Source organism: Herbaspirillum sp. NPDC087042 (assembly GCF_044745245.1).
Lineage (GTDB): Bacteria > Pseudomonadota > Gammaproteobacteria > Burkholderiales > Burkholderiaceae_D > Herbaspirillum.
The window spans coordinates 904529-945947 of the sequence record NZ_JBIUZW010000001.1; the positions used below are offsets into that span (position 1 = coordinate 904529).

The 41419-nt window shown below is 63.7% G+C and carries 33 protein-coding genes and 1 tRNA gene; 3 read left to right on the forward strand and 31 right to left on the reverse strand.

Annotation, left to right across the window (positions count from 1 at the left end; translation table 11 throughout):
* Positions 1–82: 82 nt before the first annotated feature.
* Positions 83–167, forward strand: a tRNA-Leu gene (locus ACIPHN_RS03995).
* A gap of 98 nt (positions 168–265) precedes the next feature.
* Here ACIPHN_RS03995 and pbpC read toward each other — a convergent pair.
* From pbpC to ACIPHN_RS04010, 3 genes are all read right to left on the reverse strand, one after another.
* Positions 266–2482 (reverse strand): penicillin-binding protein 1C, encoded by a 2217-nt coding sequence (gene pbpC, locus ACIPHN_RS04000; RefSeq protein ID WP_400433181.1) that lies wholly within the window; start codon positions 2480–2482, stop codon positions 266–268.
* Positions 2483–2562: 80 nt separating this feature from the next.
* Positions 2563–8361, reverse strand: coding sequence for an alpha-2-macroglobulin family protein (locus ACIPHN_RS04005; protein ID WP_400433183.1), 5799 nt, complete (start codon positions 8359–8361; stop codon positions 2563–2565).
* Positions 8362–8597: 236 nt separating this feature from the next.
* Entirely contained in the window at positions 8598–9479 is an 882-nt protein-coding gene (locus ACIPHN_RS04010) for a LysR substrate-binding domain-containing protein (RefSeq protein ID WP_400433028.1), read from the reverse strand.
* Positions 9480–9609: 130 nt separating this feature from the next.
* Between ACIPHN_RS04010 and ACIPHN_RS04015 the strand changes: the two genes are divergently transcribed.
* Entirely contained in the window at positions 9610–10791 is a 1182-nt protein-coding gene (locus tag ACIPHN_RS04015) for an MFS transporter (protein WP_400433031.1), read from the forward strand.
* A gap of 109 nt (positions 10792–10900) precedes the next feature.
* On the opposite strand, the gene ACIPHN_RS04020 is transcribed toward ACIPHN_RS04015, so the two are convergent.
* From ACIPHN_RS04020 to ndk, 16 genes are all read right to left on the reverse strand, one after another.
* Positions 10901–11434 (reverse strand): phosphoribosyltransferase, encoded by a 534-nt coding sequence (locus tag ACIPHN_RS04020; RefSeq protein WP_400433034.1) that lies wholly within the window; start codon positions 11432–11434, stop codon positions 10901–10903.
* Between the two features lie 129 nt (positions 11435–11563).
* Positions 11564–12877, reverse strand: a complete 1314-nt coding sequence (locus ACIPHN_RS04025; protein ID WP_400433037.1) for an adenylosuccinate synthase — start codon at positions 12875–12877, stop codon at positions 11564–11566.
* A gap of 3 nt (positions 12878–12880) precedes the next feature.
* Positions 12881–14041, reverse strand: a complete 1161-nt coding sequence (locus tag ACIPHN_RS04030; protein WP_400433040.1) for an ATP phosphoribosyltransferase regulatory subunit — start codon at positions 14039–14041, stop codon at positions 12881–12883.
* A 261-nt stretch (positions 14042–14302) separates the two neighbouring features.
* Positions 14303–15196, reverse strand: coding sequence for a protease modulator HflC (gene hflC / locus ACIPHN_RS04035; RefSeq protein ID WP_198981811.1), 894 nt, complete (start codon positions 15194–15196; stop codon positions 14303–14305).
* Positions 15196–16554, reverse strand: coding sequence for an FtsH protease activity modulator HflK (gene hflK, locus ACIPHN_RS04040; protein ID WP_400433044.1), 1359 nt, complete (start codon positions 16552–16554; stop codon positions 15196–15198). Before hflK ends, hflC begins: the two co-directional genes overlap by 1 nt.
* A gap of 89 nt (positions 16555–16643) precedes the next feature.
* Positions 16644–17768, reverse strand: a complete 1125-nt coding sequence (gene hflX, locus ACIPHN_RS04045) for a GTPase HflX (protein ID WP_400433047.1) — start codon at positions 17766–17768, stop codon at positions 16644–16646.
* Between the two features lie 39 nt (positions 17769–17807).
* Positions 17808–18047: an RNA chaperone Hfq gene (gene hfq / locus ACIPHN_RS04050; RefSeq protein ID WP_006463311.1), complete on the reverse strand. Its 240-nt coding sequence runs from the start codon at positions 18045–18047 to the stop codon at positions 17808–17810.
* A gap of 139 nt (positions 18048–18186) precedes the next feature.
* The gene (gene der, locus ACIPHN_RS04055; protein ID WP_400433052.1) at positions 18187–19530 is read right to left on the reverse strand and encodes a ribosome biogenesis GTPase Der; all 1344 of its coding nucleotides are present in this window, start codon (positions 19528–19530) and stop codon (positions 18187–18189) included.
* Between the two features lie 26 nt (positions 19531–19556).
* Positions 19557–20756: an outer membrane protein assembly factor BamB gene (gene bamB, locus ACIPHN_RS04060; RefSeq protein WP_400433055.1), complete on the reverse strand. Its 1200-nt coding sequence runs from the start codon at positions 20754–20756 to the stop codon at positions 19557–19559.
* Between the two features lie 135 nt (positions 20757–20891).
* Positions 20892–21536 carry a YfgM family protein gene (locus tag ACIPHN_RS04065; RefSeq protein ID WP_400433058.1) on the reverse strand — a complete coding sequence of 215 codons (645 nt, stop codon included), beginning with the start codon at positions 21534–21536 and terminating at the stop codon, positions 20892–20894.
* Between the two features lie 35 nt (positions 21537–21571).
* Positions 21572–22927: a histidine--tRNA ligase gene (hisS, locus tag ACIPHN_RS04070; RefSeq protein ID WP_400433061.1), complete on the reverse strand. Its 1356-nt coding sequence runs from the start codon at positions 22925–22927 to the stop codon at positions 21572–21574.
* A gap of 91 nt (positions 22928–23018) precedes the next feature.
* The gene (gene ispG / locus ACIPHN_RS04075; RefSeq protein WP_400433064.1) at positions 23019–24281 is read right to left on the reverse strand and encodes a flavodoxin-dependent (E)-4-hydroxy-3-methylbut-2-enyl-diphosphate synthase; all 1263 of its coding nucleotides are present in this window, start codon (positions 24279–24281) and stop codon (positions 23019–23021) included.
* Between the two features lie 17 nt (positions 24282–24298).
* The gene (locus ACIPHN_RS04080; protein ID WP_400433066.1) at positions 24299–25375 is read right to left on the reverse strand and encodes a helix-turn-helix domain-containing protein; all 1077 of its coding nucleotides are present in this window, start codon (positions 25373–25375) and stop codon (positions 24299–24301) included.
* Positions 25368–25688 carry a hypothetical protein gene (locus ACIPHN_RS04085; RefSeq protein ID WP_400433069.1) on the reverse strand — a complete coding sequence of 107 codons (321 nt, stop codon included), beginning with the start codon at positions 25686–25688 and terminating at the stop codon, positions 25368–25370. Before ACIPHN_RS04085 ends, ACIPHN_RS04080 begins: the two co-directional genes overlap by 8 nt.
* A complete protein-coding gene (gene rlmN, locus ACIPHN_RS04090; protein ID WP_198981802.1) occupies positions 25685–26857 on the reverse strand; it encodes a 23S rRNA (adenine(2503)-C(2))-methyltransferase RlmN in 1173 nt (390 codons plus the stop codon). The genes ACIPHN_RS04085 and rlmN overlap by 4 nt, the downstream gene beginning before the upstream one ends.
* Positions 26858–26952: 95 nt before the next feature.
* Complete coding sequence (gene ndk, locus ACIPHN_RS04095) at positions 26953–27378, reverse strand: nucleoside-diphosphate kinase (RefSeq protein WP_400433071.1); 426 nt, start codon at positions 27376–27378, stop codon at positions 26953–26955.
* Positions 27379–27645: 267 nt separating this feature from the next.
* On the opposite strand from ndk, the gene ACIPHN_RS04100 reads away from it, so the two are divergent.
* Complete coding sequence (locus ACIPHN_RS04100) at positions 27646–28338, forward strand: Bax inhibitor-1/YccA family protein (protein WP_400433073.1); 693 nt, start codon at positions 27646–27648, stop codon at positions 28336–28338.
* A gap of 69 nt (positions 28339–28407) precedes the next feature.
* On the opposite strand, the gene rlmD is transcribed toward ACIPHN_RS04100, so the two are convergent.
* The 12 genes from rlmD to ACIPHN_RS04160 all read right to left on the reverse strand — a co-directional run.
* A complete protein-coding gene (gene rlmD / locus ACIPHN_RS04105) occupies positions 28408–29778 on the reverse strand; it encodes a 23S rRNA (uracil(1939)-C(5))-methyltransferase RlmD (RefSeq protein WP_400433076.1) in 1371 nt (456 codons plus the stop codon).
* Between the two features lie 148 nt (positions 29779–29926).
* The gene (gene rpoS / locus ACIPHN_RS04110) at positions 29927–30940 is read right to left on the reverse strand and encodes an RNA polymerase sigma factor RpoS (RefSeq protein WP_400433079.1); all 1014 of its coding nucleotides are present in this window, start codon (positions 30938–30940) and stop codon (positions 29927–29929) included.
* A gap of 3 nt (positions 30941–30943) precedes the next feature.
* Complete coding sequence (locus tag ACIPHN_RS04115; RefSeq protein ID WP_400433082.1) at positions 30944–31918, reverse strand: peptidoglycan DD-metalloendopeptidase family protein; 975 nt, start codon at positions 31916–31918, stop codon at positions 30944–30946.
* 200 nt (positions 31919–32118) lie between these two features.
* Positions 32119–33084 (reverse strand): protein-L-isoaspartate(D-aspartate) O-methyltransferase, encoded by a 966-nt coding sequence (locus ACIPHN_RS04120; protein ID WP_400433085.1) that lies wholly within the window; start codon positions 33082–33084, stop codon positions 32119–32121.
* A complete protein-coding gene (surE, locus tag ACIPHN_RS04125) occupies positions 33081–33818 on the reverse strand; it encodes a 5'/3'-nucleotidase SurE (RefSeq protein WP_400433088.1) in 738 nt (245 codons plus the stop codon). The genes ACIPHN_RS04120 and surE overlap by 4 nt, the downstream gene beginning before the upstream one ends.
* Before the next feature lie 72 nt (positions 33819–33890).
* Entirely contained in the window at positions 33891–34838 is a 948-nt protein-coding gene (locus ACIPHN_RS04130; RefSeq protein WP_400433091.1) for a flagellar brake protein, read from the reverse strand.
* Between the two features lies 1 nt (position 34839).
* Positions 34840–37008: an ATP-dependent DNA helicase gene (locus ACIPHN_RS04135; protein WP_400433094.1), complete on the reverse strand. Its 2169-nt coding sequence runs from the start codon at positions 37006–37008 to the stop codon at positions 34840–34842.
* Between the two features lie 179 nt (positions 37009–37187).
* Entirely contained in the window at positions 37188–37394 is a 207-nt protein-coding gene (locus ACIPHN_RS04140) for a YdcH family protein (RefSeq protein WP_400433096.1), read from the reverse strand.
* 90 nt (positions 37395–37484) lie between these two features.
* On the reverse strand, positions 37485–38405 hold the full coding sequence (locus ACIPHN_RS04145) for a hypothetical protein (protein ID WP_400433186.1): 921 nt from the start codon (positions 38403–38405) through the stop codon (positions 37485–37487).
* An 11-nt stretch (positions 38406–38416) separates the two neighbouring features.
* Entirely contained in the window at positions 38417–39514 is a 1098-nt protein-coding gene (zapE, locus tag ACIPHN_RS04150) for a cell division protein ZapE (protein ID WP_400433099.1), read from the reverse strand.
* A gap of 135 nt (positions 39515–39649) precedes the next feature.
* Positions 39650–41077 (reverse strand): dihydrolipoyl dehydrogenase, encoded by a 1428-nt coding sequence (gene lpdA / locus ACIPHN_RS04155; RefSeq protein WP_400433102.1) that lies wholly within the window; start codon positions 41075–41077, stop codon positions 39650–39652.
* A gap of 112 nt (positions 41078–41189) precedes the next feature.
* On the reverse strand, positions 41190–41419 hold a 230-nt coding region (locus tag ACIPHN_RS04160; RefSeq protein ID WP_400433104.1), incomplete at its 5' end, for a 2-oxo acid dehydrogenase subunit E2.

Here is a 41419-nt window from a genome sequence, read left to right on the forward strand (position 1 = left end):
AAAATAAATGATGACAAGCCAAACATTAGCCCTTAGAATGCAGCCTCTTTCAAGCAATGCAGCTTCACCGCAATTGCAGAAGGCCCACGTGGCGGAATTGGTAGACGCGCATGGTTCAGGTCCATGTGCCGCAAGGTGTGGGGGTTCGAGTCCCTCCGTGGGCACCAAAACAAAAAAGGTCGATTGATGAAAATCAATCGACCTTTTGCGTTTTGGGGACCACAAGCAAAGCAACTGCATGTTTTCAGGTGCGCGTCACGGAACGCTACTTTCTGGATTTGGCCGCGCCATCACCCATAGGCCGCTCCACCGCTCCCCTCACCTCGAAGCGCAGGCTATCGAGCTCCCTCCCCGCCTTGTCCTGCAATACCAGTACATGCCTGCCGGGCCAGGGCATCCAGTCAAAAGCCAGTTCGTCCACATCGGCAGCCGCACCTGGTGCTGCCACGCGCTGCGCCTTCACCCGTCCGGCCTGCATGACGGCCTCCGGTATCGGCTTGCCATCGATGACCCAGCGGCTGCCCGCCGGTGCACCCTGCGCACGCAGGCGGATGCGTTGCCGTGCCGGCGGGATATCCGGATCCAGCGCCACCAGCATGCCCGCTGTCGGATAGCTGATCGCCGGACGAATCTCCCGCGCGCGTGCAATGTGGATCTCGGACTGCGCCGTACCGGGCAGGAAATATTCGGTGCGCGGCACTTCCAGCTCCTGCTCATAGCGTATCGTCTGCGCCTGTACGCCGGCAGGCTTGGCTGGTGGGCCGTTGCGTTGCGCCCCGCCATTGCCCTGTGCGCGTCCGTGCAGGTACTGCATCACCTCCTGCCACACCGGCGCCGCGCCGGTCACGCCCGACACATCCCACATCGGCGCGCCGGAGGCATTGCCTACCCACACCCCTACCGTATAGCGCGAGGAATAGCCAACACACCAGTTGTCGCGCATGTCCTTGGAGGTGCCGGTCTTGACTGCCGTCCAGATCCGCGTGGAGAGCGCATTCTCCAGGCCGAAGGTGCGTGCGCGGGCGCTGCGGTCGGCGAGGATATCGCCGATGATGAAGGCGGCGTCGGCATCCATCACCTGGGTGATGCGCGCTGCGCTGCGTGTCTCGTCCAGTCGCGTGCGCAGCGGCGAGTAGCGGCCCTGGTTGGCCAGCACACGATAGGCGTTGGCGAGATTGGCCAGCGTCACGTCGGCGCTGCCCAGCGCGAGGCTGTAGCCGTAGTAGTCGCCACTTTCGCGCAGGCTGAAACCCAGCGCCTGCAGGCGGCGGAAGAAGCGCTCGGGCGTCACCATCACCAGCGTGCGTACGGCCGGGATGTTCAGCGACGAGCCCAGCGAGGTACGCAGGCTGACCAGGCCCTTGTATTGCTTGTCGTAGTTCTGTGGGATGTAGAGGCCGGCCGAGGTGGCGAGATTGACCGGCGAATCATCCAGCAAGGAGGCGGCCGTCAGCCACTTCTTCTCGATCGCCAGTTCGTAGAGGAAGGGTTTCAGGGTGGAGCCGGCCTGGCGCTGCGCCACCACGCCATCCACATTGGCCGCCGCCGACAGGCTGCCGCTGGAGCCGACCCAGGCCAGCACTTCGCTGCTGGCATTGTCGATGACGATGACCGCGCCATCCTCGATGTTGCGGTCCACCAGGCCAGCCAGTTGCTGTCGCAGGGCTTGTGCGGCGAAGCGTTGCAGCGGTGCGTCCAGCGTGGAGCGCACTTGCTGGCCCGCTGCACTCAGGAGCTTGCGCGCCAGGTGCGGCGCCAGTTGCGGGGCATCGCTGCTGCCCGGCAAATCGCGCTTGGCCGATACCCGCGCCAGCGCCAGTTCGGTACGACCGTCGATGCCACCGCATTGGCCGGCCACGCCCTCTTCCTTCAGGATCGCGCAGGCCCGTTCGGCGACGCGACGCGGTGTCGCATTGGGGGCACGGATCAGGGCCACGGCAATAGCGGCCTCGCCCTGGTCCAGCCCGCTGGGATGCTTGCCGAACATCACCCGGGAGAGCGCATGCACGCCCACCAGTTCACCCCGGAAGGCGACCAGGTTCAGGTAGGCTTCCAGGATCTGGTCCTTGCGCCAGCCGCGTTCCAGCGATTGCGCGATCCACGCTTGCGAGAGCTTCTGCGTGAGCGAGCGCGTGCCGGATTTGCGGCGCAGGTCGTCGTAGATCAAACCCGCCAGTTGCATCGTGATGGTGGAGGCGCCACGCGTCCTGGTGTTCCACAGGTTGCCCCAGGCCGAGGCGGCCACTGCGCTCCAGTCGATGCCGCTGTGCTGGTAGAAGCGCCGGTCCTCGGAGGCGATCAGCGCGTGGCGCAGGGCCGGCGAGACATCTTCCAGCCCGACCCACGACAGCTTGCGCTCGTCCATGTTCACGCGCATGCGCTGCAACAGCTCGCCATGGCGGTCGTAGAGGCTGGCGTCGGAGGACAGGTAGTCGCGCTGCACCTCGGCGAATGAGGGCACGGCGACGGCCGCCACCGGCATCAGCAAGGCCAGCCCCACGACCCATGCCGCGACCAGCCCACGCAGCGGGCCGCGCCGGTCGAGGGGCGTGCGGGACAAGCTCACTGCCCCGCCTTCACGACCAGCCTGGCGTTGGGTACTTCACCGAACATCTCCGGCGCATACATGGCCTCGACCCGTGTGGGCGGCAGATTGAACTCACCGGCGTTGTTCAGGCGAACCGTATAGCTGATGCTGGTGCGGCCCTTGGGCATGGCTTCGTAGTAGGCGCGATAGGCGTCGAAACTGCGCTCTTCATAGGCCAGCCAGCCCATGCCACGATCGCGCGGCGCATCCTGCTTGCCCTGCGCGATCACCGAATCCCGGCCCAGGCCCGAGCCCAGCAGGCTGGCACCGCCCGGCACCGGATCGCTGACCACGACCCAGGTCATTTCGCTTTGCGCATCGATGTCCAGCGTCACGCGCAATACGTCGCCACGGGTGTAGACGCCGGCCTGCTTCTGCTCGACCGCCTCGACCTTGCGCGTGATGCGATAACCGGCAGCAAAGGGCTGCTTCAGCGGCACCGCCGCCAGGCTCTGCAAGGTGACCCAGGGCTTGCCACTGCCCTCCTGCGCCAGGAGCATCCTGCCGCCCTGGGCATTGCCGGCAGGCCAAGGCAGCTGCAACTTGCCACCAGCCGCAGCGCCGCTCCAGGACAGGCTCTGCGCGGCTGCACTGGCGCCGCTCTGCTCCAGCGTGGCGCGGGTGATGCCGGTGACCGGTTCGGACTCGAACTTGCGGGAGAACTTCTCCAGCGCCAGGCTGCCCCAGACGTTGGCGGTCGTGGTACTCCAGTGACCGCGCTGCTGGCGGGCGATGGCGCCGGCCACCAGGCGCGGCATGTCCTCGCGCCAGGCCGGGTTGTTCAGCTCCAGCAGGATCAGGCGGTTGGCGTTGGCGTCGCCGCTGCTCATGAGCCACCACCAGTAGTCCCCCTCTTCGTTGGAGAAGCCCATGCGCGTGCCCTGGAAATTCAGGCGGGCGCGCAGAATCTGCTCGGCCTCGTCGAGCTTCTTCTGGCGCTCGGGGATGGCGCTGACCCGCTGCAGGATCGCGATCCAGTCCAGCAGGCCCGAGGTGGGCCACTGGTTGGGATTGATCTGCAGCGACCCGAGCATGGCGGGCTGCACGCGGCTGTAGCGTGACAGCGCTTCCAGGGCGGCCAGCTTGCGCACATCCAGGTCCTTTTGCGGTGACCAGAAATCACGCATGAGCTTGCCTTCCACGAAGGCCGCCAGGCCATCGAGCATCTTGTCGCGGCTGGCGGGCGGGATGGCATAGCCGGCTTCATGGGTGGCCGCCAGCAGATAGGCGGTGAGCGTATCGCTGCCACGGCGCGTGCCACTGTCGGCGGGCGGGAAGTAATAGGCCAGGCCGTCGCCATCCAGGTAGGTAGGCAGGTCGGCCACGATCTTCTGCCAGGCGGCATCGTCACGCAGGCCGATGGCCTTGGAGGTCTTCTGCTCCAGGCAGGCGAAGGGATAGTCGGCGAAGTAGCGCGTCAAGGCATCGCTGCCACCGGCCAGGCTGGGCTTGAGCGCCACCGACAGGCCGCCGCGTCCCGGCAAGCTGTCGGCCGGTCGCGCAACAGGGATGGCCGCGCTCTTGTCCAGCTGGAACAGCGTGGCCTGCTGCACCGTGACCGGCACGGCCGGGATGACGCGCTGGGCAAACTTCATCGCATCCCTGGCCTTCTGGCCAGCCTGTTCCTGGGCGCTGATCTCCCAGGCCAGCTGGCTGATGCCTTCGGGCGTCTGCACCGGCCACATCACTTCGGCCGCCTGGCCGGCGGCGATGCTGATCTCGCGCTCCGGCAGGGTCAGTACCGACGCGGGCGTCTCGCCTTGTGCGCGGGCGACGACCTTGACCTTCATGTCATGGTCGGTGGTGTTGCGCACCGTGACCGTGCCATTGAAGCTGTCGCCCTCACGCACCAGCGGCGGCAGGCCGGAGATGACCTGCACGTCCTGCGAGGAGCGGATGCTGACGCTGCCGGTACCGAATTCGCTGGTACCGTTTTCGGCAATGGCGACGATGCGAAAGGAGGTCAGCGCATCGTTCAGGGGGACTTCGATCTGCGCGCGACCCTCGGCGTCCAGGGTCACATTGGGCTTCCACAGCAGCAGCGTGTCGAACAGCTCGCGCGTGGGCGCCCGGCCACCACCGCCACCGGCAGGCGTGGCCTTCTTGCCGTAGTGACGCTTGCCGATCACCTGCATCTGCGCGGTGGCGGTCTCCACGCCGTAGCTGCGCCGTTGCAGCATGGCGCGCAGCACGTCCCAGCTGCCATTGGGTTGCAACTCCAGCAGCGCCTCGTCCACCGCGGCCAGGGCGAACTCGCCACCGGCGGCGGGCTTGCCGTCGGGCCGTTTGACCTGCACCTGCACCTTGGCCACGGCACGGATCGGGTAGGTACTCTTGTCGGCGCTCACGCTCACTTGCAGGCGATGACCGGCATCGCCGACGTTGACTTCGGCGATGCCGAATTTCCATGCCGGCTTGGAGAGGTCGACGATGGGACCCGGTCCCTGGTATTCCCGGAACTCATGCCACCAGTTGACCGGTTCCTTCCAGCCCCATACGAAGAAGGAGTACCAGGGCACTTCACGCATGCGTCCGCGCACGGCCAGCACCGACACGTAGACATTAGGCCCGTACTCGGCTTTCATCGGCACGCTGATGGTGGGATCCTGCCCCGACAACTGCACTACGCGGGTATCGATGACGCCCTCGCGCTCTACCGCCACCAGGGCGGTCGCATGACGGAACGGCATGCGAACCTGGAAGCGCGCGCTCTCGCCGGGCTGGTAGTTCTTCTTCTCGGGCAGGATGTCGATGCGATCCTGGTTCTCGCCATCGAACCAGACTTCGCCGCGCCCGGTCACCCAGACCGAGGAGCGCGCCGAGGCGGCATTGCCATTGCCATCCTTGGCGCTGGCAATCAGTTCCACATTGCCGGCTTCGGCCAACTCTGTCTCGCAGCTGAACATGCCATGCTGGTCGCTCTTGCCCGAACAAAGCTTGCCGAGGTCTTGCGTGCTCTCGTCGTTTTCATAGGCATAGAAACCACCGACCATGCGCTTGCGGTGCGAGTTGGTCTTGCGCGCCTGGCCACGGATCTCCACCGACACGCTGGCCTGCGGCTGGCCGGCCGTATTGAGGGTGACGGCGGTGAGCGTCAACTTCTTCTTTACCGAGACCCAGTTGCCGGTGCGCAGGCCGACTACCACGGCCGAGGGCCACAGGGGCGTGACCGTGGAAATGGTCTGCACCTCGCCATTGGGGTCGCTGTAGCTCATCTCGGTAAGCAACTCCTGCGGGCGCGGCAGTGACGGCAGCTTGCCGATGACGGTGCGGCCGCTGCCGTTCTTGTCGAGGGTGACGGCGAGTTTGTCGGCGACGATCTTCTGGTCGTCGGCATTGCTGTCGTCATCGCTGCGCGGGGCGTCGAAGGAGAAGCCATCATAGCCACTCATGCTGAGGGCACGCGAACGCAAGAGACTGGAGACGCGCACCGCCTGGTTGGCCGCGCCACCGCCGTTGATGTAGTTCAGCTGCAGGTCCAGCGGCAATTCCTTGATGGCGACCTGGGCGCCCTTGGGGGGCGTGATGCGTCCCTGCATCAGCGGCAGGCGGAATTCCTCGACACGGAAGCTGCCGGTGACGTAGGTGCCGCGTCCGTATCCGCCCTCCGCGTCACCGTCGTCGGCCTGCGCATCGCCATTGGCATTGCTGTTGGCGTTGGCGTCGACCTTGCCCTGGTCCAGCACCACCTGATAGCTGCCCAGCTTGGCTTGCCTGGGCAAGGTGAAACTGGTCTCGGCGCTACGATTGCCGCGCCAGGTCAGCGGGAACTGGTATTGCTGGCCGCTACCCAGATGACTGATGCGCACGCGCGTGGGCAAGTCTTCCTTGCGCACCAGGCCGAAGCCCTGCAGGGTCTCGGTGCGGATCACATGCTTCATCGACACCGTCTCGCCAGCACGGAACAGCGTGCGGTCGAAGATGGTGGTGGCGCGCGTGGTGGCGGCGCGGTCCATGTCGGTGGGCAGGTTGAAACGCCAGGATTCGATGCCGTCGTTCCACGAACTGAGCGCGAAGGCCATGTCCTGGCGGCCCTTCTCGTCGGTCTTGCGGGCACTGACGAAGAGGCCGCCGATGCTGTCGGCATTGGCGGGGTCATAGGGGCGATGGGCGCAGGCGTCTTCCAGCGCGGGCATCATCGCCACGCCTTGGCTGTCGGTCTTGCCCTGCCAGAGTTGCGTGCCTTCGCAATTGGATACCCGCACCTCGGCATCGGCTACCGGCCTGGCATCATCCAGACGCGTCACCCACACCGCGCCATTGGCGCGTCCCAGCTTGACGTGGACCGCCAGGTTGGTCACCAGCGCGCTGGTGCGCACATACATGGGCTGCAGCTTGCCCAGCAGCGAGGCGCCCAGCTTCTGCGATTCCAGCTCAACCACATAGAAGCCCGGCTCCTTCAAGGGGATGCCGATCACTTCGAAGGGCCATTCGCCGTCCTTGGCGTCCTTCAGCGCGGGCAGTGCCAGCGTCTTCACGCCCGGCTCCCGGGCCAGCAAGCCGACGCTGCGTGAATCGACCTTCTTGGGATCGCCCCATTTCTCGTGGTACTTGTTCAGGCGCGTGAGCCAGGCGATCACGCCACGGTCGCCATCGACCTTGAGGTCAGCCACCTTGCCCGGCAACGCCCGGCCATCGGCCCCGCGCACCTGCAGGCCGGCCTCGACCCGGCGCAACGTGACCGGCAGTGTCGGGTCGGCGTTGAGTTCGATGATGCCAAAGGGCGCCGCCGGGAACTTGGCCAATGGCGGAAAATCGGCCAGCGCCGACTTCAGCGGGAAGGACGCGGCATTGGCCAGCGTGCGTTCGTCTTCATCCTTGAAGCCGGATGGCAGCGTGATGCTGAACTCGGACTTTTCCGGGAACGGTGGCTTGAAGCGCAGCTCGCGCACGGCTTCGTCCTTGTCGCCATCCAGGGTGGGCTTGATCTTGCCGGTCGTGGTATTCATCACCACCTGCTCGGCCAGCTTGCGCGGCACCGGGGAAGAGAAGGACAGGCTCACCGGCAGGATGGGCGAACAGGCGGCATTGGCGTTCTCACGCTGGCACGAGAGGCCGGCCGCGAATTCGCTGCGCACCTGGAAATTGAAGACCTGCGGCTGCGTGGTCACGATGGCCGGCGCCTGGGTGGCGGCGATGCCGCGATCCCAGACCAGCTTGACGTGCGCATCGTTGGGCAGGCGCTGCTGGCATTGCACGATGGTCACCGCCGCCGGATCGGCGTTGCTGGCGAACTGTTGCAGCAAGGCCTTGCGATCGGCGTCACCGACGGCCTTGGTGGGAATGCGCTCGTTGATGCCTTCAGCCTCGCAGTACAGGTGCTCACGCACAGATGCTGCGGTGGCGGGACCGTTCTGGGTCAGGATGAAAGCCTGGTCTTCGGCGATGCGCGCACCCTGGTAGGGTTGCACCTGTCGCACGGCCGGACCGCCGGTGCTGAACTGGAAGCGGGTCTTGCCGGCCACTGCGTTGCCGGCCACCGACCGCGCATCGATACGCAGGTTGAAACTGCAGCGGGTACCGGGTGGCAGGTCGCGCTCGAAGTCATAGACCCAGTTCTTCTCGTCGGCCCAGCGGGCGGTGCCGGCCACGGCGCAATCGGCGTCGAAGGGAGAGGCGGCCTTGGGATCGCCGAACTTGATCATCGCTTCGGAAAACCGCGCCCGCACCTGGCGGATGCGTTGCACCTCGCCCTGCGGCGAGAATGACAATATGCTGGCCGTGGCGGCGTGCGCCTGGGTACCCGGTAGCAGCGTCGCCGCACCCGTACCCATCCAGATGGCGGCCAGCCATGCAAGCTGTGCCAACGGCCGCTTCAGGGACGAGGACCATGGGTGGCGGCTTGAGGGTGGCGCCGGGAACTGTGCTGCGGCCTGGCCGGTTTCCGTTTGCTTCATCTTCTTCTCCGGGTCGATCTGGATGTCGTGGTGGCCACAGGTCGCATTCCCCCTGGTGGCGATGCTGGCGCTCAGACTGGATTTACGGCAAAACCTTGCAGCTCTGAAGACTATCAGAGCCTGTCCTGCAGGAAATCGAGGAAGCAGCTGATGCGCCGGGACAGCTGGGTGTTGTGGTAGTAGACCGCCGAAATCTTCTGGCGATAGCCGCTATCGTAATGCTCCAGCACGCGCACCAGACGGCCTGCCGCAATATCGGCATCCGTCATGAAACTGGACAGGCAGGCAATGCCCTGCCCGTGCAGCGCCAGCTGGCGTATCGTCTCGCCACTGGAGGCGCGGATGGCCGGCCGGGTCTGGTAGCGGTCGCCGGCGCTATGACGCAGGGGCCAGTGGTTCAGCGTCTCGGGTTGGGAAAAGCCGATCAGCTGATGCTGCTCCAGCGCCTCCACCGAATCGGGCGCGCCATGGCGCTCCAGGTAGGCCGGGCTGGCCACGATGTTCAGGCGCGCCGAGCTGAGCGCACGGGCATGCAGGGTCGAATCCTGCAGCGCACCGATGCGAATGGCGATGTCGGCCCGCTGCTCCACCAGGTCGATGAAACGGTCGTTGGTGGTCAGTTCGAGTTCGATATCGGGATAGCGGTCGCGAAACTCGCCCACATGCGGCACCACGCAGTGGAGCATGAAGGGAGCCGCCGCATCCACGCGCAGCTTGCCGACCGGCTTGCGGGTGCGAGTGCGGATGGTCTCCTCGGCCTGCTCCAGCGCCGCCAGGATGCTGCGGGCCTGTTCCAGGAAGGCACGTCCCTCCTCGGTCAGCTCCATGCGCCGGGTGGTGCGGGTCAGGAGGCTGGCGCCCAGCTTCTCTTCCAGCCGCGACAGCGCCCGGCTCACCCCCGAAGTGGTCTGCTCCAGCACTTCGGCGGCGGCCGACAGGCTGCCTGCCTCGACCACGGCCACGAAGGTGCGCAATTCTTCGGACTGAATACTCATTATTGACTCCGGATCAAATATTCTTTGATTCTAACGGTATTTTTCTCAACAAAGAGCACAGGCACAATCCGTCTCACTGCTGGCAGACCGCCCTGGCCTGCCACCCTACCCAACACAGAGAGGATTTGCCATGCCAATTGCACTTTGGGCGCTGACCATCAGCGCATTCGCCATCGGGACCACCGAGTTCGTCATCATGGGACTATTGCCGGAAGTCGCGGCCAACCTGGGCGTGAGCCTGTCCTCGGCGGGCCTGCTGGTGACCGGCTATGCGCTGGGCGTGTTCGTCGGCGCCCCGCTGGTGACCGCCACCACCGGCCGCCTGCCACGCAAGACGCTGCTCATTGCCCTGATGGTAGTCTTCGTGATCGGCAACCTGGCCTGTGCGATTGCCCCCGGCTATGCCACGCTGATGATAGGTCGCGTGGTGGCCTCCTTCGCCCATGGCGCCTTCTTCGGCGTGGGTTCGGTGGTGGCAACCAGCCTGGTCCCCAAGGAAAAGCAGGCCTCCGCCATCGCCCTGATGTTCACCGGCCTGACCGTGGCCAACGTGCTGGGTGTGCCCTTCGGCACCTGGCTGGGCCAGAACTACGGCTGGCGCGCCACCTTCTGGGCGGTGACCGTGATCGGCATGATCGCCCTGGCCGCCACGGCGATGCTGGTACCGCGTTCGCAAGGCGGTGAAGAAGCCGATTTCGGCAAGGAAGTGCGTGTACTGATGCGCCCGCAGGTGATGCTGGGGCTGTTGATGACGGTGCTGGGTTTTGGTGGTGTATTCGCGGCCTTTACCTATATCGCCCCTATCCTGACCGATATCAGCGGCTTCCCGCCCTCGGCCGTCTCGCCCATCCTGCTGCTGTTCGGCCTGGGCCTGGTGATCGGCAATCTGGCCGGTGGCAAGCTGGCCGACAAGAAGCTCATGGCCACCCTGCTGGCGAGCCTGGTGATGCTGGCCATCGTGCTGGTGCTGTTCGGCCTGACCAATGAACACAAGATCGCGGCCATCATCGGCGTGGGCCTGATGGGCATGGCCGCCTTCGCCACCGTGCCGCCGCTGCAGATGCGCGTGCTGGAAAAAGCCACCGGCGCCCCCAACCTGGCATCCTCGGCCAACATCGCCGCCTTCAACCTGGGCAATGCCGCCGGCGCCTGGCTGGGTGGCGTCACCATCGACCATGGCCCGGGCCTGCATGCAGTGCCGTATGTAGCCGCCCTGCTGCCGCTGGCCGGGATCGTGGTGGCCCTGCTGAGCTGGAAGCTGGATGGCCAGCCCGCCAAGGTGGTGAACCGCGCCGGTGCAGAGATCTGCTGATTCCGCCCTGCCTCGCCTGCCCGCATCCTGTGCGGGCGAAAAAAAAGAGCTTGCCGCGGCAAGCTCTTTTTACGTGCGGAGATGATGCTCCAGGAATGCTCCCGGGGTATCAGGCCCCACCCTTCTTGATCCAGGCCGCCAGCTGGTGCGGACCCAGGCCGTCGTACTCTTCGAAGGGCTGGTGGATCCACGGATTGGTGGGCAGGTAGTCGATGTGGAAATCAGGCTCCACGATCGAGCAGGCCTTCCACCACACTACGGCGCTCTTGATCTCGGTGACCGAGGGATAGTGTTCCTTGAGGTGGACCATCACCTTCTGCAGGGTGACGCCGGAATCGACCAGGTCGTCCACCAGCAGGATGCGGCCGCCCAGCGTGCCCTTGGTGATCGTGATGTACTTGGCGATGTCCAGCGAGCTGCGGATGGTGCCGGCCGCTTCGCGGTAGGAGCTGGTCGACAGGATCGCCAGCGGCACATCGAAAATGCGCGACATCACGTCGCCCGGACGCAAGCCGCCGCGCGCCAGGCACAGCACCTGGTCGAACTGATAGCCGGATTCATAGACCTTCAGCGCCAGACGTTCGATCAGGCGGTTGTAGTCGTCCCAGGAGACCCACAGGTCTTTGTCGTCGGAGATCTTCATAGTTTTTCTTGCTTCGTGTTGCTGTTGTTACGTCGTTATTGCGTTATTGCGTTATTGCATCATTACGTTGTTACGTTGCGCTGGCCACTTACGATCAAGTGACCAGCACCGCGTGACTTGACTGCCAGATTACTTGAACGGGTGACGCAGGACGATGGTCTCTTCGCGGTCAGGACCGGTGGAGATCATGTCGATGGGCACGCCCACCAGTTCCTCGATACGCTGGATGTAGGCGCGGGCGTTGGCCGGCAGTGCGTCCAGCGACTTGGCGCCGACGGTGGTCTCGGACCAGCCCGGCATTTCTTCGTAGATCGGTTCGCAGGCAGCGGCTTCTTCGGCGCCGACCGGGAAGATGTCCACGGTCTTGCCGTTGAGCTTGTAGCCGGTGCACAGCTTGAGCGACTCCAGGCCATCGAGCACGTCCAGCTTGGTCAGGCACATGCCGGAGACACCGTTGATCTGCACCGAGCGCTTCAGCAGCGCGGCATCGAACCAGCCGCAACGACGCGCACGGCCGGTGACGGTACCGAATTCATGACCCACGGAAGCCAGGTGCTTGCCGGTACCCACATCGGTGGGCAGTTCGGCCGGGAACGGGCCCGAGCCGACACGGGTGGTGTAGGCCTTGGTGATGCCCATGATGTAGTGGAGCATGCCCGGGCCCACGCCAGCGCCGGCGGCGGCATTGCCGGCCACGCAGTTGCTGGAGGTGACGAACGGGTAGGTGCCGTGGTCGACGTCCAGCAGGCTGCCTTGCGCGCCTTCGAACAGGATCTTGCCGCCGGCATTGTGGATGGCGTACAGATCGCTGGAGACGTCGGTGACCATGGGCTTGATGCGCGGCACATTGGCCAGGGCGTCGTCCAGGGTCTTCTGGTAATCCACCGGCTGGGTCTTCAGGTAGTGGGTCAGCACGAAGTTGTGGTAGTCCAGGTTGGCCAGCAGCTTCTCGGCGAAGCGCTTTTCGTTCAGCAGGTCCGCCACGCGGATGGCGCGACGCGCCACCTTGTCTTCGTAGGCCGGGCCGATGCCCTTGCCGGTGGTGCCGATCTTGGCATCGCCACGGGCGGCTTCACGCGCCACGTCCAGGGCCACGTGATAGGGCAGGATCAGCGGACAGGCGTCCGAGACCTTCAGACGCGAGCACACTTCCACGCCGGCGGCTTCGAGCTTGTCGATCTCGCGCAGCAGGTCGGGCACCGACAGCACCACGCCATTGCCGATGTAGCAGGCCACGCCTTCGCGCATGATGCCCGAGGGAATCAGTTGCAGCGCAGTCTTCTTGCCGCCGATGACCAGCGTGTGGCCCGCATTGTGGCCACCCTGGAAGCGCACCACGCCTTGCGCGTGATCGGTCAGCCAATCGACGATCTTGCCCTTACCTTCGTCGCCCCATTGCGTACCGATGACGACGACATTCTTTGCATTGCTGTTCTGTAACATGACTCAACCCAAGTTTTTGATAATCCAGTTTCCATTGCTGAATTCGAGTGCGCGGTCGCAATCGAATTCGTCCTGATCGTGTTCGTGGCCGGGAAGGCTTTGGATCACGATCTCTCCCGTTTGACGCAATTGCGCTATTTTCTCACGCAGACCGGCTTCCCTGCCCCAAGGGGCGAGGATGGCGCGTTTTCTTTCTGCACCTGGCATCAGGCGTGCCAGTTCGCGCAGGTCCAGGGAGAAGCCGGTGGCCGGACGTGCGCGGCCGAAAGCTTCCCCGACATGGTCGTAGCGGCCGCCGCGCACCACTGCATTGGGCAGGCCCGGCACGTAGGCGGAGAACATCACGCCGCTATGGTAATGGTATCCGCGCAGGTCGGCCAGATCGATGGTGACGGCCGCGCCTTCGTGGCCAGCGGCCAGCTCTACCAGCGCCTGCAGTTCGTCCAGCGCCTGGGCGATGCCCGGCAGCGCCGGCAAAGTGATGCGGGCGCGGGCGATGACGGAGAGGTCGCCATACAGGTTGGGCAGCGCCAGCAACGCGGCGCGGGTCGATTCCTGGTAGTCGGCGGTGATTTCCTTGAGCCCCGGAATATCCTTGGCCTCCAGCAGGCCGAACAACTGGGCTTCCTGGCGCTTGGCGGCGGGATCATTGGCGATGATGGCGCGCAACACACCGACGTGGCACAGGTCCAGGCGGATGGTGCGCATGCCGGCCAGGGCCAGCGAATTCAAGGCCAGTTCCTGGATCTCGGCGTCGGCTTCGATACCGGCATGACCGTAGATCTCGGCACCGATCTGGATCGGCTCGCGGGTCGCGTGCAGGCCCGTGGGACGGGTATGCAGGACGCTGCCGGCGTAGCACAGGCGGGTCACCGAGGCACGATTGAGCAGGTGGGCGTCGATGCGCGCGACCTGGGTGGTCATGTCGGCACGCACGCCCAGCGTGCGGCCGGAAAGTTGATCGACCAGCTTGAAGGTGCGCAGGTCGGTGTCCTGGCCGGCACCGGTGAGCAGGGACTCGAGATACTCCAGCAGCGGCGGCATGACCATTTCGTAGCCGTAGAGGCGGAAATTGTCGAGCAGGCGCCGGCGCAGTTCCTCGATCTTGCGCGCTTCTGAGGGCAAGACGTCGGCAATGTTTTCAGGAAGAAGCCAGTTAGGCATAGACGAAAATAAAAGCAGAAAAAAAACGGACTATTGCATCGGGGTATCGCAAACAGCCACATGGACGCAGGGTCTGGACGAAAAACCGGGGCGGTCGGGAAATCCTGCCGCCCCTGCTCCCACATGCCGGGAAGATTGCATCCAGGCACATTATCTCGGACCAAAAAAGGAAAGATGCCCTCTACCAGCGGCATCCATCCTGATTGCCCTGCCCGTCCCCGTGATGGCGGCGGCACGGCACTGTTCGCATGTTACTTGAACTTACTTCTTGGAGGTACTCGCGCTGCCGCCTCCGATGCCTTTGAAATATTTAAAGAATTCCGAGCTAGGATCCACCACCATCAGATCGTGGCGGTTCTTGAAGCTGGCGCGGTAGGCTTCCAGGCTGCGGTAGAACTTGAAGAACTCGGGGTTCTGGCCGAAGGCCTGGGCATAGATCTGCGACGCCTTGGCATCACCGGCACCACGGATCTTCTCGGACTCGCGATAGGCTTCAGCCAGGATCACCACGCGCTGGCGATCAGCATCGGCACGGATCTTCTCGGATTCGGCCGCGCCGGTCGAACGCAGCTCGTTGGCCACGCGCACACGCTCGGACTTCATGCGCTCGAACACCGAGTTGTTGATCTGGTCCACGTAGTCCACGCGGCGCAGGCGCACGTCGATGACTTCCACGCCGATCTGCTTGGCTTCGTTGGCCACGCGGGCCTGGATCGCATCCATGACGTTGTTGCGCTGGCTGGAGATCACTTCACGCACGGTGCGCTTGGTGATCTCGTCGTTCAGGGCGGCCTTGACGATCTGCGACAGGCGGTCCTGGGTACGACGCTCGTCGGCGCCGAAGCTCACGAAGTACAGGCGCGGGTCGATGATACGCCACTTGACGTAGGCATCGACCAGCACGTTCATCTTCTCGGCGGTGATGAAGCGGTCGGCGTCCGGCGTATCCAGAGTCTGGATGCGCTTGTCCAGGTACATCACGTTCTGGAACGGCGGCGGCAGCTTGAAGTGCAGGCCGGGTTCGTTGATGACCTGCTTGACTTCGCCGAGGGCGAAGACGATGGCCGAGGAACGCTGGTCAACCACGAAGATCGTGGACGAGGCCAGCCAGATCGCGACGACCGCGACGATGACGGAAGTGACGAGGCGGCCCATCAGCGCACCTCCCTTTCGCGGGCTTCGCGGGGATCGCGGTTTCTCATGTCACGCATCAGCTCGGAAGAATACACAGTGTCATTTCCCGCATTCGGATTGATGGGAGCCGTGCCCACGCCGGCTGCCGACTGGCCGGCCGACGACGCGGCGGGCTTGGCATTGGGCGCGGCATCATTGCCGGTCTGCTGGATCAGCTTGTCCAGCGGCAGATACAGGAGGTTGCTGCCACTCTTGGCATCGACCATGACCTTGGTGGTGTTGGCGAAGATCTGCTGCATGGTCTCGATGTACATGCGGTCACGGGTGACGGCCGGTGCCTTGGCATAGGCTTCCTGCACCTGGTTGAAGCGCGAGGCATCACCTTCGGCATTGGCCACCACGCGGGAGCGGTAGGCTTCGGCTTCTTCCATCAGGCGCGAGGCGGCACCGGAAGCGCGCGGGATCACGTCGTTGGCATAGGCCTGGCCTTCGTTCTTGAGGCGCTCACGGTCCTGGCCAGCCTTGACGGCGTCGTCGAAGGCCGCCTGCACCTGTTCCGGCGGCTGCACGCCCTGCATGGTCACGTTGGTGATCTGCACGCCGGACTTGTAGCGGTCCAGGATCTGCTGCATGCGCTGGCTCACGTCCAGCGCGACCTTTTCACGGCCCTCGTAGAGCACGAAGTCCATCTTGCTGCGGCCGACGATCTCGCGGATGGAGGTCTCGGCAACCTGGCGCACGGCATCATCCGGATCGCGGTTGTTGAAGAGCCATTCGGCGGCATTCTTGAGCTTGTACTGGACGGCGAACTGGATGTCGATGATGTTTTCATCATCGGTGAGCATCAGCGATTCCTTCAGCTGCTTGTTGCGCACATTGCCACGATAGCCGATCTCGGCCGTGCGGACCTGCGACATGTTGACGATGTCGTGGCCCTGGATGGGATACGGCCAGCGCCAGTTGAAGCCGGGCAAGGTGGTATGGCTGTAGCGACCGAAGGTGGTGACCACGGCGGTCTGGCCTTCCTGCACGATGAAGAAGCCGCTGGCCAGCCAGAGGAAGGCCACGATGATGGCGATCACGCCCACGCCGATGCCGGCGCCCTTGACGTCACCGCGATTGAAACCGCCGCCACCGCCATCGGAAGAACCACCGCCCTTGCGACCGAACATGCCGGCCAGGCGCTGGTTGAAATCGCGCCAGAGCTGGTCGAGATCCGGGGGGCCGTCGTTGTTGTTGCCGGACGGTTTTTCTGGCCGTTTGTCGCCGTTACTTCCGTTATTCTGATTCTCGCGGTTGTCGTTTTGCGAACCACGTCCCCATTGGGGGTCGTTCAACGAAAACTTGACACCGATTTTCCTGAATAAAGACACAAGCATGCGTTTGCGATCCGGCTGTAGTGATTGATTAAGAGAATCAAGGAGGAATGCGCGCCAGGAACGTGCGAAAAGCCGTTCCCTCGAACGGCTCAAGCGTGCATGTCTACGGAATCGACTGGCTCAGAACGGCTGCGACCCCTGGCCTCCAAGGCGGCCTTGAGCGAAGCGGCGATCGCTTCGCGCAGCAGATCCAGGCCAGCACCAGACTTGGCACTGACGAAAACCCGCTGGATTTTACCATACTCGTCATGCTCGACCGCCGGTTCCAGGCCGGCTGCGTCGATCTTGTTCCAGACCAGGATCTGCGGCACGTGGTCGGCGCCGATTTCCTTCAGGACCAGGTTGACCTCCTCGATCTGCTCCATGCGCACCGGGCTGGCTGCATCCACGACATGCAGCAGCAGGTCGGCGTGGATGGTTTCTTCCAGCGTGGCGCGGAAGGCTTCCACCAGTTGGTGGGGCAGTTCGCGGATGAAGCCGACCGTGTCGGAAATCACCACATGGCCGACCTCGCCCAGGTAGACGCGACGGGAGGTCGTGTCCAGCGTGGCGAAGAGCTGGTTGGCGGCGTACACGCCGGCCTTGGCCATGGCGTTGAAGATGGTCGATTTGCCGGCGTTGGTATAGCCCACCAGCGAGACCGAGAAGGTTTCGCTGCGTCCGCGCGCGCGTCGCTGGGTGGCGTGTTGCCGGCGCAGCTTGGCCAGCACCGCGCGCAGTGCCTTGACCCGTTCGCCCAGGAGGCGACGGTCGGTTTCCAGCTGGGTTTCACCGGGGCCGCGCAGGCCGATACCGCCCTTTTGCCGTTCCAGGTGAGTCCAGCCGCGGATCAGGCGGGTCGAGAGGTGCTGCAACTGCGCCAGCTCGACCTGGACCTTGCCCTCGTGGCTCTTGGCGCGCTGGGCGAAGATGTCGAGGATCAGGCTGGTACGGTCGAGCACGCGCACCTTGAGCAGGCGCTCCAGGTTACGTTGCTGTGCCGGGGAAAGTGCGTGATTGAAGATGACCAGCTCAAGCTGGAGATCGGCGACGGCGTCGGCGATCTCCTGGGCCTTGCCGGACCCGACGAACAGGGCAGCATCCGGACTGGCGCGACGGCCGGTGATGGTGATCACCGGTTCGGCGCCAGCGGATTTTGCCAACAGGAACAACTCATCCAGACTTGCGGCGAAATCGTTCTTGCCGAAGTCCAGGCCGACTAACGCGGCACGCATGTCAGAATGCCCACGGCGTCAAGCCGGCTCGGTAGACCATTATTCGTCGGACGAGGATTCGAGACTCAGGTTGACCGCGCGTGCAGGCACGACGGTGGAAATGGCGTGTTTGTAAACCATTTGCGTAACGGTGTTACGCAGCAGGACCACGTATTGATCGAAAGACTCCACATGGCCTTGCAGCTTGATGCCGTTGACCAGGTAGATAGAGACGGGAACGTGCTCTTTTCTCAATGCGTTCAGAAATGGGTCTTGTAACAATTGCCCTTTGTTGCTCATGGCAGCTCCACGGTGTTGTTGTGATTAGGACTTGGAGGCACTTCTATGAATATCAAGTGCTTTACCAACTTTATGCTATTCAATTTAAACGATTTTTTCTACAACGCAAAAAACATTGATTGAATAGCAGGTTCTTCGATTACTTTTCCTGGCGCAGGAACGGATTCTTGCTGGAACGGAACTCGATACGCAGTGGAGTTCCAACCAGGGAGAAAGTTTCCCGGAAGTGCTTCTCGAGGTAACGTTTGTAGTTGTCGTCGATGGCATCCAGGGCATTGCCGTGGATCACCACCACTGGCGGATTCTGGCCACCCTGGTGGGCATAACGCAGCTTGGGACGGATAGAGCCCTTGCGACGCGGCTGCTGGTGCTCCAGCGCCTCTTCCAGCGCACGCGTCAGACGCGGCGTGCTCAGCTTGGCCATGGCCGCGGCATAGGCCGAATCGATGGACTTCATCAGCGGACCGATGCCGGTCGACTTCAGTGCCGAGATGAAGTGGAACTTGGCAAAGGACAGGAAGTTGAGCTTGCGCTCCAGATCCATCTTGATCTGGTCGCGCTGGTCGCTCTGCATGCCATCCCACTTGTTGACCCCGACCACCAGCGCCCTGCCCGACTCCAGCACGAAGCCGGCGATGTGGGCGTCCTGCTCGGAAATATCCTGCTGGGCATCCAGCAGCAGCAGCACGACGTTGGCGTCCGAAATCGACTTCAGGGTCTTGACCACGGAGAATTTCTCGATGGCCTCGAACACCTTGCCGCGACGGCGGATGCCGGCGGTGTCGATCAGGGTGTAGTGACGCCCTTCGCGCTCGAAGGGGATCTCGATGGAGTCACGGGTGGTGCCGGGCATGTCGAAGGCGATCACGCGCTCTTCGCCCAGAAGCGTATTGACCAGGGTCGACTTGCCAACGTTGGGACGGCCGACGATGGCGATCTTGGTGCCGCGCATGGCCGGCTCTTCGGCTTCCGGCTCCTGGGCGCGCTGGGCTTCGATCTGGTCCAGTGCTTCCTCCACCAGATCGGCCACACCGTCGCCATGGGCAGCGGAGATCACGTAAGGATCTCCCATGCCCAGTTCGTAGAAATCGGCGGTGACCGAGGTGTACTTCATGCCTTCGGACTTGTTGACCACCAGCATCACCGAGCGCCCGCATTTGCGCAGGAAGTCGGTGATGGTCTTGTCATGCGGCGTCAAACCCTGGCGGCCATCGACGATGAACACCACGACGTCAGCCTCGACCACTGCCTGCTTGGTCTGCTTGGCCATCTCGTACATGATGCCGTCCTTGGCGACGGGTTCGAAGCCACCGGTATCGATCACCAGGAACGGACGTTCGCCGACCCGGCCTTCGCCGTAGTGACGATCGCGCGTCAGGCCGGGCAGGTCAGCCACCAGCGCATCGCGGCTGCGGGTGAGCCTGTTGAACAACGTCGATTTGCCGACGTTGGGACGGCCTACAAGTGCAATTACCGGTTTCATTTCTTTTCTTTAAGGGCCTGTGTCACTTACTCAGTGACAACGGAGACCACGGTTCCTGATTTGGTTTGGAAAACGACAGACGACTCGGTTGCCACCGGAGGCGCCTGGATTGCACTGCCATCGGTCGCGAGGCGGGCCACGAATGTGCCATCTTCACGCGACAGGAAGTGAATATAACCCTGGTAGTCGCCCACCGCTACTGCTTTACCCGTACCGATGGGCGAAGACAGCAGACGATTCTTGAGGCGATCGTTGCGCCATGCCACGGCGCCGGTGTCACGCGAGAACTCGGTGACGGCACCGCCGACATCGGCGGCATAGACATAGGCGTCGTCCAGGGTCACGCCGACATCACTGGAGAACTCCTTGATCCAGCGAACATTGCCATTGAGCAAATCGAAGCAGCCGATACGACCCTGGTAGGACACCGCGCAGATATCACGCGAACCCAGCGCCGGCACACCGGACACGTCGGAGATGCGCTCCAGCTCGGTGGTGCCGCGCGGATCGCCAACCGGCACTTCCCAGCGCGGACCGCCATTGTTCAGGGCCAGCGCCGACAGGCGACCGCCCGGCAGTGCCACGAAGGCCGTCTGCGAACCGATCACGATGCCCGGCGCATTGCGCAGGGTCAGCGAGGGCACGTTGCGCTGGATCATCCAGCGCTGGCTGCCGTTGTCGGCATCATAGGCCGTGACGCGATTGTCGATGCTGCGAATGACCACCAGGCCCTCACCCACGGCCGGGGCCGACAGCACTTCGCTGGCGGCCTGGGCGCTCCAGGTCGGCTTGCCGGAAGCGGCGTCGAAGGCCTGGATACGGCCCTTCTCGCCCACCACCACGACGGTGCTGCCATCGCTGCCGACACCGGCCGTCAGAGGCATGTCGGTACGGACGCGCCACAGGGTCTGGCCGCTGGTGGCATTGATACGCACCACGGTACCGTCATTGGCCGCAGCAAAGATGCTGCCGGCGGCATAGACCGGGCTGAAGGTGAAGTTACCTGCCTTGCCCACGGAGACCGACCAGGCCGTCTGGACGCGCAGCTTCTGGGCGAACTCGACCAGCGGTGCCGGCGGATTCGGATCTTTCTTGCTGGAAAACCACGAACAGCCCGACAACGCTACAACCGCCGCGACGGCGGCCAGTTTCAGCGCCATCTTGCCGGCGCGAGGGGATCGTGCAAAGGAGATTGCCTGGGCAGCGGTGGCTGTCACACTACGCATATTCTTGTTCCTCTAAGCGATGGATAGGTTCGCGGTGGGATTGCAGTTCAATTCGTCAGTCGCAGGCCGCACCAGCGGACTGCGACCATTGCAGCAGGCTGCCTGCGTGGACAGGCGCCTGCCGCGGCATCGATATCAGGCCTTGGGCGCGTCGCCGCCGATGGCATCCAGCTTGATCTGGATGAGCTGGCGACCCGGATCCTTGGCGTCGGTCTTTTCCAGCGCCAGCTTGAAGGCGGCGCGGGCATCGTCACGCTTGCCCTGGGCCAGCAGCACGTCGCCGCGGCGATCGGCGATGGCACCGGCAAACTGCGCCGGGTAGTCACCGGCCAGCACCTTCAGGGCCTCGTCATAGGCCTTGGCATCCAGCAGCACGCCGGCCAGGCGCACAGCGGCGATGGCCTTGTATTCCTTGCCCCGGCCATGGTCGATCACCCACTGCAGCTGCTTCTTGGCGGCCTCGCCGTCATTGGCATCGAAGGCCGACTTGGCGGCCACCAGTGCGCTCATCTGCGCATAGGAAGTACCGCTGAACTTGTCCTGGATATCGGTGGCAGCGCGCTGCACCTTGGCATTGTCCTTGGCGGCCAGTGACTTCTGCTGCTCTTCATAGAGCACCGAGGCTTGCGCCGACTGGCGGCCCAGGTAGGTGTTCCAGCCGGTCCAGCCCGCATAGGCCGCCAGCGCGATGATCACCAGCCAGGTCACCAGGTTGCCGTACTTCGCCCACCAGGCCTTGATGGAGTCGAGCTGTTCTTGTTCTTCGAGATCGTATGCCATTTAACTCTGCAATAAGGTAACTGTTGAACGGATGCTTAGGGGTGGAAATGCACGTGCTCGTGGTCGTGATCATGGTCGCCCACGATCTGTTCCACGATGTAGTCCACCACGGTGTCGAAGGCCATGCTGCTCTGGTTGGCGCGTCCTTCCTCGGACTGGCCTTCGCGCATGTGCTTGACGGTGGCGGTGCCGCCCTTGAGCTCATCCTCACCGATGATCACGGCGAAGGCGGCGCCACTGGCGTCGGCACGCTTCATCTGCGCCTTGAACGAACCGCCGCCGTTCGACGATGCGCAATGTAGCACAACATCGAGGCCGGCAGTCCGCAAACGTTCGGCCAGGACGAAAGATTGCAATTGGGCATCCTCGCCCTGATGGACCAGGTAGACATCGCACTGGTTGGGCGCATACTGCTCGCCGTTGGCCTTCATCAGCTCCAGCAGGCGCTCCACACCCATGGCGAAACCGCAGGCCGGAGTCGGCTTGCCACCGAACATCTCGATCAGGGGATCGTAGCGACCGCCGCCGCAGACCGTGCCCTGGGAGCCGAGCTGGTCGGTCACCCATTCGAAGACGGTGCGATTGTAGTAGTCCATGCCGCGCACCAGGCGCGGGTTGATGGTGAAGGGAATGTTGTTGTGGCGCAGGATCTTCTGCACGCCTTCGAAGTGCGCGCGCGACTCTTCACCCAGGTAATCCAGCAGCTTGGGCGCGGCGTTGACCATTTCCTGCATGGCCGGATTCTTGGTGTCGAGGATGCGCAGCGGATTGGCGTGCAGGCGACGCTGGGCGTCGGTGTCCAGCAATTCCTTGTGCTGCTCGAAATAGGCGATCAGGTCGGCGCGGTGATTGTTGCGCTCTTCGGCGTTGCCGATGGAGTTGAGCTCCAGACGGATGTCGGACAGGCCCAGGTCATCCCACAGGCGCTGGCACATCATGATCAGCTCGGCATCGATGTCCGGACCGCTGAAGCCAACCGCCTCGGCACCGACCTGATGGAACTGGCGGTAACGACCGCGTTGCGGGCGCTCGTGGCGGAACATCGGACCGACGTACCACAGGCGCTTGGGGCCGTCGTAGGTCAGGTTGTGTTCCAGCGCCGCGCGCACCACGCCGGCGGTGTTTTCCGGACGCAGGGTCAGGTTGTCGCCGTTCATGGAATCGGTGAAGGAATACATTTCCTTCTCGACGATATCGGTCACCTCGCCCAGGCCACGCGCAAACAGCGCGGTCGGCTCGACGATGGGGGTGCGGATCTGCTGGAAGCCATAGCTCTTGAGCACCGATTGCACGGTGTTCTCGAACAGCTCCCACAGCGGTGCGTCGGCGGGCAGGATGTCATTCATCCCTTTGACGCCAACGATTTTCTCGACTTTCTTTTGTTCTGACATACCGATACCGGATAGTGTTGTCTTCAAACTTGAAACCTGGGGCTTCAATTCGGATTGCTGGTTGTTGATTGTTGCCTGGCTGCAGACGGAGTCAGGCGTCATCGCCCTGGCCGTAGTGCGATTGCACGTAGTCCAGGACCACGTTCTGGAATTCCTCGGCGATACGCTCGCCGCGCAGCGTCATCCTCTTTTCGCCGTCGATGAACACCGGCGCGGCCGGCGATTCACCGGTGCCCGGCAGGCTGATGCCGATGTTGGCATGCTTGGATTCGCCCGGACCATTGACGATGCACCCCATCACGGCCACGTTCATGGCTTCCACGCCGGGATACTTGCCCTTCCACACCGGCATCTGCTCGCGCAGGTAGGTCTGGATCTTGTCCGCCAGGTCCTGGAACACGGTGGAGGTGGTCCGGCCGCAACCCGGGCAGGCGATCACCATCGGGGTGAACTTGCGCAAGCCCATGGTCTGCAGGATTTCCTGGCCGACCACGACTTCCTTGGTGCGGTCGCCGCCCGGTTCCGGGGTCAGCGAGATGCGGATGGTGTCGCCGATGCCTTCCTGCAGCAGCACCGACAGCGCGGCCGTGGAGGCGACGATACCTTTGCTGCCCATGCCGGCCTCGGTCAGGCCCAGGTGCAGCGGATAGTCACAGCGACGCGCCAGTTCGCGGTAAACCGCGATCAGGTCCTGCACGCCGGACACCTTGCAGGACAGGATGATCTTGTCACCCGCCATGCCCAGTTCCTCGGCACGCTGGGCGTTCTCGATGGCCGAGGTCACCAGGGCCTCGTACATCACGGCCTGGGCCGACCATGGCTCGGCGCGACCGGCATTCTCGTCCATGATGCGGGCCAGCAGGGCCTGGTCCAGGCTGCCCCAGTTGACGCCGATGCGCACCGGCTTGTCGTACTTGCAGGCCACCTCGATCATCTGGGCGAACTGGGTATCGCGCTTGGCACCCTTGCCCACGTTACCCGGGTTGATACGGTACTTGGAGAGCGCCTGGGCGCATTCCGGATACTCCGTCAGCAGGGTATGGCCGTTGTAGTGGAAATCGCCCACCAGCGGCACGTCCACGCCCATGCGATCGAGCTGTTCGCGGATGGCCGGCACGGCCGCCGCCGCCTCGGGCGTATTGACCGTCAGGCGCACCACTTCGGAGCCGGCACGGGCCAGGTCCTTGATCTGGATCGCGGTACCGATGGCGTCCGCCGTATCGGTGTTGGTCATGGACTGCACCATCACCGGTGCACCACCGCCGACAACGATCTCGCGCGCGCCGTGGCTGATGATCACGCGGCGGCTGTTGCGGCGGGCCAGCGGCCCGGAAGCGATCGGAGAGGAAGACATGGCGGTGGCTCGGCAGTTCAATTCAGGTTCAGACGGGCGACGTTGTTGCCACCCGGGGATTTCAGTTCCAGCGGCTGGCCGCGCAGCGTGGCGTCCACACCGGAGGCGTTGCCGATGATCAGGGTCGTCGCATCGGAGACGTCGAAGGCCTCGGTAGTTCCCGCCTTCAACAGGCGCGAGATGATCGTGCTCTTGTCGGCGCGGCGGATTTCCACCCACGAATCCTCGCGGAAGGTCAGGCGCAGCATGTCCTTGCTGTTGACGATGTTCAGGCCCGCCGGTACCGATGCACCACCCGCCTGGGCAGTGCTGCTGGCGGCCGGTGCTGGCGTAGCCGCCACCGGTGCCGGCGCGGATTCAACCACCACCGGCTTGGCCGCCTGGACTGGCGCGGCCGGCGCCGGCGCTGCCTCGACCACCGGAGCCACCTGCTTGACCGGCTCCTCGCTGGCGGCCGGTGTGATCGTCTCGACACGCGCATTGACCGGGGTGTCCGAGGACGCGACCTCGTTATTGGCATTGGCAGCCACATCGGGGGCGGCCGATGCGTCAGGTGCGGCGGCTGCAGCTTCGCTCTTGTGCGACTTCAGCCAGGCCAGTTGCGGCGCGCTGGCACCCACATCGGTCCAGCGCACGACCGCTGCACCCGCCAGCAAGGCCGCCACCACCACGCCTGCCACGATGGGCAAGGGCGAGCTGTTGCCACGGGTGCTCATCATCATGGCCGGCAAGGGGCCTTCCGAGAACGGCGTGGACAGCGAATGCTGTGGCACGATGTGGTCGCGCTGGGCTACGGCCGACTCCTGGGGCATGGCAGCCGTCAGGGCATTGGCATCCAGGCCAAGGGCCTTGGCATAGCTGCGCACGAAACCGCGCGCCACGGCCAGGCCCGGCAAGGCGGCATAGTTGTCGGCCTCGATGGCCTGGATCTGGCGTGGCGCCAGCTTCACCAGGCTGGCGACCTGCTCGACCGTCCAGCCCTTCTTCTGCCGCTGCTCAGCCAGCATGGCGCCCGGCAAGGGCGCTTTCTGGGCCGACTGGGCGGCATCCTGCGGTTGCTGCGGCGGCACTTCATTCATTTGCTGATCACTCATCACATGCTCCACATGGAAAAGCTTTTTTTAGCCGGCCCTGGCCGGATTCTTCTGGAGCGTCCCTGCGCGGTATCCACCGCGTCCCTCCCGGGAAATTCGACCGCTTCAGCACGCCCTGCCCGACATTGGCAAGACCTGCGATCACTTCAACAACAACACGCACGGAACGTGCGACGAACGCCCCCTGAGGCGACATCGACCATTGCGCGCACATATCGGGAAAAACGAAAATAGGATCCGCCTGCGCCGCAGCCTGTCCGGCCACGGCTGGCGCGACATCGCCAGCATGAAGATTCAGCAGGCCTGCCGTCACCCGGAGATCTCCACGATGCGACCGAAATCCGGACCGAACTTGTTCTGGTATTCAGCCATCTTCTGCATGCGCTCCTGCACCCGGGTGCGGTCCTTGACCTCGCCGGCCAGCTGACCGCAGGCGGCATCGATATCGTCGCCACGGGTCTTGCGGATGGTGGTGACGATGCCGGCATCCATCAGGATCTGGGCAAAGGCCTTGATGCGCGGATTGTGCGAACGCTTCAAGCCCGACTCGGGGAAGGGATTGAAGGGAATCAGGTTGAACTTGCACGGGATGGCGGTCTCGCCTTCCTTCACCAGCGCGACCAGTTCGCGGGCATGGGTGTCGGTGTCGTTGACGCCATCGAGCATGCAGTACTCGAAGGTAATGAAATCGCGCGGCGCGAATTCGAGATAGCGCTTGCACGCCAGCATCAATTCACGCAGCGGATGCTTGCGGTTCAGGGGGATGAGCGAATCGCGCAGCGCATCGTTGGACGCGTGCAGCGAAACGGCCAGTGCCACCGGGCATTCCTGGGACAGCTTGTCGATCATCGGCACCACGCCGCTGGTCGACAGCGTGACGCGGCGACGCGACAGGCCATAGGCATTGTCGTCGAGCATCAGGCGCAGGGCCGTCACGGTGGGCTCGAAGTTGAGCAGCGGCTCGCCCATGCCCATCATGACCACGTTGGTGATCTGGCGCTCGCCCTTGGGCCCGCCTTCGATTCCCTTGGTCTTGCGCAATTCGAATTCCGCCATCCACAACTGGCCGATGATCTCGGCCACGGAGAGATTGCGGTTGAAACCTTGCTTGCCGGTGGAGCAGAAACGGCAATTCACGGCGCAGCCCGCTTGCGTGGAAACGCACAGCGTACCGCGATTTTCTTCAGGGATGAATACGGTTTCCACCGCATTGCCCTGACCCACGTCGACCAGCCACTTGCGTGTGCCGTCGGTGGAGGTATGGTCACTGATGATGGCCGGCGCACGGACTTCGGCGCGGGTCTTCAACTTGTCGCGCAGCGATTTGGCCAGGTCGGTCATCTGATCGAAATCAGCGACGCCGAACTGGTGGATCCAACGCTGCAACTGCTTGGCGCGAAACGGCTTCTCACCCAACTCGCCACAGTAAGCGACGAGTTGCGCGGGATCCATATCCAGCAGATTGGTGAGAGCTGTAGTCATGATACTTGCGGTCGGAACCCGGGCAGAAAGACGCGACAGGGATTGTCACGCCGGCTTCCGCCCGAATCCGCGGAACCGATAAAAACAGAAACAGATTAACGCGAATAGACGTTCAGTGCAGGGAAGAAGTACGAGATTTCAACCTTGGCGGTTTCTTCTGCGTCCGAACCGTGCACGGCGTTGGCGTCGATGGAGTCAGCGAAATCGGCGCGGATGGTGCCCTTCTCTGCCTTCTTCGGATCGGTGGCGCCCATCAGGTCGCGGTTCTTCAGGATCGCGCCTTCGCCTTCCAGCACCTGGATCACGACCGGGCCGGAGACCATGAAGTCCACCAGATCCTTGAAGAAGGGACGCTCGCGGTGCACGGCGTAGAAGCCTTCTGCTTCAGCGCGGGACAGTTGTGCCATGCGGGCGGCGATGATCTTCAGACCAGCGTTTTCGAAACGGCTGTAGATCTGGCCGATCACGTTCTTGGCCACTGCGTCGGGCTTGATAATCGACAGGGTGCGTTCAATTGCCATGAGAAAAACTCCAATAAAAATAATGGCTTAAAGCCAATAAGTGATGATCCAATGAACCTTGTATTTTAGCATGAAACCATCAAATTACATGGCAATTCACCTCGTTTGTCAGCTTGTCATGTGTGACTTCACAAGCAAACAGGGTCCGGGTCTGCCATTGCAGGCTCGCCATGCTGCCCGCATATCGAACTTGGACGAGGGAAGACTTGTCTTAGCCATGAGCTGACGTGATATTCTGTCGCTCGCATTCAACGCTTCGGAGGACACATGAATCAACAACTGGACACGACCTTCGGCCACTCGAACGTGAGCTCGGCCGCCCGCAACCGTGTGCTGCGCAATACCTACTGGCTGCTGGCCCTGTCGATGATCCCCACCGTGCTGGGCGCCTGGCTGGGTGTGCAGATGCACTTCAGCCTGTTCGCCGGCAGCCCCATGATCGGCTTCGTGCTGTTCATGGCCATCGCCTTCGGCTTCTTCTTTGCCATCGAAAAGACCAAGAATTCCGGCCTGGGCGTCGCCGTCCTGCTGGGCTTCACCTTCTTCATGGGCCTGATGCTGTCGCGCCTGATCGAATTCACGCTGGGCTATTCCAATGGCGCCGGCCTGATCATGACGGCTTTCGGCGGTACCGCCATCATCTTCTGCGGCATGGCGACCATTGCCACCGTGTCCAAGCGCGACTTCTCGGGCATGGCCAAGTGGCTCTTCGCGGGCGTACTGGTGATCCTGGTGGCCTCGCTGGCCAACATCTTCCTGCACCTGCCGGCCCTGCAACTGACCATCTCGGTGGTGGCCATCGCGATCTTCTCGGCCTACATCCTGTTTGACGTGCAACAGGTGGTCAACGGCGGCGAGACCAACTATATCTCGGCCACCCTGGCGATCTATCTGGACGTCTACAACGTCTTCGTCAACCTGCTGTCCATCCTGGGCATCCTGGGCGGCAATCGCGACTGATGCGATATTGCGGTACAAGCAACAAAAAAGCCGGCGCAAGCCGGCTTTTTTGTTTCCGCGAGGAAAATATTACAGGCCTTGTTCCGGCAGGTCGAACACCGCGATGGATTCGACGTGGGCCGTGTGCGGGAACATGTTCACCACGCCCGCATACTTGAGCACGTAACCTCCCAGGTGCACCAGCATGCCGGCATCGCGCGCCAGCGTGGCCGGATTGCAGGAAACATAGACGATGCGCTTGGGCTTGAGATGCTGCTGGCCTTCCGGCAACTCGACCAGGGCCTTGCAGACTTCCATCGCACCTTCGCGCGGCGGGTCGATCAGCATGCGGTCGAACTTGCCCAGCGCGACGAAATCCTCGGGCTTGGCTTCGAACAGGTTGCGGCAATAGAAACTGGTCTTGCCATCCACGCCATTGATCCTGGCATTGTCCAGGGCGCGCTCGGTCAGCGCCGTACTGCCTTCGATCCCCACCACTTCGCGCGCCAGGGTGGCGATCGGCAAGGTGAAGTTACCCAGGCCACAGAACAGGTCGGCAACGCGGTCTTGCGGCTGCACGTCCAGCAGGCGCAGGGCGCGGGCAACCAGAACGCGGTTGATCTGGTGATTGACCTGGGTGAAGTCGGTCGGCTTGAAGGGCATGCGGATGCCGAATTCCGGCAACATGTACTGCAGCCCGGATTGCGCCGGGTAGTATGGCGCAGCGGTATCCGGGCCCTTGGTCTGCAGCCACCATTCGATCTTGTGCTCGTCAGCAAAGCTCTTGAGCAGGGCTTCGTCGGCCGGCGACAGCGCCTCCATGATGCGCAGGACCAGCACGGTGACCTTGTTGCCGTCATCCCCCTCGCCCACCGCCAGTTCGATCTGGGGCATGCGGTCGCGGATGGACAGGCCCGCCACCAGTTCGCGCAGCGGCACCAGCATGGCCGACACATTGGGCGGCAGGATCTGGCAGGTCTTCATGTCGGCGATGAAGGATGAACGCTTTTCATGGAAGCCCACCAGCACGCCGCCCTTCTTGGCCACATAGCGCACCGAGATGCGGGCACGGAAGCGATAGCCCCAGGTCGGGCCATAGATGGGACGCAGCATGACCTCGGCCTTGGTCTTGCCGAGATGCCAGAGGTTGTCTTCCAGTACGCGCTGCTTCATGGCCACCTGGGCCGAGGGCTCCAGATGCTGCATGGCGCAGCCGCCGCAGACACCGAAATGCTCGCAACGGGGCTTCACCCGCAGCGAGGATTCACGATGCAGCGCGGTCATCACGCCGGCTTCCCACTTGGGTTTCCGGCGATAGGACTCGAAACTGACCCGCTCGCCCGGCAGCGCGCCTTCGACGAAGATGACCTTGCCTTGCGTGCCATCCTCGTTTTCGAGATGACCAACGCCGCGCCCGTCCATGTCGAGCGACTTGATTTCAATGATGATGTCTTGTTGCATGAGGGAAACCACAGGGTAGGACGTGAGTCCGCTGCCAAAAAACAAAAGCGGTATTGTCCGCGATCCGGGACCGCGAGGGAAGCACGATGCGTGTCCACCCCGTCAATGGAGCGGACAATCGGCACAAATACGACGCCAGGCGGGCCGATCAGAACAGGGCGTCGCGCCCCACCCCACGCGAGGTCAGCAGGCGCTTGAGCTTGACCAGCGCCTCCTGTTGCACCTGGCGCACCCGCTCGCGGGTGATGCCCATTTCGCCGGCCAACTGCTCCAGCGTGGAAGGGTCGTCATTGTCCAGGCCGAAGCGCCGCGCCACCACCACACGCTGCTTCTCCGACAGGCTCTTGAGCCACTCGCGGATCAGCAGGGCCATTTCCTGGCTTTCGGCGCGGGTATCGGGATGCTCTTCCACTGCACTGGGCAGCAGGTCCATGAGGCTGGCCTGGGGATCGTTGTCCAGCGGCGTATCCAGCGAGGCAGCATGCTCGGACAGGGCCAGCACATCCTGCACCTCTTCCACCGGACGCTCCACCAGATGGGCGATGTCCTCGGCGCTGGCGTCGCGGCCATCGCGCTGCTGGGCTTCGAGGTGATACTTGGCGCGCAGGATCTGGTTCAGTTCGCGCACCATGTGTACCGGCAGCCGTACCGTACGCGCCTGGTTCATGATGGCGCGCTCGATGCTCTGGCGTATCCACCAGGTGGCATAGGTCGAAAAACGGAAACCGCGCTCGGGCTCGAACTTGTCGATGGCGCGCATGAGGCCCAGGTTGCCTTCCTCGATGAGGTCAAGCAGGGCCACGCCACGATTGATATAGTGCTTGGCGATCGACACCACCAGTCGCAGGTTGTGCTCGATCATCTTCTGGCGCGCGACGAACTCGCCCTGCTTGGCCTGGGTGGCGAAGTGCAGTTCTTCGGCGGCCGTCAGGAGCGGCTTGGCGCCGATCTTGTTGAGGTAATGCTGGGTGGTATCGGTGGAGAGCTCGGCGGCGAGCACCTTCTTGAGCTCGTCCACACCCTCGGCCGGCGCCGCCTCCTGGGGCTGGTCGGCGGCATCGCCGTCGATCACTTCCGGTTCGTCGATCTCCTCAACTGGATCGTCCATGTCCTCTTCGCGAGGGTCCTGGTCTGGCAAGTGATCGTGGCGATTGCTTGTCATACGCTAGCGTGGCGGTAAGTATTTGGAGGGGTCAACCGGTTTGCCCTGTTGACGGATTTCAAAGTGCAGCTTGACAGTATCACTGTCGGACTTGCCCATCTCGGCAATCTTCTGGCCCTTGGTCACGCTCTGGCCTTCCTTGACCAGGATGGCCTGGTTGTGGGCATAGGCCGACAGCAGGTTGTTGGTGTGCTTGATGATCACCAGGTTGCCATAACCACGGATGCCGCTGCCGGCATACATGACCTTGCCGGCACCTGCCGCCAGCACGGCCTGGCCGGCCTTGCCGGCGATGTCCACACCCTTCTTGCCGCCGTCGAAGGTGCCGACCACCTTGCCATCGGCCGGCCACATCCAGGAAACGCCTTCATCATCGACTGCCGCCGTCGACGCTGCCGCCGGCTTCTCGGTCGCATGCGCGGCCTCGGCCTTGGCGGGCGCCGCTGGTGCAGGCGCTGCAGCGCTAGCCGATGTGGCATCCGGCTTTTCCAGTTCAGCCAGGGCACTCTCCGAATAGGCCCGCTTGTCGCCGCGCGGGCCCGACTTGTTGGAACCGCCCGCAGCCGGTGCTGCTGCCGAGCCCGGCGCACCCAGCGGCTTGACGTCCAGCCCGGCACCCGGTGCAGCCGCCACGGTCGCCGTCTGGGCCGTACCCGGCGCACGATCGGGCGGCGCCACGCGCAGCGTCTGGTCGACCTTGATGTCGTTGGGGTTGGTCAGGTTGTTCCAGGCCACGATGTCGCGCCAGTTCTGACCCACATCCAGCGCGATACGATACAGCGTATCCCCCTTCTTGACCGTGTAATAGCCGCGTCCCGACGGCGCCGGCGCAGCAGGTGCGGCAGCAACGGTTTCAACCGGCTTGCCGGTACTGGTGGTGCGCTCGACGACGGGCGCCGGCTGCTGATTCGGTGTCGAGCCGCATGCGGCCAGAAGACTGACGACACTGCCCAATACAGCCAAACGAATTTTCTTCATGCTCTTACGTTAGATTTTGTACAACGCTAGTTGACCCGCAGCCAGCGTCAGAAGTTCATCAGGGAAATGTGGCCCCGTCCTGCCATCCTGCCATTCCGCCATCGTCAACCCACAGCGGCTTGAATGCTTTTGCTTGGTGCCGCCCACGTCCTGTTGCAACGATGCCCGGACTGTCCTGCCATGCCCCGGCTGTGCACAGTTCACACCGTCCCGGGACGCAAGGGGACGAAATGACAGGGTTCCAGGGTGGTACGGCGCCAGTCGCGCTGGCCGAGACGCTCTATCAATTCCAGCATCTGCTGCCGCTCACCCACCGGCGCCACCAGCCTGCCGCCGATGGCCAACTGCTCCAGCAGGGCCTGCGGTACTTCCAGGCCAGCCGCGGCCAGGATGATGCCATCGAAAGGCGCAACCTGTGGCAGGCCAAGCATACCATCTCCGTAATGCAAGCGGATGTTCGCCACCCGCAATGGACGTAGATTGGTCTTGGCCAGTTCGTGCAGGGGCTTGATACGCTCGATGGAGTACACCTCACCCGCCACCCGCGACAGCACCGCCGCCTGGTAACCACAGCCGGTGCCGATCTCCAGCACCCGGTCGAGCCGGCCGCCATGACGGTTCTGGCGCATGACCTCGATCATGCGCGCCACGATATAGGGCTGGGAAATGGTCTGGTGATGACCGATCGGCAAGGAGGCGTCGATATAGGCCTGGCTGGCCAGGCCCGGCTCCACGAACATGTGGCGCGGCACGGCCTCCAGCGCCGCCAGCACCTTGGCATCGGCCACGCCCTGCTTGGCCACGCGCGCCACCATGGCCTTGCGCACAGCTTCCGAGGCCAGTGGCGAGGCATGATGCGAGGCATTGGTCTGGGTCACCGTCATCACATTGCTGACAGCGGTGCGCGGCGCCGGGGCGGCGCTCATCAGCGGCTGGGCAGCCTGGAGCGGAGCGCGCGGCGGCGCCGGCGGCGGCCGCAAGGCCTGCGCCAGCCCCTGCTGCACCGGCTTGAGCGCGGCCTGGCGGGAGGACTGGGCGGCATTCTTGGCCGCCGTCTGGGTGGTCGCCTGGGGGCGACCCGCCGCGTCGCGCCCGGCGTCGTTGCGCTTGTTCTTGTCCACCACCGAGGACAGGCTCAGCGGAAAGCGGCTGGGCTTGTCGCTCATGCAAGCGCCTTCCGGAGCGCATCCAGCTGGCCGGTATGGGTCAGGTCGATCTGCAGCGGCGTGATGGAGACATGGCCGTTGGCCGTAGCGTGGAAATCGGTCCCTTCCCCGCCATCCTTGGCGGCACCGGCCGGGCCGATCCAGTACAGGTCACGCCCATGAGGATCGGTCAGCTTGTGCACCGGCTCGGACATGTGGCGCTTGCCCAGACGGGTGGCGACGCTGCCCTTGATCTCTTCATACGGCAGATTGGGGATGTTGACGTTGAGCAGGTAAGGACGGGGCAGGCTGTCGAAGCGGCGTTCCACGATCTCGCGGGCGATGCGGGCCGCCGAAGCCAGTTCAGCCCAGCCCTTGTGCAGCTGGGAAAAGGCGATCGATGGAATACCGAACAGGAAACCCTCGGTGGCCGCTGCCACGGTCCCCGAATACAGGGTGTCGTCCCCCATGTTCTGTCCCTGGTTGATCCCCGAGACGATCAGGTCCGGACGCTCCTTGAGCAGACCGGTCAAGGCCACGTGGACGCAGTCCGAGGGTGTGCCGTTGAGGTAGTAGAAGCCATTGGGCGCCTGTTCCACCCAGAGCGGACGGTCCAGGGTCAGGGAGTTGGAGCTGCCTGAACGGTTGCTGTCCGGGGCGACGACGGTGATGTCGGCGATCGGCGCAAGTGCCTCGGCCAGGGCGTTGATGCCGGGCGCGAGGTAACCGTCGTCGTTGCTGATGAGGATTTTCATGGGCTGAATTTTAACCGAAGCCGGCCCCGCCACAGCGCCCTCGCGCGACTTTCTCGCGCAGCCGCGCCGGCGCTATTCCTGCTGGCTCAGTTCCTGGTAGACATAGGCCGCCAGGACCAGCCTGTCACGTACGGTCAGGTCGGCGAATTCGACGCCATACTGATGGAAATCGGCCTCGCCCAGCGCCTCGGCCGTGCGCAGCACGACCGGCAGGTCCAGGCTCAGTTGCTGGTCGGCCACCGCCGCCACGAAGCGCAGACGACCGACAGTCCCCTTCCTGGCGGCCACCTTGCCCGACAGCGAGGTGGCCACCAGCGAGGCACCGCCCAGGCTCAGGTCGATCACGCTGGCCGCCAGCGGGTGCGCGCCATCCAGGGCCAGGTAGCCTTCGGCACCGACCGGCACCCGGGTGGCCTGGCGGATCAGGGTGGAGCGCACTTCCCGCGGCAGCGACAGGTGCAGGTACACGAACGGGGTCTGCTGGTACTTCAGCAATTGCGCGCCGAAGGCATAGGCACGCCGTCCGGTCAGGGCGCGCACCACGAAGCCCTGGCCCTCGCGCACGAACAATTGCTTGCCGTCCTTTTGCGGCGCCGTCACCAGGATGCTGCGATTGGGCAGGCAGCCCACCAGCGTCACCGCGTAGCGCTGGCTGGCATCGTCGGCGAACTGCAGCCACAGGGTATCGCCGATCTGCCAGCGCACCTCGTCCAGCGTGATCACGGTTTCCTCGCCGCGCACGGCGGCCGAGGGCTTGAGCGGCTTCTTGCCGCCCATCTTCTTGCGCAACACATCGCGTGCCTGCGGCAGCGGCACCGACTCGGTATCGGGCTCGCTGACCCAGTTGGCGTTGCGGTACAGGCCCTTCTCGATCAGGCCCGCCAGCTGGTCCGGGGTATCGATGATGGTGCCGCGCGCCAGCAGCAACCGTCCCTCGTCGTTGTAGATCGGCCAGGGCGCGGCCTTGCCCAGCATCAGCTCGGACGCCCGTACCGGCACCAGGGAAGTCGTGCTGGACATGTCAGGCGCCCCCTTGCTGGCCGGCAGCGGCCTCGGCTGCCGCTGCTGCACGACGGGCATCCTGCTCGCGGAAGAAGGCCTGCACCACCTCCAGCTCGCGGGTGCGCTTGAAGGGGGGCAGGCTCTGCCAGATGCGGCGGCCGTAGTTCTTGGTGATGATGCGCGGATCGCAAATCATCAGCACGCCACGGTCGCCCTCGTCGCGGATCAGGCGCCCCGCCCCCTGCTTGAGGTTGATGATGGCTGACGGCAGCTGATGATGGACGAAGCCGTTGAGGCCCTGTTTTTCCATCTCGCTGATGCGCGCGGCCAGTACTGGATCGTCCGGCGGCGAGAACGGCAGCTTGTCGATGATCACCAGCGACAGTGCATCGCCGCGCACGTCCACGCCTTCCCAGAAGCTCTGGCTGCCGATCAGCACGCCATTGCCGGCGGCGCGGAAGCGATCCAGCAATTCGGTGCGTCCCGCCTCGCCCTGTACGAACAGCGGGAAGGCATGGCCACGCGCCGCGAACTCGACGCGCAGGCGCTCGGCCGCGCGATTGACCGCACGCAGCGTGGTGCACAGGAAGAAGCAACGTCCGCCCGCCGCCTCGATGGTCGGCAGCGCGGCGTCGATGACGGCGTCGGTATATTCGAAGGAATTGGGCTGCGGCAGGTTCTGCGGGACGTACAGGATGCCCTGCTCGCCATAGTTGAACGGACTCGGCCAGGACTGCGCCGGCGCATTCCACAAGCCCATCTGGGCGGCGTAGTGGTTGAAGTCCTTCTTCACGGCCAGCGTGGCCGAGGTAAAGATCCAGGAACGCGGCACGCCTTCGCGCTGCTTGTTGAAGATGGGCGCAATCGACAGCGGCGTGCGATGCAGTTGCAGCGAGGACTGGAAGGCCTCCAGCCACAGCACATAGAAGGGTTTCCGTGCCGGTTCTTCCTGCGCATCCTCCCCAGGCTTGCCCTCCTGCGCAGGAACCTCGTTCTTGTCCTCACCCTGCGCCTTGGCTGCCTGCTCTTCCGGCGCGCTCCAGTTTTCCAGCTGGCGCAGCAATTCATTGGCGCGGTCGCGACACTGCTCGATGGTCTCGGCGCGCTCGGCCTGCTTCTCCAGCACGGTGATCATGTCGTCCATGCAGTCCTTGAGCGTATCCAGGGCCGGGAAGAAAGCACTGGAGGAGGCGATCTGGTTCAGCGCCAGCCGCACCGATTCTTCCGGGAAGGCCAGCCGCAGGTCACGCGCGGCGCGCTCCACGGTCGATACCAGGCGCGGCCAGTCGGCGCCATCACGGGCATGGGCCAGGCCTTCGGCCAGCACGTCGCGGCACAGCTCCAGGATCTGCGAGGTGGACACGGTCTCCCCGAAGAAGAGCGTGGCCGTATCCGGCAACTGGTGGGCCTCGTCGAAGATGACCGTATTGGCCGAGGGCAGCAGCTCGGCGACACCGGTATCCTTCAGGGCCACGTCGGCGAAGAACAGGTGGTGGTTCACCACCACCACATCGGCCTGCTGTGCCTCCTTGCGGGCCTTCATGACGAAGCAATCCTGGTAGTACTGGCATTCGGCGCCGAAGCAGGTATCCCGGGTGGAGGTCACCAGGTTCCATACCGACGCCGTCTCCGGTACCTTGGTCAGCTCGGCCTTGTCGCCCGATGAGGTCGATTTCATGAAGCGCGAGATCTCGCGCAGGTAACCCACGTCCTCGCGCGCGGTCAGGCGACCGTTCTGCAAGGTGCGTTCCAGGTGGAAATGGCAGACGTAATTGCTGCGCCCCTTGAGCAGCGCCACCGAGACCGGCGCATGCAGCGCCTTGCGCACGGTCGGGATGTCGCGGTTGTAGAGCTGGTCCTGCAGGGTCTTGGTACCGGTGGAAACAATCACCTTGCCGCCCCACAGCAGGGCCGGCACGAGATAGGCGAAGGTCTTGCCCGTGCCGGTACCAGCCTCGGCAATCAGCGTGCCTTGCGCCGCAATGGCCGAGGCGATGGCCTTGGCCATCTCGGTCTGGGCATGGCGCGGCCGGTAGCTGCCCACCGCTCCGCCCAGCGGGCCGCCGGCACCGAACAGTTGTTCGATCTCGGCATCATGGATGCCCGGTTCATCCGGCGCCGCCCCATCCACGGGAGCGATGTTGGCACTGCTGTCGACGATGTCGGCGTGGGCTTCTGGGGCTGTCACTGCGGCAAACCTGTAGGAAAAAGACAAGCGGCGCAGGCTAGGAAACAACCTGCGGACGAACCCGCGGACGGGAACAAGACGCTATTTTACGCGGAGTCGGGGCAGCCCTCCCGGTTCTCCGGGTCAGGCGCCGTCGGCACTGCCGCAATGCGAGACTGCGGGCGGGCCAGGCGGGAATATCAGGCGGGAATATCGGGCACCAGCTGCATCTTCAGCAGGGCGATGTGGTCCTTCAGTTGCAGCTTGCGCTTCTTGAGGCGGCGCAGCTGCAGGTCTTCCGAGCGGACGTCACGCAACAGCAGGTCGATCACGTTATCGAGATCACGGTGCTCGACTTCGAGTTCGATGATGCGGCGCTGGATGTCTTCGCGATGCGTACTGGTCATGATGGTCCACGGGTAACTGGGCTGACTGCTAGTGTAATCGAGCCGCCTGCGCACGCCAATCGGCACGCGCAGGCGCTCAAGCTGGCCGGCTTACTGGGCTGCAGGGGTCGTGGTGGTCGACTCCTGCTGCTGGTTCTTCTTGCGCTCGGCGCGCTCCCGTTCATTCTCGGCCTTCTTGCGTTCCACCTCCAGGCGGTGCTCCTCGGCTTCCTTGATGCGGCGCTGACGCTCGACGGCGTTGGCGGCGCGCTCGGGTGCCTGAGCGGCATCCTCGGCCTGCTGCTGGCGTACCTTGGCATCATGCTCGCGCACCCGCAAGTCGGCCGGCACATCCTTGTTCTGGTCGATGCGCTGCTGTACTTCGTTGTTCTTGGCCCGGCTTTCCTGCACCTTGCGGGCGGAGTCGATCTCCTTCTGCTTCTGGTCGGCCAGGCGGCGCGCGGCGTCTTCCTCGTCCTTGGCGTGCTGCTCGGCCAGGGAACGGTCGCGGTCGTCGACGGTGGCCTGACGCTGGAACACATTGGCCTCATACTCGACCTGCTTGATGGCCTTCTCGGCCACGCGCTTGCGGTCCTTGGCGGCCTCCAGGCAAGCCGACACCAGGAACTTGGGATAGCAGGCGCGCTGGTCCAGGATATAGCGGATATCCAGCACCTGGCGGTCCTCGCTGGCCTCGTCCAGTGCCTGCTGCGCCATTTCCACGGACTTGATGGAGCCAGCCGGATAGCGCTGGTGGATCGGCGCACGCGCCTCCAGTTCGTCGAAGCGTTCGCGGCTTATCGTCGGCACATACTGCGGCTGGGCCGGGGCGGTCTTGGCCGGGGCAGGAGACTGCGCTGCCGATCGCGTCGCCGCCGACATGCCACTGGTACTCTGCAGCCCCTGGGCGCCGCAACTGGCGGCCGCCAAGGCCAGCGTCAGGCCGCACAGGGAAAGCGAGACGCCCTTGGCATTGGCATTGGCATTGGCATTGGCATTGGCAAAAAGACCTTGCATCGTGTTCTTGTTCATCTGGTGATTGTTCATGAGAGGCTGTCGGCGATGGAACGGCGATCCGCTTCCAGGTATTCCTTCGACTGCATCTCAATGATACGTGAAACGGTGCGGTGGAACTCATTGGACAGGGTTCCCACGGTGTAAAGCTCGTCCGGCTCGACCGCCGCCGACATGATCAGCTTGACCTTGTGGTCGTAGAAGACGTCGATCAGCCAGGTAAAGCGGCGCGCCTCCGAGGACATCGCTGCCGACATGCGCGGAATGCCCGAGAGGATCACGGTCTGGAAGCGGCTGGCCAGTTCCAGGTAGTCGTTCTGCGAGCGCGGTCCGCCGCACAGGGTAGCGAAATCGAACCAGATGGCGCTACCACCCCGACGCAGGGCGCGGATCTCGCGGGCCTCGATATGCACGCGCGGATCTTCGTCCCCGGCCTCGGCCACGGCGGCGAAGGCTTCACGCAGCTCTTCGTCGGTCTTGGCGTTGAGCGGGGTGTGGTAGACCTTGACCTGCTCCAGCACCCGCTTGCGATAGTCGATGCCGGCGTCGATGTTCATGACGTCCAGCCTTTCCTTCAACAGCGCAATGGTCGGCAGCATGCGGTCACGGTGCAGGCCATCCGGATAGAGTGTGCCGGGCTCGTAGTTGGAGGTCATGACAAAGGACACGCCATTGTCGAACAGACCCTTCAGCAGGTTGTAGAGGATCATCGCATCGGCGATGTCGGAGACGTGGAATTCGTCGAAGCAGATCAGGCGGTATTTCTTGGCGATGCGCTTGGCGACCTCGTCGAGCGGGTCCGAGATGCCCTTCAACTCGTCGAGTTGGCGATGCACATCGCGCATGAATTCATGGAAGTGCAGGCGCGTCTTGCGCACCACCGGCACCACCGAATAGAAGCTGTCCATCAGGAAGGACTTGCCACGCCCCACCCCACCCCACATGTAGACGCCGCGCGGCACGGCCGGCCGGCTAATCAGGCGCTTGAAGGTCGAGGCGCGCTGCGCCTTGTAGGCAACCCATTCCTCGTAGGCGCGCTGCAGGCGCTCGATGGCGCGCAACTGCGCCTCGTCGGATTGGTAACCGCGCTGGGACAGCGAGTGTTCGTAGAATTGACGGACATCCATGGTGTGGTCTTGTAAAACGACAATGGGCGAGCCAGGCTCGCCCATTGGATTGGCATCGGTCTCAATGCTCAATACGCGGGCGGCACGACAGCTCTGGCTGGCATGAGCGACGCGTATTGTCGCATTGATCGCACATCAGAAGTTCAATGCGCGCTTGTCCACGGCCAGCGCCGCTTCCTTGGTCGCTTCGGACAGCGAGGGGTGAGCGTGGCAGATACGGGCGATGTCTTCGGAGGAAGCGCGGAACTCCATCGCCACCACGGCTTCCGAAATCAGTTCGGAGGCCATCGGGCCGACGATGTGCACGCCCAGGATTTCATCGGTCTTGGCATCGGCCAGGAACTTGACCATGCCCGAGGTATCGCCCAGCGCGCGTGCGCGGCCGTTGGCCAGGAACGGGAAGGTACCGGCCTTGTACTGCACGCCTTCGGCCTTCAGTTGCTGCTCGGTCTTGCCGACCCAGGCGATTTCCGGCGAGGTGTAGATGACCCAGGGGATGGTGTTGAAGTTGACGTGACCGTGCTGGCCAGCGATACGCTCGGCCACGGCAACGCCTTCTTCCTCGGCCTTGTGGGCCAGCATCGGACCGCGCACCACGTCACCCACCGCCCACACGTTGGGCAGGTTGGTCTTGCAGTCGCCGTCCACGGCGATGAAGCCGCGCTCGTCCAGCTGCAGGCCCACGCCTTCGGCGTTCAGGCCGATGGTGTTGGGGGTACGGCCGATGGAGACGATCAGCTTGTCGAACTCACCCTTCTGCGCTTCACCCTTGGCATCGGTGTACTCCACCGAGACGCTGTTCTTGCCAGCCTTGATGGCGCCGATCTTGACACCCAGGTTCACCGCCAGACCCTGCTTGGTCAGCAGCTTCTGGGCTTCCTTGGCGATCTGCTCGTCCACTGCACCCAGGAAGGTCGGCAGCGCTTCCAGCACGGTCACTTCCGCGCCCAGGCGACGCCACACCGAACCCATTTCCAGGCCGATCACGCCGGCACCGATCACGCCCAGCTTCTTGGGCACTTCGGAGATGGCCAGTGCGCCGGTGTTGGAGAGGATCAGCTTTTCGTCGAACTCGGCGCCCGGCAGTGCACGGGCGTTGGAGCCGGTTGCCACGATGACGTGCTTGGCGGTGATGGTTTCTTCGGCAGCGCCGGCGACCTTGACTTCGTAACCGTTGGCGTCACCCTTGACGAAGGAGCCGCGGCCGTGGAAGAAGGACACCTTGTTCTTCTTGAACAGGTACAGGATGCCGTCGTTGTTCTGCTTGACCACGGTGTTCTTGCGACCCAGCATCTTGTCCAGGTTCAGGCCCAGACCCTTGACTTCGATGCCGTGCTCGGCGAAGCCGTGGCTGGCGTGCTCGTAGTGCTCGGAGGATTGCAGCAGCGCCTTGGAGGGGATGCAACCGACGTTGGTGCAGGTACCGCCCGGTGCGGGACCGCCCTTCTCGTTCTTCCATTCGTCGATGCAGGCGGTGTTGAAGCCCAGTTGCGCTGCGCGGATGGCAGCGATGTAGCCGCCGGGGCCGCCACCGATGACGACGACGTCAAAATTCTTGCTCATGTGTGTATTCCTGATTCGTTGTGCGCATCCGCTTCAGCCGAAGCGGATGCAAAAAGGCGCTGAATGCCTGGGGGCCGTTCAGCGCCTAGCTCACGCCGTGATGGCCGGTTGCTTACAGATCCAACAGCAGACGAGCGGGATCTTCCAGGGCTTCCTTGATGGCCACCAGCGACAGGACGGCTTCGCGGCCGTCGATGATGCGGTGGTCATAGGACAGCGCGAAGAAGTTGATCGGACGGACCACGACCTGACCGTTTTCGACCACAGCGCGTTCCTTGGTGGCGTGGATGCCCAGGATCGCCGATTGCGGCGGGTTGATGATCGGGGTCGTCAGCATGGAAG

Coding starts and splice junctions, on each gene's coding strand:
- pbpC (WP_400433181.1), bottom strand. CDS start 2,482: ATGCCGGTGGCGGCCGTCGCCGTGCCCTCATTCGCCGAGGTGCAGCGC.
- ACIPHN_RS04005 (WP_400433183.1), bottom strand. CDS start 8,361: ATGGGTACGGGTGCGGCGACGCTGCTACCGGGTACCCAGGCGCACGCC.
- ACIPHN_RS04010 (WP_400433028.1), bottom strand. CDS start 9,479: ATGAGTATTCAGTCCGAAGAATTGCGCACCTTCGTGGCCGTGGTCGAG.
- ACIPHN_RS04015 (WP_400433031.1), top strand. CDS start 9,610: ATGCCAATTGCACTTTGGGCGCTGACCATCAGCGCATTCGCCATCGGG.
- ACIPHN_RS04020 (WP_400433034.1), bottom strand. CDS start 11,434: ATGAAGATCTCCGACGACAAAGACCTGTGGGTCTCCTGGGACGACTAC.
- ACIPHN_RS04025 (WP_400433037.1), bottom strand. CDS start 12,877: ATGTTACAGAACAGCAATGCAAAGAATGTCGTCGTCATCGGTACGCAA.
- ACIPHN_RS04030 (WP_400433040.1), bottom strand. CDS start 14,041: ATGCCTAACTGGCTTCTTCCTGAAAACATTGCCGACGTCTTGCCCTCA.
- hflC (WP_198981811.1), bottom strand. CDS start 15,196: ATGGGCCGCCTCGTCACTTCCGTCATCGTCGCGGTCGTCGCGATCTGG.
- hflK (WP_400433044.1), bottom strand. CDS start 16,554: ATGCTTGTGTCTTTATTCAGGAAAATCGGTGTCAAGTTTTCGTTGAAC.
- hflX (WP_400433047.1), bottom strand. CDS start 17,768: ATGCGTGCCGCGTTAGTCGGCCTGGACTTCGGCAAGAACGATTTCGCC.
- hfq (WP_006463311.1), bottom strand. CDS start 18,047: ATGAGCAACAAAGGGCAATTGTTACAAGACCCATTTCTGAACGCATTG.
- der (WP_400433052.1), bottom strand. CDS start 19,530: ATGAAACCGGTAATTGCACTTGTAGGCCGTCCCAACGTCGGCAAATCG.
- bamB (WP_400433055.1), bottom strand. CDS start 20,756: ATGCGTAGTGTGACAGCCACCGCTGCCCAGGCAATCTCCTTTGCACGA.
- ACIPHN_RS04065 (WP_400433058.1), bottom strand. CDS start 21,536: ATGGCATACGATCTCGAAGAACAAGAACAGCTCGACTCCATCAAGGCC.
- hisS (WP_400433061.1), bottom strand. CDS start 22,927: ATGTCAGAACAAAAGAAAGTCGAGAAAATCGTTGGCGTCAAAGGGATG.
- ispG (WP_400433064.1), bottom strand. CDS start 24,281: ATGTCTTCCTCTCCGATCGCTTCCGGGCCGCTGGCCCGCCGCAACAGC.
- ACIPHN_RS04080 (WP_400433066.1), bottom strand. CDS start 25,375: ATGAGTGATCAGCAAATGAATGAAGTGCCGCCGCAGCAACCGCAGGAT.
- rlmN (WP_198981802.1), bottom strand. CDS start 26,857: ATGACTACAGCTCTCACCAATCTGCTGGATATGGATCCCGCGCAACTC.
- ndk (WP_400433071.1), bottom strand. CDS start 27,378: ATGGCAATTGAACGCACCCTGTCGATTATCAAGCCCGACGCAGTGGCC.
- ACIPHN_RS04100 (WP_400433073.1), top strand. CDS start 27,646: ATGAATCAACAACTGGACACGACCTTCGGCCACTCGAACGTGAGCTCG.
- rlmD (WP_400433076.1), bottom strand. CDS start 29,778: ATGCAACAAGACATCATCATTGAAATCAAGTCGCTCGACATGGACGGG.
- rpoS (WP_400433079.1), bottom strand. CDS start 30,940: ATGACAAGCAATCGCCACGATCACTTGCCAGACCAGGACCCTCGCGAA.
- ACIPHN_RS04115 (WP_400433082.1), bottom strand. CDS start 31,918: ATGAAGAAAATTCGTTTGGCTGTATTGGGCAGTGTCGTCAGTCTTCTG.
- ACIPHN_RS04120 (WP_400433085.1), bottom strand. CDS start 33,084: ATGAGCGACAAGCCCAGCCGCTTTCCGCTGAGCCTGTCCTCGGTGGTG.
- surE (WP_400433088.1), bottom strand. CDS start 33,818: ATGAAAATCCTCATCAGCAACGACGACGGTTACCTCGCGCCCGGCATC.
- ACIPHN_RS04130 (WP_400433091.1), bottom strand. CDS start 34,838: ATGTCCAGCACGACTTCCCTGGTGCCGGTACGGGCGTCCGAGCTGATG.
- ACIPHN_RS04140 (WP_400433096.1), bottom strand. CDS start 37,394: ATGACCAGTACGCATCGCGAAGACATCCAGCGCCGCATCATCGAACTC.
- ACIPHN_RS04145 (WP_400433186.1), bottom strand. CDS start 38,405: ATGAACAAGAACACGATGCAAGGTCTTTTTGCCAATGCCAATGCCAAT.
- zapE (WP_400433099.1), bottom strand. CDS start 39,514: ATGGATGTCCGTCAATTCTACGAACACTCGCTGTCCCAGCGCGGTTAC.
- lpdA (WP_400433102.1), bottom strand. CDS start 41,077: ATGAGCAAGAATTTTGACGTCGTCGTCATCGGTGGCGGCCCCGGCGGC.